52 protein-coding genes and 1 pseudogene (1 of these 53 running past the window's edge) are annotated in these 56,300 nt (G+C 68.2%); 25 read left to right on the forward strand and 28 right to left on the reverse strand.

Translation table 11 applies throughout. The features are described from left to right. Positions 1-102: 102 nt before the first annotated feature. From ABZ803_RS23725 to ABZ803_RS23750, 6 genes are all read right to left on the reverse strand, one after another. Positions 103-324 carry a hypothetical protein gene (locus ABZ803_RS23725; protein WP_357042043.1) on the reverse strand — a complete coding sequence of 74 codons (222 nt, stop codon included), beginning with the start codon at positions 322-324 and terminating at the stop codon, positions 103-105. A gap of 24 nt (positions 325-348) precedes the next feature. Continuing rightward, positions 349-903 (reverse strand): IS630 family transposase, encoded by a 555-nt coding sequence (locus tag ABZ803_RS23730; RefSeq protein ID WP_357042681.1) that lies wholly within the window; start codon positions 901-903, stop codon positions 349-351. A gap of 24 nt (positions 904-927) precedes the next feature. After that, positions 928-1,947 (reverse strand): hypothetical protein, encoded by a 1,020-nt coding sequence (locus ABZ803_RS23735; protein WP_357042046.1) that lies wholly within the window; start codon positions 1,945-1,947, stop codon positions 928-930. 151 nt (positions 1,948-2,098) lie between these two features. Continuing rightward, the gene (locus ABZ803_RS23740) at positions 2,099-3,889 is read right to left on the reverse strand and encodes a bifunctional 3-(3-hydroxy-phenyl)propionate/3-hydroxycinnamic acid hydroxylase (protein ID WP_357042048.1); all 1,791 of its coding nucleotides are present in this window, start codon (positions 3,887-3,889) and stop codon (positions 2,099-2,101) included. Continuing rightward, a complete protein-coding gene (locus ABZ803_RS23745; RefSeq protein ID WP_357042051.1) occupies positions 3,886-4,914 on the reverse strand; it encodes a VOC family protein in 1,029 nt (342 codons plus the stop codon). The genes ABZ803_RS23740 and ABZ803_RS23745 overlap by 4 nt, the downstream gene beginning before the upstream one ends. Beyond that, complete coding sequence (locus ABZ803_RS23750; protein WP_357042684.1) at positions 4,911-5,744, reverse strand: alpha/beta fold hydrolase; 834 nt, start codon at positions 5,742-5,744, stop codon at positions 4,911-4,913. Before ABZ803_RS23750 ends, ABZ803_RS23745 begins: the two co-directional genes overlap by 4 nt. Before the next feature lie 193 nt (positions 5,745-5,937). Here ABZ803_RS23750 and ABZ803_RS23755 point away from each other — a divergent pair, with 193 nt between their 5' ends. Next, positions 5,938-6,576, forward strand: a complete 639-nt coding sequence (locus tag ABZ803_RS23755) for a TetR/AcrR family transcriptional regulator (protein WP_357042054.1) — start codon at positions 5,938-5,940, stop codon at positions 6,574-6,576. An 82-nt stretch (positions 6,577-6,658) separates the two neighbouring features. On the opposite strand, the gene ABZ803_RS23760 is transcribed toward ABZ803_RS23755, so the two are convergent. The 4 genes from ABZ803_RS23760 to ABZ803_RS23775 are packed head-to-tail and all read right to left on the reverse strand — an operon-like array spanning position 6,659 to position 10,002. Next, positions 6,659-7,060 carry a nuclear transport factor 2 family protein gene (locus ABZ803_RS23760; RefSeq protein WP_357042057.1) on the reverse strand — a complete coding sequence of 134 codons (402 nt, stop codon included), beginning with the start codon at positions 7,058-7,060 and terminating at the stop codon, positions 6,659-6,661. A gap of 27 nt (positions 7,061-7,087) precedes the next feature. Next, positions 7,088-8,101 carry a hypothetical protein gene (locus ABZ803_RS23765; RefSeq protein ID WP_357042060.1) on the reverse strand — a complete coding sequence of 338 codons (1,014 nt, stop codon included), beginning with the start codon at positions 8,099-8,101 and terminating at the stop codon, positions 7,088-7,090. After that, positions 8,098-9,432 (reverse strand): peroxidase, encoded by a 1,335-nt coding sequence (locus ABZ803_RS23770; RefSeq protein ID WP_357042063.1) that lies wholly within the window; start codon positions 9,430-9,432, stop codon positions 8,098-8,100. The genes ABZ803_RS23765 and ABZ803_RS23770 overlap by 4 nt, the downstream gene beginning before the upstream one ends. Before the next feature lie 9 nt (positions 9,433-9,441). Next, the gene (locus ABZ803_RS23775; protein WP_357042066.1) at positions 9,442-10,002 is read right to left on the reverse strand and encodes a hypothetical protein; all 561 of its coding nucleotides are present in this window, start codon (positions 10,000-10,002) and stop codon (positions 9,442-9,444) included. Positions 10,003-10,144: 142 nt separating this feature from the next. Between ABZ803_RS23775 and ABZ803_RS23780 the strand changes: the two genes are divergently transcribed. From ABZ803_RS23780 to ABZ803_RS23795, 4 genes are all read left to right on the forward strand, one after another. After that, positions 10,145-10,855, forward strand: coding sequence for a hypothetical protein (locus ABZ803_RS23780; RefSeq protein WP_357042687.1), 711 nt, complete (start codon positions 10,145-10,147; stop codon positions 10,853-10,855). Between the two features lie 140 nt (positions 10,856-10,995). After that, on the forward strand, positions 10,996-11,337 hold the full coding sequence (locus ABZ803_RS23785; RefSeq protein WP_357042068.1) for a hypothetical protein: 342 nt from the start codon (positions 10,996-10,998) through the stop codon (positions 11,335-11,337). An 824-nt stretch (positions 11,338-12,161) separates the two neighbouring features. After that, positions 12,162-12,368: a DUF5988 family protein gene (locus ABZ803_RS23790; protein ID WP_357042071.1), complete on the forward strand. Its 207-nt coding sequence runs from the start codon at positions 12,162-12,164 to the stop codon at positions 12,366-12,368. A gap of 177 nt (positions 12,369-12,545) precedes the next feature. Then, positions 12,546-13,451 carry a toll/interleukin-1 receptor domain-containing protein gene (locus ABZ803_RS23795; RefSeq protein ID WP_357042074.1) on the forward strand — a complete coding sequence of 302 codons (906 nt, stop codon included), beginning with the start codon at positions 12,546-12,548 and terminating at the stop codon, positions 13,449-13,451. 221 nt (positions 13,452-13,672) lie between these two features. Here the strand turns inward: ABZ803_RS23795 and ABZ803_RS23800 are convergent. After that, positions 13,673-13,729: pseudogene (locus tag ABZ803_RS23800) on the reverse strand (hypothetical protein); the annotation flags it as partial. Further along, the gene (locus ABZ803_RS23805; RefSeq protein ID WP_357042077.1) at positions 13,708-14,082 is read right to left on the reverse strand and encodes a TetR/AcrR family transcriptional regulator C-terminal domain-containing protein; all 375 of its coding nucleotides are present in this window, start codon (positions 14,080-14,082) and stop codon (positions 13,708-13,710) included. The pseudogene ABZ803_RS23800 and the gene ABZ803_RS23805, both read right to left, overlap by 22 nt. A 542-nt stretch (positions 14,083-14,624) precedes the next feature. On the opposite strand from ABZ803_RS23805, the gene ABZ803_RS23810 reads away from it, so the two are divergent. Further along, positions 14,625-15,599, forward strand: coding sequence for an alpha/beta hydrolase family protein (locus tag ABZ803_RS23810; protein WP_357042690.1), 975 nt, complete (start codon positions 14,625-14,627; stop codon positions 15,597-15,599). Between the two features lie 91 nt (positions 15,600-15,690). Here ABZ803_RS23810 and ABZ803_RS23815 read toward each other — a convergent pair whose 3' ends face one another. After that, entirely contained in the window at positions 15,691-17,202 is a 1,512-nt protein-coding gene (locus tag ABZ803_RS23815; protein ID WP_357042080.1) for an MFS transporter, read from the reverse strand. A gap of 165 nt (positions 17,203-17,367) precedes the next feature. Here ABZ803_RS23815 and ABZ803_RS23820 point away from each other — a divergent pair, with 165 nt between their 5' ends. The 3 genes from ABZ803_RS23820 (at position 17,368) to ABZ803_RS23830 (ending at position 20,211) form a co-directional block, all read left to right on the forward strand. After that, positions 17,368-17,952: a TetR family transcriptional regulator gene (locus ABZ803_RS23820; protein WP_357042083.1), complete on the forward strand. Its 585-nt coding sequence runs from the start codon at positions 17,368-17,370 to the stop codon at positions 17,950-17,952. Continuing rightward, complete coding sequence (locus tag ABZ803_RS23825) at positions 17,912-19,192, forward strand: NAD(P)/FAD-dependent oxidoreductase (RefSeq protein WP_357042086.1); 1,281 nt, start codon at positions 17,912-17,914, stop codon at positions 19,190-19,192. The genes ABZ803_RS23820 and ABZ803_RS23825 overlap by 41 nt, the downstream gene beginning before the upstream one ends. 179 nt (positions 19,193-19,371) lie before the next feature. After that, positions 19,372-20,211 (forward strand): aminoglycoside adenylyltransferase domain-containing protein, encoded by an 840-nt coding sequence (locus tag ABZ803_RS23830; protein WP_357042089.1) that lies wholly within the window; start codon positions 19,372-19,374, stop codon positions 20,209-20,211. Between the two features lie 148 nt (positions 20,212-20,359). Here the strand turns inward: ABZ803_RS23830 and ABZ803_RS23835 are convergent, their stop codons facing one another. Further along, entirely contained in the window at positions 20,360-22,096 is a 1,737-nt protein-coding gene (locus ABZ803_RS23835; RefSeq protein ID WP_357042092.1) for a DUF3556 domain-containing protein, read from the reverse strand. Positions 22,097-22,229: 133 nt separating this feature from the next. Between ABZ803_RS23835 and ABZ803_RS23840 the strand changes: the two genes are divergently transcribed. The 7 genes from ABZ803_RS23840 (at position 22,230) to ABZ803_RS23870 (ending at position 28,524) form a co-directional block, all read left to right on the forward strand. Next, on the forward strand, positions 22,230-22,928 hold the full coding sequence (locus ABZ803_RS23840; RefSeq protein ID WP_357042094.1) for a CoA pyrophosphatase: 699 nt from the start codon (positions 22,230-22,232) through the stop codon (positions 22,926-22,928). 95 nt (positions 22,929-23,023) lie between these two features. Beyond that, positions 23,024-23,608, forward strand: coding sequence for a biotin transporter BioY (locus ABZ803_RS23845; RefSeq protein WP_357042097.1), 585 nt, complete (start codon positions 23,024-23,026; stop codon positions 23,606-23,608). Continuing rightward, a complete protein-coding gene (locus tag ABZ803_RS23850; protein WP_357042100.1) occupies positions 23,601-24,722 on the forward strand; it encodes an AMP-binding protein in 1,122 nt (373 codons plus the stop codon). The genes ABZ803_RS23845 and ABZ803_RS23850 overlap by 8 nt, the downstream gene beginning before the upstream one ends. Further along, complete coding sequence (locus ABZ803_RS23855) at positions 24,719-25,846, forward strand: thiolase family protein (RefSeq protein ID WP_357042103.1); 1,128 nt, start codon at positions 24,719-24,721, stop codon at positions 25,844-25,846. Before ABZ803_RS23850 ends, ABZ803_RS23855 begins: the two co-directional genes overlap by 4 nt. Next, positions 25,843-26,523: an ABC transporter ATP-binding protein gene (locus ABZ803_RS23860; protein ID WP_357042106.1), complete on the forward strand. Its 681-nt coding sequence runs from the start codon at positions 25,843-25,845 to the stop codon at positions 26,521-26,523. The genes ABZ803_RS23855 and ABZ803_RS23860 overlap by 4 nt, the downstream gene beginning before the upstream one ends. After that, complete coding sequence (locus ABZ803_RS23865) at positions 26,520-27,122, forward strand: energy-coupling factor transporter transmembrane protein EcfT (protein ID WP_357042108.1); 603 nt, start codon at positions 26,520-26,522, stop codon at positions 27,120-27,122. Before ABZ803_RS23860 ends, ABZ803_RS23865 begins: the two co-directional genes overlap by 4 nt. Then, the gene (locus tag ABZ803_RS23870) at positions 27,115-28,524 is read left to right on the forward strand and encodes an AMP-binding protein (RefSeq protein WP_357042112.1); all 1,410 of its coding nucleotides are present in this window, start codon (positions 27,115-27,117) and stop codon (positions 28,522-28,524) included. The genes ABZ803_RS23865 and ABZ803_RS23870 overlap by 8 nt, the downstream gene beginning before the upstream one ends. A gap of 118 nt (positions 28,525-28,642) precedes the next feature. Here ABZ803_RS23870 and ABZ803_RS23875 read toward each other — a convergent pair whose 3' ends face one another. The 3 genes from ABZ803_RS23875 to ABZ803_RS23885 form a co-directional block, all read right to left on the reverse strand. Further along, positions 28,643-29,995, reverse strand: coding sequence for a DUF5933 domain-containing protein (locus ABZ803_RS23875; protein WP_357042114.1), 1,353 nt, complete (start codon positions 29,993-29,995; stop codon positions 28,643-28,645). 323 nt (positions 29,996-30,318) lie between these two features. Then, positions 30,319-31,689, reverse strand: a complete 1,371-nt coding sequence (locus ABZ803_RS23880) for an amidase family protein (protein ID WP_357042117.1) — start codon at positions 31,687-31,689, stop codon at positions 30,319-30,321. A gap of 273 nt (positions 31,690-31,962) precedes the next feature. Beyond that, positions 31,963-33,183 (reverse strand): helix-turn-helix domain-containing protein, encoded by a 1,221-nt coding sequence (locus tag ABZ803_RS23885; protein WP_040866622.1) that lies wholly within the window; start codon positions 33,181-33,183, stop codon positions 31,963-31,965. A 355-nt stretch (positions 33,184-33,538) separates the two neighbouring features. Between ABZ803_RS23885 and ABZ803_RS23890 the strand changes: the two genes are divergently transcribed. Together ABZ803_RS23890 and ABZ803_RS23895 are read left to right on the forward strand one after the other, a co-directional pair. Continuing rightward, a complete protein-coding gene (locus ABZ803_RS23890) occupies positions 33,539-34,015 on the forward strand; it encodes a hypothetical protein (protein WP_357042120.1) in 477 nt (158 codons plus the stop codon). A 154-nt stretch (positions 34,016-34,169) separates the two neighbouring features. Then, complete coding sequence (locus ABZ803_RS23895) at positions 34,170-35,135, forward strand: helix-turn-helix domain-containing protein (protein ID WP_357042123.1); 966 nt, start codon at positions 34,170-34,172, stop codon at positions 35,133-35,135. Positions 35,136-35,153: 18 nt separating this feature from the next. Here the strand turns inward: ABZ803_RS23895 and ABZ803_RS23900 are convergent, their stop codons facing one another. Next, the gene (locus ABZ803_RS23900) at positions 35,154-36,026 is read right to left on the reverse strand and encodes a sigma-70 family RNA polymerase sigma factor (protein ID WP_357042126.1); all 873 of its coding nucleotides are present in this window, start codon (positions 36,024-36,026) and stop codon (positions 35,154-35,156) included. A 93-nt stretch (positions 36,027-36,119) separates the two neighbouring features. On the opposite strand from ABZ803_RS23900, the gene ABZ803_RS23905 reads away from it, so the two are divergent. After that, positions 36,120-36,467 (forward strand): DoxX family protein, encoded by a 348-nt coding sequence (locus tag ABZ803_RS23905; RefSeq protein ID WP_357042129.1) that lies wholly within the window; start codon positions 36,120-36,122, stop codon positions 36,465-36,467. A gap of 22 nt (positions 36,468-36,489) precedes the next feature. On the opposite strand, the gene ABZ803_RS23910 is transcribed toward ABZ803_RS23905, so the two are convergent. From ABZ803_RS23910 to ABZ803_RS23940, 7 genes are all read right to left on the reverse strand, one after another. Beyond that, positions 36,490-38,076, reverse strand: a complete 1,587-nt coding sequence (locus ABZ803_RS23910) for a GMC family oxidoreductase N-terminal domain-containing protein (protein ID WP_357042132.1) — start codon at positions 38,074-38,076, stop codon at positions 36,490-36,492. 123 nt (positions 38,077-38,199) lie between these two features. Beyond that, positions 38,200-38,778 (reverse strand): TetR family transcriptional regulator, encoded by a 579-nt coding sequence (locus ABZ803_RS23915; protein WP_357042135.1) that lies wholly within the window; start codon positions 38,776-38,778, stop codon positions 38,200-38,202. 31 nt (positions 38,779-38,809) lie between these two features. Next, positions 38,810-40,279 carry an FAD-dependent oxidoreductase gene (locus tag ABZ803_RS23920; protein WP_357042138.1) on the reverse strand — a complete coding sequence of 490 codons (1,470 nt, stop codon included), beginning with the start codon at positions 40,277-40,279 and terminating at the stop codon, positions 38,810-38,812. A 14-nt stretch (positions 40,280-40,293) separates the two neighbouring features. Then, positions 40,294-40,698, reverse strand: a complete 405-nt coding sequence (locus tag ABZ803_RS23925; RefSeq protein WP_357042141.1) for a carboxymuconolactone decarboxylase family protein — start codon at positions 40,696-40,698, stop codon at positions 40,294-40,296. Then, on the reverse strand, positions 40,695-41,573 hold the full coding sequence (locus ABZ803_RS23930) for an NAD(P)-dependent oxidoreductase (RefSeq protein WP_357042144.1): 879 nt from the start codon (positions 41,571-41,573) through the stop codon (positions 40,695-40,697). The genes ABZ803_RS23925 and ABZ803_RS23930 overlap by 4 nt, the downstream gene beginning before the upstream one ends. Then, the gene (locus tag ABZ803_RS23935) at positions 41,570-42,322 is read right to left on the reverse strand and encodes an SDR family oxidoreductase (protein ID WP_040866630.1); all 753 of its coding nucleotides are present in this window, start codon (positions 42,320-42,322) and stop codon (positions 41,570-41,572) included. Before ABZ803_RS23935 ends, ABZ803_RS23930 begins: the two co-directional genes overlap by 4 nt. Before the next feature lie 33 nt (positions 42,323-42,355). Then, entirely contained in the window at positions 42,356-43,825 is a 1,470-nt protein-coding gene (locus ABZ803_RS23940) for an aldehyde dehydrogenase (protein ID WP_357042147.1), read from the reverse strand. Between the two features lie 300 nt (positions 43,826-44,125). On the opposite strand from ABZ803_RS23940, the gene ABZ803_RS23945 reads away from it, so the two are divergent. The 5 genes from ABZ803_RS23945 to ABZ803_RS23965 all read left to right on the forward strand — a co-directional run bounded on the left by ABZ803_RS23945 (position 44,126) and on the right by ABZ803_RS23965 (position 48,665). After that, the gene (locus ABZ803_RS23945) at positions 44,126-45,328 is read left to right on the forward strand and encodes a cytochrome P450 (protein WP_357042150.1); all 1,203 of its coding nucleotides are present in this window, start codon (positions 44,126-44,128) and stop codon (positions 45,326-45,328) included. Then, entirely contained in the window at positions 45,328-46,134 is an 807-nt protein-coding gene (locus tag ABZ803_RS23950; protein WP_357042153.1) for an SDR family oxidoreductase, read from the forward strand. The genes ABZ803_RS23945 and ABZ803_RS23950 overlap by 1 nt, the downstream gene beginning before the upstream one ends. Positions 46,135-46,143: 9 nt before the next feature. Next, positions 46,144-46,341 (forward strand): ferredoxin, encoded by a 198-nt coding sequence (locus ABZ803_RS23955; RefSeq protein WP_357042156.1) that lies wholly within the window; start codon positions 46,144-46,146, stop codon positions 46,339-46,341. 139 nt (positions 46,342-46,480) lie between these two features. Then, positions 46,481-48,073, forward strand: coding sequence for a succinic semialdehyde dehydrogenase (locus tag ABZ803_RS23960; RefSeq protein WP_357042159.1), 1,593 nt, complete (start codon positions 46,481-46,483; stop codon positions 48,071-48,073). A gap of 106 nt (positions 48,074-48,179) precedes the next feature. Continuing rightward, positions 48,180-48,665: a glutathione peroxidase gene (locus ABZ803_RS23965; protein ID WP_357042162.1), complete on the forward strand. Its 486-nt coding sequence runs from the start codon at positions 48,180-48,182 to the stop codon at positions 48,663-48,665. Positions 48,666-48,976: 311 nt separating this feature from the next. Here the strand turns inward: ABZ803_RS23965 and ABZ803_RS23970 are convergent, their stop codons facing one another. Next, the gene (locus tag ABZ803_RS23970) at positions 48,977-50,428 is read right to left on the reverse strand and encodes an MFS transporter (protein WP_357042164.1); all 1,452 of its coding nucleotides are present in this window, start codon (positions 50,426-50,428) and stop codon (positions 48,977-48,979) included. 255 nt (positions 50,429-50,683) lie between these two features. Here ABZ803_RS23970 and car point away from each other — a divergent pair, with 255 nt between their 5' ends. Continuing rightward, positions 50,684-54,157, forward strand: a complete 3,474-nt coding sequence (gene car / locus ABZ803_RS23975) for a carboxylic acid reductase (RefSeq protein WP_357042693.1) — start codon at positions 50,684-50,686, stop codon at positions 54,155-54,157. A 3-nt stretch (positions 54,158-54,160) separates the two neighbouring features. Here car and ABZ803_RS23980 read toward each other — a convergent pair whose 3' ends face one another. Together ABZ803_RS23980 and ABZ803_RS23985 are read right to left on the reverse strand one after the other, a co-directional pair. After that, on the reverse strand, positions 54,161-55,825 hold the full coding sequence (locus ABZ803_RS23980; protein ID WP_357042167.1) for a sulfatase-like hydrolase/transferase: 1,665 nt from the start codon (positions 55,823-55,825) through the stop codon (positions 54,161-54,163). A gap of 214 nt (positions 55,826-56,039) precedes the next feature. Beyond that, on the reverse strand, positions 56,040-56,300 hold the end of the coding sequence (locus ABZ803_RS23985) for a TetR/AcrR family transcriptional regulator (protein WP_357042170.1). 426 nt of this gene lie beyond the right edge of the window; only the last 261 of its 687 coding nucleotides appear in the window; the start codon falls outside the window, past its right edge — the gene reads right to left on this strand; it ends in the stop codon at positions 56,040-56,042.

Below are 56,300 nucleotides of genomic sequence, written 5' to 3' on the forward strand. Positions count from 1 at the left end.
CATCCGACAACACAATCTCGACAGCAGAAGGCCCACGATGCGACACGGAAACAGACTACGTACTTACTGGCCTAATTTCAGGCGCGACACACTAGTGCCTCGTCAAGCAATGTTGGGTAGGTAATCCGGGCGGCGGATTGTGGAGTTGACCGCGAACTCTCGTTTGGGTCGGGCGTGCTGATTGTGCCAGCGGATGTAGGCGCCGATCGCGGCGTCTTGCTCGGTGTGGCTGCGGTGGTCGGTGCCGTTGAGGGCGAAGTACCGCAACGCGGCGAACTCCGATTCGATCCAGTTCAACCAGGACGAATAGGTGGGTAAAAACACCAGCTCCACATTGTTCGCTGCGGCCTAGTCCCGGGCCTCGGCCCGTTTGTGCGGGGAGAAGTTGTCGGCGATGAGGTAGAGCTTCTCGCCGGGCCAACGAGCCCGCAGGGTCTTGAGGAATGCGAGGAACTCGATCCATCGTTTCCGGTCCCGGATCCGGTAGTGAATGCGGCCGGTGGCCAGGTCCAGCGCACCGAGCAGGTGCCGCACCCCGTGGTCGCGATGATAGGTCGCCCGCAGCCGCCGGGGTTTCGGGGCAGGGAACCAGCCGCGGCCCGGGCGGGGTTGCAGGTTCAACGGCCCGAACTCGTCGACACAGATCACCCGCCCGTCGGCGGGCCGGTGATCGTAGAGATCGAGAATCCGGTTCATCTCGGTGGTGAAGTCGGGGTCGGTACCGGCCTTCCAGGTTTTGGTGGCCTGCCACGACACACCCTGCTCACGCAGGATCGTGCGTAGTGTCTCGCGGCTGATGTCAGCTATCTTGCTGGTGACCAGCATGTCCTGGAGTTTCGAGAGGCTCCAGGTCGAGAACGGATGGCTGAGGTCGCGGGGGCAGCACCGGGCAATGCAGGCTATGCCGCAACCTACCTGGACAAGGCACTAGCAGTGTTCATACTGACCAATGAAGGGCTCCGACTCCGGTGAAATCTCGCGCCCGGATTCTGGGCAGCCGCCGACAAGGACGGCGAACGGGGGGCCGTTGCGCGTAATGATCGTGTAATCGACCACGACACCACGCTGGGACAAGTAGCGAAGATGCTGGTCGGCAAGTTGTGTCGCCTGCGCAGCGCTGAATTTCTTTCCGGCGGGAGGGAAGATCATGACGCCCAGTGCGCGGCCTGCTGTCGCGGGCGGGTCGAATACAGACACCTCGGCGATGAACGGCGTTGGTTGATCGGTCAGGAACCACTCCCACAATTCGAGTTCGCTGTCGGAGGGGAAGCGGGGGCGGCGGTCCACGTAGGTCAAACTGGGTGCCAGTCTCGAGTGGGCTCCGTGCTTATGAAGGGGGGACACTGTCCAGTCGTTGGATGCCAGCTCCGGGAAGTCCTTGATGATTCGGCGCATCGCTGCGGTCGCACGCTGGGGTTCGGCCTCGGAGCCCGCTCGGACATCGATGGATTCGGCGTGTCCGCGCGGGTCTCCGGTGAGCTTGACGCCGTGGGTGGCCCAGTGAATCTCCGCACCGGTATCGGCCGATGACACTCGGGTCCAGGTGTATGCCGCGTTCGCCTCCATGTCCACGTTCCGCCCGAACCGCCAGTCCCCGAAATAGGAGTCTGTCACCCGGTGGATTTTGACCACGGTCGAGTCGCCTTGATAGTGCGGCGGCAGTTGCTGCGCGCCCATGACACGCACGACAGACGCGGCCTCGGCTGGGGTGGCGTCAGCCTCGAGCCGCACGTCGAGCAGGGATGTGTAGTACGAGTTGGGGCCGTACGGGTGGTATTCGAACGCATGTGACGCGTTGGCCACCCCTGGAAGGGCCTCGATGGCCGACTCGATCACCCCCGACCAGCTGTCACGCTCGGCCTGATCGGGCCCTTGTGGGAAGAGCGAACATCCGGACAGCAGGACTGCCGCCATCATCAACACGATGGTGGGCACGGAGAAGCGCATAGCCGTTCATCCTGTCAGAGGTTGACGCGTCGGGTCGTTGCGGAAGGATGTTCTCGAATCCGCTTGGTTCGGCGGTTACGGGATCTAGTTCGACTGGGGCCCACCGAAACAGCGCCGACCAATTACGGCATCAACCATTCTGGACGCGGTACTAATTGGCGGCGGATTCGGACACCGACTCGTCCCGCCTTGCGCTGGCGGATGTGGGCTCGGCCGACTGTTCGGCAGGCTCGGGCAACCGGACCGAGGCGGGCTGTGTGTGCCCTGCCGACGGGGACGGCAGGTGCAGTTGATGCCGTAGCGCGGCGACCAGTGCGGCGGTCTCGGACGGTTCGGCGGTGCCGAAGACGTACCGGTCCGGGCGCAGCAGGACCACTCCGCCCGGACGCAACCGGGCGCGGCGGAACCAGCGCACCAGCGCGCCGGTGTGGTCTTCGATGTCGGTGAGGTCGTCGCGGCCGCCGCCGGGTTTGCCCTGCGGGCGGCCGCCCAGGGGGTAGACCGTCACGAAGCGGGTGTCGAGGGCGCGCAGAACGTCCAGGTCCGCGGGGGAGAATGCGCGGCGTGGATCGGAACCGTAACCCAGGACGGCGAAACCGAGGCCGAGCGTGTCGTCGAGTCGCTGGTGCCTGCCCTGGTAGGTGCGGATCTCGGGCTGGGGCGCGAGTCTGCCCTGAACTCCGCGGATCAGCGGGCGAGGCAGGCCCAGGTAGGCGCCGCGGCGGAAGCGCGGGGCGGGCTTGATCTTCGCCTGGCGGATCCATCCGCCGAGGCCGGGTACCCGCACCGTGGTGGAGATGAGGGTGTCGCGGGCGGCTGCGAGGAACCGGTTGTCGAGGGAGACGACGTTCTTGTTGAACACCGACAGGTCGATCATGGCCTTGGCATGCGGTCGGCGTTCGCTCTCGTAACTGTCCAGGATCGCCGGGTCCGCGCCGCGGCGCAGGATCGTGGTGAGCTTCCAGGACAGATTATCCGCGTCGCGCACACCGGAATTCATGCCCTGGCCGATGAATTGCGGGGTCATGTGCGCGGCGTCGCCCGCGATCAGGATCCGGCCTTCGCGCCAGCGGTCGGCGACCACGGCGTTGAAGGTGTAGACGAGCTTTCGCAGCACCTCGACCTCGTCGGGGTCGACGTAGCGGGAGATGTGGCGGCGCACGGTGTCGGTGTTTTCCATCTCCTCCTTGGTCTGCTCGGCGCGCAGCATGAACTCGAAGCGGTGGTGCCTATCCGGCTGCGGGCAGGACACGATCGGCAGCTCGGGGTCGCAGACGAAGTCGAAGTAGGGCAGGTGCCGGAACGCGTCGACGCCCTCGCGTGCCTTCAGATCGACCACCAGCCAACGCTCGGGAAAGCTGGTGCCCGACATATCGATTCCCAGCTCGGTGCGCACGATGCTGCGCCCGCCGTCGCAGCCGACGAGGAACTTCGCCCGCACGCGTTCGGTGCTGCCCGCAACAATCTCCGCATCGCGTTTGCCGTAGCCGGTACCCGTGCAGGTGGCGTGCTCGATGCTCACCGACTCGGCGTCCTGGTCGAAACCGGTCACGGCGCGCCCGCGGCGCACGGTGACGTGCGGGTACCGGTCGAGAGCGCGCTCCAGGCTGTTTTCCAGGTAGGGCTGGTAGAGGAAGTTGGACACCGGCCAGCCCAGGGGCCGGTCGATCTGATTGAACTGCGCGAGCACCTTTCCGTCGCCGCGGACCCACTGCACGGTGGAATCGAGGACCATCTCGGCATCGATCTCGTCGGCGACACCTGCGGCTTGGAAGATTCGCATGCATTCGTCGTCGGTGTAGACCGCGCGGGCCAGGCCGTAGTACTCGGGTTCGCGTTCGAGAACGAGCACGTCGATGCCGCGGCGGCCGAGCATATTGGCCAGGGTCAGGCCGGTCGGGCCGAGCCCGACGATCACGATCTCGTAATCGAATTCGCTCATCTGACAAAACTTCCGGTGAGTTCGGGGACGGTGATCTCCGGGGTGCGCAGGCGTGCGGCCGCAGTGCGCAGCTGGGCGAGTTTGTCCAGCGGGGTCTCCGACACGGTGTGATGCCCCCAGATGCTGATGCCCTGATAGGTCGTGGCCGCCCATGCGGCGTCGAGTTCCGGGGTGATGACGACCGGGTTCCAGCCCACCTCGAGTTCGAAACCCGACGGAGTGATGCAGTAGAACGACAGTTCGCGGTCGTTGGTGTGCTGCCCGACCGACCAGGCCATCCGGAACCCGAGATCGTTGACGCGGCCGTAGGCGGCGAGCATGTCCTCGAGGGTGGCGGCCTGGATATTGACGTGCTGGACCCGGGTGCGGATGGGGTCGATCTTGATACCGCGGATGTTGGCGACGGCGATCGAGTGGTGGCGTTCGTTGACCCGCAGGAAGCGGATCTTCATCTTCAGCCCGGAGATGTTCTCGTCGATGAAGTCCGACAGCCGCGAATCGAACAGGGTGCGGTAGTAGGCGTGCATCGATTCCGGTTCCCGAGACACGATCGCCACATGGCCCAAGCCGGCTTCGCCGGTGACCCAGCCGGAGCTGAGCATGCGCAGCGGCTCGGGTGTGGTCAGCGCGGTGGTGAAGATCTCGGTGGCGATGCCCTTCGGGCCGGGGAAGCGCCACAGCCGCTGCACCCCGCGCAGCGCGGCCTCCTCGGCGGTGCCTTCCTCGATCGGCACGCCGCGGTCGCCGACCCGGGCCAGGACGCGGTCGAATGTCTCGTGGTCGTCGACCTGCCAGCCCAAGGCCGTCACATCTTCGGCGGGGCCGCGTCGGATCAGGAAACGGCAGGCGCGGTCATCGAGACGGAATCGCAGGGTGTCGGCGTCGAGCCGATCGGCGTGCAGCCCGATCGCCGACGCGCCGAAGCGCTCCCAATCCGGCAACCGCTGCGACTGCACCACCAGGTAGCCCAGGTGGACCGCACCGTAGACCGAGGCATCGGCGTTCGGGCGCAGCAAATCGCTCATCTCGAGTGTCCGAGGAATGTCGCGGCGAGATCGTTGAACAGCTCCGCGCGTTCCCACTGCACCCAGTGGCCGGTTCGCGCGGCCAGGTAGACGTCGCAGTCGGGCATGCGGTCGGCCAGCATGCGGGCGCCGCTGGGCCGGTTCACCTGGTCCGCGGCGCCCCAGACCACCAGGGTGGGGTGCCGGACCTTACCCAGCCGCGGGTCGCGGGTGAAGTCCATCCGCCACACGGTGCGCAGCGCGCCCGGCCCGGACGGGCGCCGCAGTGGCGGGTTCTCGATCACCTCTGGGTCCAGACTGGCCTGATAGCGGTTGTCGATTATGTCCTCGGTGACGGCGCTCGCGTCGTAGACCAGGTAGTCCCGCACGAACTGCGCGAGCTTCTCCCGGCTCGGTCCCGTTCCGCTGTAGTAGCTCAGCAGGGACTGGAGGCCCTTGGTCGGCAGCGCGCGGGTGGTGCCGACTCCGCCGGGCCCCATGAGGATCATCCGGTCCACCTTCTCCGGCCGGTCCATCGCCAGCCGCAGCGCCGCGGCACCGCCGTAGGAGTTGCCGACCAGATGGGCGCGGGGCACGCCCAGCGCGTCGAGCAATCCGCCGACCGCCGCGGCGAGATCGCCGAACGGGTCGGTGTGGTCGACCCGCTTGGTGGAGCGCCCGTAACCCGGCATGTCGGGCACGATCACCCGGAACTTCCCGGCCAGAGCCTCGATATTGCGCGAATAGTTCGACCGTCCGGAGGCGCCGGGGCCGCCGCCGTGCAGGAGCACGACGACCGGGCCCGCACCGGCCTCGGTGAAGTAGATATCGCGGTCGCCGACCCGGACCATCCGCCCGGCCTCGACTCCGTTGTCAGTGCTTGGCACAGCCACCTCCACAGTTCTAATGATGAAATCATCAGTCACGATGGAGGGGTCTGTCAAGCCGATATTGATGATTCGATCAGAAACGTTTCTGTCTCGCGAATCGTAACTGACCGATCCATCAGTTATGATTTCTCTAGAACGAACAGGGGAAGGTCTGATGACTGCCGAACCAGTGGTGCGTACTCGCACCGATCGCCGCCGTGAGCGCACCCGCAACGCCCTGATCGGTGCGGCGCGCAAGTTCTTGTCCGAGGGGCGATCGGTGGTCAGCATCCAAGAGATCACCGAGGCCGCCGACGTCGGATTCGGCTCGTTCTACAACCATTTCGAGTCCAAGGACCAGCTCTTCGACGAGGCGGTTCGCTCGGCGCTGCAGGTCTACAGCGAAATGCGCGACAAGATCGTGGCCCTCTACGAGGACCCGGCCGAAGTGTTCGCCGTGAGCTTCCGGATGACCGGTCGGTTGCAGCGGCGCATCCCGGAGATGGTGCGCGTGGTGCTCAACTCCGGCATGGCCGTGATGCTGCTCGACGAGGGCCTCGCGCCGCGCGCCCGCCGCGACATCCGCGCCGCCCAGGAGGCAGGCCGGTTCGAGCCGATGGATCCGGACCTGGCTGTCATGGCCGCCGGTGGTGCGATGCTGGGGTTGCTGCAACTGCTCGATGCCGACCCGGCCGTCGACGCCGACGCGCTGTCGGACGAGATGACCTACCGCATCCTGCGCATGTTCGGGATGAACAAGCGGACCGCGCAGCGTCTCAGCTCCGGCGACCTTCCCGACATCCCGCAGCTCTGAGCGGCGCGCCCAGCCGCCTCGAACTCGCGTCACGCCTGGGCGGCCGGTCCCGGGAAGGAGGATCGTCGTCGAGCAGCCTCGATCAGGCGCCTTTCGCCCAAGCCCAGGCTGTCAGCTGCCACTGTGTCTCGAACTTTCCGAGCGCGACGGTGAAGATGGAGCCGGTCTGCGTTACCCGCTTGCCCTGGAGATCGACTGTCATGGTCGCGGGAACAACGACATAGGCGTGGTTATCCGAGACCTCGGCGTGCCGCGGCTGGCCCACCGCGATGTGGTAGCCCGATGCTCCTGTTCGCTCGCCTTCCTTTTGTACGTCCCTCCACCAATCTTCACTGGCTGTCGGCCCGTGCCACACATGTGGCGACATTCCGTCGAGTATCTGCATCGGGTCGGCGCACAACGCTGCCATCGCGTTCGGGTCGGCGTTGTTGAAGGCGTCGACGTATCGGAGCACCACCGTTGTCGGGTCGTCCGGGCTGTGCACAACGAGCCTCCTCGCGGGTGGTCGTGGTCATTTCATGGTGGCGAGGTTGTGCCAGAGGTGTTTGAGGCTGTCGGTGCCACCGAAGAGGGTGGTGAAGTTGGTGGAGTCGATGAGCACGATGTCGCCGGTGCGTCGCCCGGTGGGCGGCATCCAGATCAGGGCGTTGAATTCGGTGTTGCCCGCGGTGGTGAAGGGGTGGGGACGGGTGGGGTCGACGCGCTGGCGGGCCAGCACACGGAGCGAGTCGCTTTCGGGTGCGGTGAGTTGGTAGTGCGGCAGATGGGGATGGAAGTTGAATGTGGTCACCTGGTCGAGAAGGCGGGGTGTGTCCAGGTCGCGGTAGGCGGTGACGGGGGAGATCTGATCGGTGCCGTTCACGACCGCCGGGCGTAGGCCCCAGGTGTTGTGGATCGGCACGTCGAGCGTTTTCATCAGCGAACGCGTGTACTGGCCGAATCGCTGCTGGCGGGGGACCAGCGGATCGCCGTGATGGCGGTATTCGACTTGTCGCTGCGCGTTGTCGTCGCTGAAGCCGACGTCGTGGTGCGGCGCGAGCAGCAGGCAGGTGCCCTCGCGTTGCAGCCACTCGCCGATGGCGTCGCTCTCCTCGGATGCGGCCTGCTGTTCGGAGAGGATGTGGTCGAGCCCGAATATCATCAGGGTGTCGGTGTCGGCCAGGATGCGTTCGTCGATGGGCAGGGTGTAACCGGCTTGGTCGATGCGCTGGAAGACCGCGACGGGATGACCGGTGGCCTCCTCGGCCAGCCGTTGGAAATCCAATGTCGAGCGGTGGAACAGTTCGAGGGTGCCTGCGATGCCTTGCAGGAAATGCGCTCTGTCGTAGTCGGGGGTCTCGTAGGCCGGCCACGTGGCGTTGCGGACTTCGGTCATCGTGGAGAAGCGGTTGTAGATTTCGGCGGGGTCGCGCTGGGCTTCCCACGGGTAACTCCACGTCCAGTAGATACTGATCCGCCGCCGCCCGTCGGCCTTGCGCGGCATGTGGCTCTGGTTGTAGGTGCGTGCCGTCGGCAGGCTGCTCATGAGGTCACCTCTGGGCTGTCGAGCCCGGCAAGGTAGCGCAGGGCGCTGATACCGGGCAGGAAGAAGTACGCGCCGCCTTTGAGCGTGGTGAACGCGGGCAGGCTCGCGAACACCCTGCGGATCGGCCGCTTCGGGACGGTGAACTCCAGCGTCCCGTCCTGGGTGCCGCAGATGGGATCGTGCTCGTTGCCGAGTTCGTGAAACGACTTGTCGTTGATCCAGACGTTCTGGGCGAACTCGAACTGGCGAACCAGGCTGGCGCAGATGATGAAGGCGGCGATACCTCGGTCCGCGCCGTCGTCGGAGGCGTCCGGTGGCAGCGCGGACCCGTAGGTGGCGCCACGACGAATCATCCTGCGCCGGTTCATATGCACCGCGGTGTCACGCGGATTGAGTCGCCGCGCGTGCGCGCCCAGCGGCACGGCATAACCGTGCGGGTCCATCTCCTTGTAGTTGAAGTCGTTGTTGCGTGCGGGATCCGCTCCCAGCTCCGGGTCGTCGCGGTCCGGCGAAAGCACGAGCGGGGCGCCGCTGCGCCACCGGCCCATGAGTTTGGCGGCGAGTAGTTCCTGCCCGTCGGGGGTATCGGCGTGCTCGCGCAGGAAGTCCCGGAATGCGCCCACATGTTCTTGCAGCCGCCGGTAGGCCATGTAGCTGCCGTTGCGGGACAAGACCTCCGGCTGCGGCTGCCCGCGGGGCGGCCCTTCCTCGTCGGGGTAGCCCAGGATGAATTCACCGGGTTGCAACGGCGCGCCAGAGCCGGGGGTCGGGTCCTCGCCGGACCCTTCGATCGCGGGCTGGGACAACCGGTCGCGGAATCCGAAGTGGTCGTGGGCGTAGTTGAACGGCGGTGTCGCGTTCAAATCCAGGAACGACAACACGCGCACACCCGGACAGTCGGCCACCAGTTTCTCGTGTTCGGCCGTGCACCGCTGTCGTTCGGCCTCGGTGCGGGCGAACAGGATCGCGATGGCATGCAGGTCGTCACCGGCCAGCCCGCCCACCCAGTTGTCGGGATGATTGGCGCCGGTGTCGCCCAGGATGTCGGCGCGGGCGGCCATGCCCTCGCGGAACTCGTCGGGGAAGGTGGCGAGCGCTTGCTCCGGCACCCCGAGCGCCCGCAGCCCGTTCCAGGTGAAGGCCAGTGTGACCCAGCGCTGCGAGCTGTCCATAGTGGCGCGCACGTCCGCGGCCGACTGCACCCGGTCGAGCAGCGGGGTCAACCAGGCTCGGCCCGCGGCGGGGTCGTCGAAGGACAGGAACTCATAGCGGCCGGTCACTGCCGGGGTGCGGGTCAGCAGGATGTGTTGAATGTCGTCGAGTTCTAGCATGGCGCCGGACTACTGCATCTGATCGAGCATGCCGGAGAACGCCGCCTTCAACCGCAGCGCCTTCTTGATCTCCTCAGCGCTGACGTAAGGGTATTCGCCGTACTCGAGGAAACTCGGAAACTGATGTTCACGAACGTATTCGACGAACGCGTCCGGGTTTTCCTTCCAATCCTCCGGGAATCCCTCCAGGTTGGTGAAAACGGTGTCTATACCGGTCTGCGTGAACAGCATCACGGCGTCTTCGGTGTACTTGTCGAAATCGGTATCGAAGATGCCCTGATATTGGAAATACAGTCCGAAACCGACGTCGAACAGCAGCCACCGCAGGTAGTGCAGCCGCAGCGGTGCCAGTACGTCCGGGCTTGCCGCTACCGCGTCTTCGATCTGCTTGCCGTGCGCACGGATGGCCTCTTCCCGGCCGGGTTTCACCTTGGCGATGATCGAGAACCCGTAGCAGGCCGGAGTTCGTGGAAACACGGGACCGTATCGGCCGCGCTGCAGGTCGAAGTAGCCCTCTGCCGGAATGGCCAGCGCCGCTGGTTTGCTCCAGTCCTGATCGGCGGTCGGCATATTGTGCACCTACCTTCGCTGCGTGAGCCAACCGAGGCCCAGAAGTCGAAAATCGTTTTGGATTCGTGACGTGGCGAGGCATTCGCATCGCCGCACCCGCGAAATTACGTCGGCCGGCATCCGATTTTGGCAGGATGGCCTTATGCCGACTCCGTCGCAACACACCAAGCCTGCGCCGCCCCTGCGTCGATTGTCAACGCCGCGAGCCGCCGCACTGGCCGGGGTGGTCTTCGCGGTGTTACTCGGCACCACGCTGGTCTCGATTCGAATCACAATGCCGAAACACGCCGAGGATTCGATGCAATGGCTACAGGATCGGCACGGCGTGATCACCATGGCGACAGTGTTGATGCCCTTCGCCGGAATCAGCTTTCTGTGGTTTATCGGTGTCGTGCGCGACGGGTTCGGACAGTATGAAGACCGGTTCTTCCTGTCGGTATTCTTGGGCAGCGGACTGCTCTTCCTGGCGATGATGTTCGTCGCGACCGCTGGTGCCGCGGGCCTGGTGATGAGCAGCGACAGCGTCACCGACCAGGGCGCCCGCGCCGAGGTGATCGACTTCGGGAGGATGGTGGTGGTTTCGGCGAGCCAAACCTACGCGTTGCGGATGGCCGCGGTATTCATGATCTCGCTCGCGACGATCTGGGCGAAGACCCGGCTGATGCCCCGTTGGCTCGTCGGTCTCAGCTACCTGCTCGCCGTGGCGCTGCTGGTCGCCAGCGAGATGAACCGGTGGGTGACGCTGGTGTTCCCGGTGTGGGTGCTCGTGGTCAGCGGCATGCTCCTGGCTCGCGCCGGACGGATCGACCAGCAGCGCGACGAGCGCGGTGAATCTCGGCGGCAACTCTCGTGAACGAGCCACCGCCGCGGCATTCGCCCGAGTTCAAATTGCTCTATCAGGCGGTGGCGGACCGACACCTGCAACACCACAACCTCCTCTGGCAGGTACCCGCCGTCAGTCTCACAGCTCAGGCCTTCTTGTTCAGTATCTCGATGGGAGCAGGCAACGACGCCGTCGCGCGGATCGCCTCCTCGCTGCTCGCGCTGAACGTGTCGGTCATCTCGATCATGCTGATGGCGAGCCATCGCCTCGCCGCTCGTAAGGATGCGCTCTGGCTGGAGCGTTTCGAACAGACCCAACTCGCGGTCGGCACCTGGGGCGCACACGGCGCGGCATTCGACACACAACAGGACATCGCCGACCTGGACGCCGGATGGGTGGGCAACCTGATACCGATGCGGCAGATGTTCACGGTCTGGGTCGTCGGACTCGCCTGCTTCGGCCTGGCCGCCGTCTTCATGATCGTACGGACACTCATCGGCCTGGGCCGGTGAGCGGATCGCACCCGGCCGGGTGCCGATGGGACCCGAAACGGAGACTCACCGCATCTGGTGCATCCCGTTCTCTAGTGGCTTCCGGCCGATCGCAGTAACCTGGTTGAATCACGTCCTTTCCTCATCGTCGCGGAAAAGGTCATCGCTTCGGCCGGAGCGCCGGTGTCGAAGCTGCCAGGTCTACGCAATCGCGACAGGGCTTGGCGCCGGACCGTCCTGCACAGGGTGTGGTTCGGCAATTTCGCCGCACGGTTGACGATCGCCGTGCGAGACCATAACAACCGGGTCGGGGTCGAGAACAAAACAAGCGCGTCATGGTCGGCGCAGCCGGGCACTGTCTGTGTCGGCAGATTTCGCTCACCCGCCAGCCGTCACGTCGGTTCGACGGCACCACATCGCTGGTCGGCTGGAATGCACGCGCGTCGAATCAATCACTCGATATCGAGGGAACAAATATGTCCAGCAAAATGAGCAAGTTCGTCGCCGCAACCGCTATTGCCTTGCCCCTGGCCACTCTTGCAGCTCCGGTGGCTTCGGCCACCCCCCTCGGAACGGCGCCCGCGAGTTCGACATCCACAGCGGTCGTTCCTGCCGGAGGAACAGGATCAGGATGGGGATCAGTGGCAATCTGCTTCCCCCTGGGCAGCGTGGTCTGGTGCATCTGAGACCACCGGACAACGTCTGCTCGCAGTCCGGAAGGAGTCGCGAATAGACGACCTGGCATCCCCGGATTCCGCCTTTTCGGCGCCGGGGATGCCCCCATACCGCCAGACGTATCGGCAATCAGGGCCCGTGTGCGTTGTTTCGTCGACGGGAGGTAAGCCATGCCACAACTGAACATCTATCTCGAAGGCGGACCGGATGGTCTGGCCGAACACGCTCTGCCGCTTGCTCCGACCGCTGAAATCAAGATCCCCTATCGTGGCGGCTACGAGCACTTCATCCCGACACCACGGTTCCGCAATACCGCGATAGGCCGCGCGCGTGTATTCGAGTGGACCTACCGGACGATATCGCCGAACCGCTCGTAGGCTCTCCGCCTCCAAGTCCCGGCACAGTCCGCATTTTCGATCGCCATCTGCGGCTCTCGTGTCATGATGTGAGTCGATCCCGCGGCTCGCTTCGAGGTGGGCGGCGAGCCGGATCGCAGGATGCGGGGGCTTTCCGAGCCTCGGGATACCTCGCTCGAACCGCGCAGGGGGAGCGGAATGAGGGTATTTCTCAGCCACACGAGCTACGACGCCGGAGTGGTCAGGTACTTGCGCAGCCTGCTGGAACACGATCTCGGGGTCGAGTTCTTCCTCCTCCCAGACGACGCGCCGCACGGTCTACCGTGGATCGAACAGATCAAACTGGGTGTCGAGAACAGTGACGAATTGTTCACCGTCATCACCCCGGAGTCGGTGCTCCGCCCTTGGGTCTCGGCCGAATGGGCGTGCTTCTGGATGCAGGGTAAGTCGACGACACCGCTGCTCCTCGAGGTCGGCGTCGACCGGTTGTGGGAGCCGATGCGCGCATTCCAAACTGTCGACCTGCTCGACGTATCGTCGTTGACCCGCTTTCTTCGCACCATCGCCGACCGAACCGGGTGCGAACCGACCTCCGGTGTGACTCCTGTGGCGCACCAGATGGTCAGGGAGATTCCGCGCATCCGTGAGCGGCAGGCCGTAGCGGATCTGGAGCGCACCCTGGAACGGCTGCAACGTACCGTCACCGCGAATCACACCAATGTGCGGGCCGAGGACGTTCGAGCACTCATCGCTCGTGATCGCCTGGACGATTTGATCGCGATCGCGGTATCGGCGCAGGCCGCGCAAGTAAAGCAGAAACAGATCGCCGTGCACCTGGTCGATCTCGGGCGGTTCGGAGAAGCGGCACGGATCGGCGAACATATGCAGAACAGGGCGGAGATCCGCAATATCTGCCTGCAGATCGTCAAGGCGATGCCGCGCGGCGCGACCGGATCCTCCGATGAATGGGCCGCGCTGGACCGTCTGCATCCGAAGCTCGGCAAACCACAGCGTCGCGACGTGCTGGAATTCATGGACCGGAACGGTGTGGCTCCACTCGGCCGCTGGGCGCCCGCGGATTCGTCGAACGAGGGTGGCGGATGACGGACCGGCCTGCGGCTTCCGCCGCGCACGCCGCGCTCGAGCACGTCGGCGAGAATGCGGAGCGCGTCCACCACACGCTCCCGGTCGGCGCCGAGACCGGAGAGCACCTCGGCTTCGATCGCCAGCTGATGCGGAGACATCGAATCCATCACGGCCCGAACGGATTCGGTGGGGGTGACGAGAGCGGCACGACGATCCGCCGGGCTGGGCCTGCGCTCGACGTAGCCGCGTTGCTCCAGTTTCGCGAGCGTCTTGCTCACCGCGGCCGGGGAGCAATTCGTCGTCTCGGCGAGCCTGCGCGCGATGACGGGCTCACCTCGCCGTAGGCGAACATGCCGAATTGGCGGGCCGCGGCATCCACATCGGGAACGGCCAGGACGCCGCGAGCGGACTGGTCACGCAGGTAGTACGCCAGCGGGGCGCCGAAGCGCTCCATCGCGCGCCGGTAGATCGCTGCCGGCTGGGGGAACCGGGGCGTCTCCGCGACAACCAGCCGATAGAAGCCGGCGTCTTCTCTCCCGGGGCCCTCCGGGAATCCGCCTGTTCCAGGGCGCTGCTCAGTGGCCTGACCGCCGGCGACGCGGTCAGCGGCGCGGAGCGGCGGAACGTGATCGCTCAGGTACAGGCACATGCTGCCCTCGCGCAGGTGGAAGGCCAGTGGTCGACCGCGGAGGCCATACGCCCACTCGGGACGTCGCCGGCACGAAGCGCGGTCTGAACGACGCGGGCCGCACGCCGACCCCGCGGGTCACCCCGGTCTCATGTGCCCGTCGGGCAGGCCGTCGGTATCCAGTCGGCCGCGGGTTCAGCCCGTCGGCCACGCAGCTTGTGACCGAGTGGTCCGCGCCGGTATGGAGGTGGAAAGCGGCTTTCATCATCGCCGCATGCCCGCGCTTGTGTTCCGCACCTAGCGGAATCGGTCCGATTCGTGAGGTGTCCAGACCACTCTTTCCGGCAGAACGCCACGCCTTCCTCGGTTCTAGCGTTATCCGAGCTTCGGCGCTGTCGAGCCGCTACGACGGAGCCGGTGGACGAACGCTGTGGTTGTGGAGGATGCAAGCGATGAAACGAAGTATCCACGTCGGCGCAGGGCTTGCGGCTGTTGCCGATTCGGGCAGCGTGCAGGCAAGGATCAAGTCGGTCTCCCGCTTCGGGGTGCACGCACTCGGCGTGCTGGCGGCGGTGTCCGCCCTGACCGCAGGGGTGATCGCGGCGTCACCGGCCGCGAGCGCTGACTCGCCATCGATCACCGGTTCGTGGGCAGAGGACGACCGGACCGTGCAGTTGCGGGTGCATTCCGCGGCGATGGGGCAGGACATCATGGTGAAGGTGCTGCGCCCGGCCGACCGTTCGGTACCACGGCCGACGTTGTATCTGCTGAACGGTGGCGGCGGTGGCCAGGACAGCGCGACCTGGCAGAAGAACACCGACGTGCTGGGCTTCCTCGCGGGCAAAGACGTGAATGTCGTGCAACCGGTCGGCGGCCGCTGGAGCTATTACGCGGATTGGCGCTCCCCGGACCCGAAACTCGGTGTGTACAAGTGGAAGACGTTCCTCACCGAGGAGTTGCCGCCGCTGATCGACGCCGAGTTCGGCACCACCGGCGTGAACGCCATCGCGGGCTTGTCCACCTCCGGAACCTCGGTACTGCAACTGCCGATCGCCAAACCCGGTCTGTATCGAGCGGTCGCGGCGTACAGCGGCTGTGCGCAGATCAGCGACCCGATCGGCCGCGAGTTCGTGAAACTGGCGGTCGAGAGCTGGGGCGGCGGCGACACCGAGAACATGTACGGCCCGCCGGAAGACCCGATGTGGGCGGCCAACGACCCTTACCTGCACGCCGACCAGCTCCGTGGCATACGCCTATTCCTGTCGACCGGGACCGGAGTGCCGGGCATGTACGACACTTACAACGGCGCGTATGCCCAGCCAGGACCACGCGGCTATCTCAATCAGCTGGTGCTGGGCGGCGTGATCGAGGCCGCGGTGAACTGGTGCACCCACAACATGCGCGACCGCCTGAATGCCCTCGGTATCCCCGCCACCTACGATTTCCAGCCCACCGGGACCCATTCCTGGGGCTACTGGCAGGAGGCGTTGAAGAATTCGTGGCCGGTGCTGGCCGACGGGTTGGAGCTGCCGCACTGACGGCGCGGGGTCTCCCGCCCGCGGCCGAATGCTGCTCGACTTCTTTTTCTTTCGAGAAGTCATCGCGGGCCGGACGGACGGGATGCACGATTCAGCCGACTCGGGTGGATTCCGGTTCGGAATCTTCTGCCGTATCCGAGGTCGTCCGCGTTTCGGTGGCCGCCACCAGCGCGATCGCTGTGACGCAGATGCCGGCGCATACCCACATGAGCAGGCTCATGCCGCTCATGAAGGCCGATTGCACGTGGTGCAGCAGCGCGTCATCTCCGATGCCGCGGGCGACGGCGACTCCGGAGCCGACCCCGGCACTGATCGGCTCGTGGTTCAGCGAACCGAGTTCCGAGTGGTACCGCACGGATACCACGGTGCCCAGCACGGCTACTCCGATCGTGCCACTGGCCTGGCGCAATGCCGACAACAACGCGGAGCCCGCCCCGGCGCGCTCCGGGGTGAGCGCACCCACGGCAAGAGCCATGGAGGTGGGCAGGACCAATCCGATGCCGAGCCCGACCACCGCCATCCAGACCGCGATGAACCAGTACGCCGTACCGACACCTGTGGTAGCTCCGACCGCCATACCGACCGCCAGCAGCGCGAACCCGGCGACCAATGTCGGCCGGACGCCGATCCTGTCGCGCAATCCTTCGAGGAAGTTGGAGGCCAAGAGCAGACCGCCGATCATCGGCAGCATCCGTAGGCCGCTGCCGAGGGCATCGACGCCGAGGATCGCCTGGAAGTACTGCGGGATGCTGAAGAACAACCCGAACATGGCGAACGCGCTGAACAGCTGGAAGGCCGTGCCCCATCGGAACCCGTGGTCGGCGAACAGTCCGAGGTCGACGAGGGGGTGAACCAGCTTGCGCTGCCAGGCGATCAGGCCGACCAGGAGTCCGATACCCCCGAGCACGGTCATCCATGCGGCGCCGTCGCTCCAGCTGTTCTCGCCGAAACGGATGAAGCCGTAGGTCAGGCCGGCCAGTCCCACACCGGACAGCACGACGCTGACGGGATCGATGGGATGGCGCACCAGGCTGCGGGACTCGGGTATCAGCAGGCCGACCGCCACCGCGCCGATCAGCACCATGGGGATGTTGATCAGAAATACCGAGCCCCACCAAAAGTTCTTCAGCAGCAGGCCCCCGACGATCGGGCCCAGCGGCATCCCGAGTGTGACCGCCGTAATCCACACCGTCGTCGCCCGAGTGCGTTCCGCGGGGCCGGGGAACAGGACGGGAATCATCCCCATCGACAGTGCCATCAGCACCGCCGCGGCGATTCCCAGGGTGATTCGCGCCGCGATGAGCTCACCGGCCGTCGAGGCGAGCGCGCACCAGACGGACGCACCGCCGAACAGCAGCAGGGCGCCGAACACGAACTTCTTCCGTCCGAACCGGTCACCCAGCGCACCGGCGGGCAGCATCGCGGCCGCGACCGCCAGCGTGTAGGCGGTGCTGAACCACTGCAGCGCAGCGGTACCGGCGTTCAGATCTTGCGCGAGTGTCGGCAACGCGATGGTGAGCACGGTCATGTCCAGCCCGACGGTCAACATCGCCAGCGCGAGCGCACCGATGGCCAGCCATCGGCGCAGTGGTGTCACTTCCATCGAAGTCCTCTCATATTTCCGCAGTAACTACGAGTTTGTAGTGAATACTTATTTAGTGAAGGTGTCAATACGGAGTCGATCGTGTTCCGTAGTCGGTTCGCAGTCGAGGTAGACTCGGCGCGACAACGAGGTAGCGACGTCTGCACACAAAAAGGGGTTGGCAAGGTGTCAGGGCTGCGAGAACGGAAGAAGGCGCAGACGCGTAAGCGGCTGGCCGACACAGCGTTCGAGATGTTTCGGGAGCGAGGCTTCGACAATGTGACCGTCGCGGAGATCGCTGATGCCGCCGAAGTGGCGGTGAGTACGCTGTTCGCCTACTTCCCGAGCAAGGAAGCGCTCGTCTTCGACGAAAGCGACGCCTACGAGCATGCGCTGACAGCGGCGGTCCGCGAACGCGATGCCGGCGTCTCGATCCTGGACGCGCTCGAGCAGCACCTGGTGCCGCCGGAACATCCGGCCGTCGAGGGACCCTCCGGCGCGGAGTTCGTCGAGCTGGTCAAGGCCACCCCGGCGCTGCTCGACTACGCCGGTCGCATGCGCCACCGATGGGAGACCGCCCTCGCCGTCGCCATCGCCGACGAGGCGGGTCGGCCGCCGGACGACCTGCTGGCTACCACCCTGGCTCGCTACGTTCTCGACGCCGAGTTCCTCGCCACGTACGGTGCGCATTCGCCGGCGGATTTGCGGGCCGTCTTCGGCAAACTCCGCCATGGCTGGTCGGATTTCGGTGCCCAGCCGTCGTCGGGGTAGGCATCGTCGGAAGGGAAGGGACGTGCGTTCGACAGGGCCGAGCGTCGGCGCGACCGGCGAGCGTGCGGTGGTGGGTATCGTGGGAGCGGGCCCGGGGGGACTGACTGCGGCCCGCGTACTGCAACGTCACGGCATTGCGGCAACAGTCTTCGACAGTCGCCCTGGGCTTTCGGGCAGTGCATCCGAAACCGTTGTCCTGCACTCTGATTCCGGTCGGCGTGCCATGCGATATACCGGCCTGCTCGATACGATCGTGGCGCAGTCCGTACCCGAACGCACCGGTGTGCGCTTGCTCGGCAGAGACGGAACCGTTCACTACGCCGACGACGGCGGCAGCGACGCACGGGCGGATCCGGAGGTCGCTCAACGCGTGCTCGAAGCAACCCTGCTCGATTCGCTGACCCCCGGGACTGTTCGATGGTCGCACCGGCTGACCGGCATCCGCGACGAGCGAGATGACGGTTTGCTGTTGCGGTTCGACAACGGCCGCTCGGTGCGGGTCACCGCGGTGGTCGGTGCCGACGGCGGCTGGTCTCGGGTTCGCGAGACCGTAGCGTCGGTCGATCCCGGCTATCTCGGCGTCGTGTTCGCCGTGGGATGGTGCGAGGACAGCCGTCTCCTCGATGACGAGCTGATCGCGGACGGTGACACCTTCGTCCTGTCCGACAACAAGGCACTGTTCGTCTATCGCCCGGCCCGCGGTGCCACGCGCGTCGTCGCCGGGTTCCGGGCGGGGATGAATTGGCTGATAGACGGCCCGTTCGAACAGGCCGGACCCGAACCGGCCAGTGCTGCCCTGACCGCGATCTTCTACGACTGGGCGCCCCCGTTCCGCAAGCTCCTCGACGGACGGATCACGTTCGACATCCACCCGGCGTACGCACTCCCGGCATCGTTCACCTGGCGCGGCCATCCGCGATTGACGCTGGTCGGTGACGCCGCACACATGACGGCGCCTTTCTTCAGCCAGGGCGCCAACCTCGCGATGCTCGACGGCGCAGAACTCGGCACCCGCATAGCGGATTCATTGCACCGGGGAGCGAGTCTCGATGCGGCCTTGCGCGGTTACGAAGAGTCGATGCTCACCCGCAGCCGCGATCTGCAAGTCTGGGCGGCCGACGGCCTCGACCACGCGGTAGCGCCCGACGCCCCGGGGCCCGCTTTGCGCCACCTTCGCGTGCACCGGAATCGAGCATGGCCGAACTCGAGTACCAAGCGGTGTCACTGCGTGATCGCCTGAATGCTCTGGGCTTCTCGATCAATGCAGCTCGATCCGGCATCGGGATCGGGATCGGCGATCCGCACAGGAGCGAGCAATCCGCCGGTGTCGAATGGTCCGATTCCGTAGTCGGGGATCTCCGGTCCGGATCGGCGGCAGGCGGTAGGCCCGGAATCCGGCCGTGGCGGATACTGGCCCGCATGACCGATGCCTTGGTGGACTCGCACTCCCTGCCGGCTGAGTTGCGTCCCTATCTGGATGGTCTCGTGCGTCGCACCCGCGCCGTCTGTGGAGGTCATCTGGTCAGCGTCTTCGCCGTAGGGTCGATCGCGCTGGACGACTACAGGCACGGGCGCAGCGACGTCGACATGACAATCGTCGCGGACCCATCGATTCCCGTGCGGGTACTGCAGGAACTGGCCGAATCGCTCGCCCATGCCTCGCTGCCCTGCCCTGCGGCCGGGCTGGAGCTGGTTGTCTACGGCGCGGACTTCGTCGCCGAACCATCCGGCGCGGCTGGTTACCTCATGGACCTCAACACCGGCCCGATGTTGCCGAACCGCGTCAGCTTCGATCCGGCGGAATCATCGGACTTCTGGTACGTCGTCGATCGTTCCATCGCTCACCAGGCCGGGCGTCTCCTTCACGGCACCCCGGTACGGGAGGTCCTCGCGGCACCGTTTGAGCGCGACCTGTACGCGGCGATGCGGGCTTCGGTCCGGGAGCACGCCGGGGGAGCGGGGCATCTGGGCGACAACCGGGTGCTGAACGGCTGCCGGACGGCAGCGTTCTGCCGCACGGGTCGCTGGACGGCCAAACGCGAAGCGGCGCAGATGATCGCCACATCCGAGAAGGATTTCCGCCCCCTCGTCGAAACCGCGCTGCGCAGCTTCCAGCGTCCACGCTCGGCAGCGCTTCCGCTGCCCGCGACCGACGTTCGAACTTTCCTCACCTGGGTGGGGGAGCGCGTCGAGGAAGCCGCGATCCACGCGTTGATCGATGGTCAGCCGGGAGATGCGGACCTGCGCCGAGGGCCGTGAAGTCCGCCGAAGTGAACAACCGACTCGATCCGCGTCGGAAACCCGCCTCCGAAGACAGTGAATGATGATGTTACTTGGATATGCGCATCTAGCCATAGATTGCCCGAACAATGCTCGGTGGGAATGAAGGCCGAGAAACGAAGAAACGTCAGCCCTGTTGGCCGGCGCTGTAGTTCACCCGTACCGGTACATCGTCGGCCCAGGGCTGGCGTGTGACCATGTCGGCGACTTTCACCTCTCCGCGTTCGAATTCGCCGGTGGCCGCGTCGACGAGGCGGTATTGCTGGGTCTGCTTGTGGATCGGCTGGGCGTCCAGGAGGACCACGCGTACTTCGCCGGGTTCGAAGTGGCAGCGTCGGTGCATGGCGGCGATGAGTTGTTCGTTGTGCATGTGGCCGTCGCCGAAATTCCAGCCCACGGCGGTGCTGCAGATGCGTTCGCCGTCGGTGATGGTGTACTCGTCTTCGCGGCCGGGGGGCATGGCGCGGTGGACGAGCGTGAACAGTGCGCGGCCGTGGGTGTTCATGGCACGGAAGGCGTATCCCAGGTACATCGGAATCTGCGCGCGGTCCTTCCCGTAGTACCGCTCCAGCTGCGCCTGCGGCATGCTCGCGATGGCGACGATGCTCGTGCCGATCTTCTGCGCGGCCGAGGGTTTGATGCACCACATCGTGGTGTCCCAGTTCCCCGCGTAGTAGCGCATGCCGGGCAGGAAGGAGATCTTGCGCGGGAACAGGTTCCCGGCGATCACGATGCTCGCGGTCACGCCGAACAGCGCTGCGACCGGTACCGGATTTCGCAGGCTGCTCAGGTCGAGGTCGGCGTGCGCGACGAACAAGGCGGCGATGCCGAAGATCATGAAGACGTTCCATTCCAACGGCACGCCCATCGGAATGGCGGTCAGGATCGCCAGATGGAAGCACACCATGACGAACGCCGCGACGGCAGTCGGCCAACCACCGTGGGAGAAGAACAACACCGGCGGAACGCACATCTCGATGACGGTGCCGCCGTGGGCGAACACGCGGGACAACCGCCCCGGCCGCAGATCGTCGGGGAAGCGTTCGAAGAACGCGCGCTTGAGTGGTTTCGGCCGGAACACCGGACTGTTGGACATCATCGTGGAGACCACGAAAGGGAAGTGCTTGTTCAGTTTCGACGTGGCCGCGCCCATCCAGATCACGACGAAAACCGCTTTCGCGGCGACGATCGAATCGGCGCCCGGGAAGAGGAAGGCGATGGTGAGCGTGGCGTAGACCTCGCCACGGGCGGCCAGGAAGATCACCTTGTCGCGCAGGCCGATGACGGCCAGCAGGCCGAGAATCGCCGCGACCTGCCAGTGCGGCAACAATCCCACGGTGGTGTCCAGTTCCGGGATCGGGCCGGTGCCGTCGGACAGCAAGGCGACCGTTGTCGTCACCAGCAGCGCCGCGTACAAAGTGATGTCCACCGGAGTGCGGTTGTCGCCCTTGGTGAGCGGTACCCGATCCGGCCACGGTGGCAGCCGAATGGTGTTGGGGCGCAGCCAATACAGGATCGAGCCCAGCGGCGGGAAGTATCGGTTGTTGAGTGGGCCGAAGCCGCAGCCCAGCCCCACCACTTCGAACAGCAGCGTGTACAGCACGATCTTCTGGAAGACGATCGGTTCCGTCCACCAAGCGCCGATGTTCGTGAATCCGTCGATGCCCGCGGTGGTCAGCGCGACCAGCAGGCCGCCGAGCGCATACAGGCAAATCTTGCCGACGTAGAACAGGTGCAGCACCACGGGTGTCCCGAAGCCCACTTCGGCCCAGTGCCGGGCCATGGGGCGGATGCGCTCGCCGCGCGTGCCCTTGCTCCATTCCGCCAGGTCGACCACGGGCAGGTCGGGCTCGAGAAACCCCATCAAGCACGCTCCGATCGCGAACGCCCGAGGCACGGCCGGGGCCCCGAGGTTCCCGATACGGTGACAGGTGCGGCATTTGCTGTCAACGACTCCCGCGTCGCCCCTCGTGTCCGGTTCGGGCAAGATCGAGGCCATGGAGCCGACTCCGAAAGCGCCTCTGCCCAGGAGCATCGACGAGTTCCGCGTGCTCGCGACCGCCCGGCTGGCAGGATTCCCGCGCATCGAGGTCGCCGACGCGCCCGGTGTGCGCCGCGCCGCTGTGGTGTTGTGCGTGGTCGAAGAGCCCGGTGGACCACCGGCGGTGATCGTCATCAAGCGGGCCTACCGTGGCCGCAACGCCGGACAGTGGGGATTGCCCGGTGGCCGCTTGGACGAAGGTGAGACCGCGGAACAAGCCGCCCTCCGTGAACTGCACGAGGAATTGGGGCTGCACGCGCGTCCCGAAGATCTGCTCGGTGCGCTCGACGACTTTCCCGCCGCGTCCGGCTTCACGATCACGCCGCTCGTTCTGGTGCTGACCGACGCCACGCGATTGCGGCCGAACCCCGACGAGGTCCACTCGGTGCACCTGGTCGGCGTCGCCCGGCTCGCCGCCGAGGACACCCCGCGCTGGGTCCGGGCCGAGGACGCGGTACGCCAGGCGGAACTGCGCGATGATGCCGCGCCTGCCGACGAAGCCGGCCTGCTGCAGATGCGGCTCGGCCCGAAGATGACCATCCACGCACCGACCGGCGCACTGCTGTGGCAGTTCCGCGAAGTCGTCCTGCTCGGTACAGCGCCTTCCGCGGCCCGGGTCGCTCACTTCGCCCAACCCGATTGGACGCATCGGTAGGCCTCCTGCCAGGTCCGGCGCGGGAGGTCCACGGCGGGGGAGCGTATCCGGCCTGCTACCTTGAACGTCGTTCAAGTTCTATGCGGAGGGTTGTCGTGGAGGGTGTCGAGGACTCTCGGGAGCCGAGGGTCGGTATTTCCGCGCGGGACATGGCGCAGATCGCCGTCTTCGCGGCGCTGATCGCGGCGCTGGGCTTGCCGGGCGCCATCACGGTCGGGTTCAGTGGTGTGCCGATCACGGTGCAGACCCTCGGTGTGATCCTGGCGGGTGCGGTGCTCGGGGCACGCAAAGGGACGGCCGCGGTCGTGGTCTTCCTGACGCTCACGATGATCGGCCTGCCGCTGTTGTCCGGCGGCCGTACCGGTCTGACGGCGCTGGCCGGTCCCAGTGCCGGGTACCTGATCGGCTGGATCCCCGCGGCGCTGTTCATCGGACTGTGCACCGCCCGCATCCTGCCGAAATATCCGATCGCGCTCGGTCTGCTGATCAACGCCATCGGCGGCCTGCTGATCATCTACCTGTTCGGCACGGTGGGCCTGCTGCTGCGCACCGACCTTGGCGTCGGAGCGGCCATCACCACCAACTGGGCGTTCATTCCCGGTGACCTGCTCAAAGTCGTCGTCGCGAGCGTCGTGGCCAAAGGAGTGCACCGCGCGTATCCCGGTGTGATCCGTGCCTAGTCGCGAACTCGGCGGCGCGGGCGACGCGCCTGCCCTCGACTTCGACGGCCACACCTACACCTACCGCGAACTCGACCGGGCCATCGAGCGATGGATCGCCCGGGATCCGGACGCGGCCGTCTACGACGCGTCGGCCCTACCCGTCGCGGACGCGCTGATCTGCGTCTGCGCGGCGGCACGGCACGGTATCCCGGTCTTCGTGGAGAATCCCGAAGCCCGCCCGCCCCGGACGGGCATACCGCCCGCGGCGTTCTTGCTGGTGACGACCTCCGGCTCGACCGGTCGTCCCAGGCCGCTCGCGCGAACGGCCGCCTCCTGGTACGACAGCTTTCCGGCGTTCACGGCGATCACCGGCGTGGAACCGGCCGACCGCGTCCTGATCACCGGGCCGTTGCACGCGACCATGCACCTGTTCGGCGCACTGCACGCGTTGTGGCGCGGCGCGTGTGTCACCGACGATCCGGCGCGAGCCACGGTGGTGCACGCGGTTCCCGCGGTACTGCGTGCGGTGGTGGACACCTGCCCGCGCCTGCGTACGGCGATCGTCGCGGGCATCGCGCTGGACGACGGCGCCTTGTCGGCGGCCGGCGAGTTGGAGGTGGTCGAGTACTACGGGTCCTCGGAGGTCTCGCTGGTGGCGGCACGCCGCGTTCCCGAGCCGATGCGGCTGCTCGACGGCGTCGAGGCCGAAGTGCGCGACGGACTGCTCTACGTTCGATCGCCCTACCGTGTGCTCGGCGCGCCCGACTGGTTCGGAGTCGGCGATCTCGCCGAACTGGGCCCCGATCGCGAACTGACCGTCCTGGGCAGGGGCGACTGCGCGATCAATGTGGGCGGCACCACCGTGGTCGCCGAGGAGGTGGAGCGCGTCCTCGAATCGCTCGACGGCATCGTCGCGGTGGCCGTGATCGGCTCGCCGCATGCCGTTTTCGGTGAAACCGTCACGGCCGCTGTGCAGTTGGACGACGGCGCGGGACTCGACGAGATCCGGTCGCGAGCGCGTCGCGTGCTGGCCAAGGAGGCGATGCCACGCCGGTGGGTGCCACTGCCCGCGCTGCCGCGAACCGCCGCGGGAAAGATCGCCAGGGGCAGGCTGAAAGACTTGCTGACATGAGCCCGGTTCCCGTTCTGGTAGCGCCGCGCCGCACGCCGATCGGCAACGCGGGACACGGATTGGCGGACCTGACCGTCACCGACCTCGCCGCTCCGGTGCTGCGCGACGTACTGGCCGCGCTGCGCGGCGCGGGTGTGGACGCCGACGTGGACGACGTGGTGCTCGGCAATTGCCTGGGACCCGGCGGCGATCCCGCCCGGGTGGCGGCACTGCGGGCGGGGCTGGGTGCGCACGTCCCCGGTGTCACGGTGGATCGGCAGTGCGGGTCGGGCTTGGACGCGGTGATGCAGGCGGCGTTGCGGGTGCGCAGCGGCGCGGACGAGCTGATCCTCGCCGGAGGTGTCGAATCGGCGAGTACCGCTCCGTGGCGCTTCTGGCCGCCGGTGGCCGGCGCCGAGCCCGTGCGCTACACCCGGGCTCCCTTCGCGCCACCGGGCTTTCCGGATCCGGACATGGGCGCGGCCGCCGACGATCTCGCGCGAGCGCGCGGCATCAGCCGGGAACGGCAGGACGCTTACGCGGCCCGCTCACACACGCTCGCCGCGGCCACCGACTTCTCCGCGGAGATCGTGCCGATCGGTGACGTGCGCCGCGACGAACGTATCCGCGCGGGCATGACCACTGCCCGGCTCGCGCGCCTTCGCCCGAGCTTCGGCGTCGACGGCACGGCCACCGCGGGCAATTCCTGCGGCATCTCCGACGGCGCCGCGGTCATGGCGGTCACCAGCGAGTCGATGGCCGCCGGGCTGCCCGCGTTGCGGGTCCTCGGCTGCGCGGTCGCCGGATCCGATCCCGCGTTTCCCGGTCTCGGGCCCGTGCCCGCGATCCGGAAACTGCTGCGCCGGACCGGCGTCGGTGTGGCGGACCTCGGCGTCATCGAGATCACCGAGGCGTTCGCCTCGGTGGTGCTCGCGGTGGCGGACGAATTGGGCCTCGACGAGTCGACGATCTGCCCGCAGGGCGGCGCCATCGCGATGGGACACCCGTGGGGCGCGTCCGGAGCCATCTTGCTGGTGCGCCTGGCGAGTCGGATGCTGCGGGCGGACGGCCCGGCGCTCGGTCTGGCGGCCTGCGCCATCGGCGGCGGGCAGGGAATCGCCGTGCTCGTGGAGCGAGTGTCATGAGTGAGATCGTCTTCGACTCGGTGCACCACCGTTTCGGTGAGCGGAAGGTGTTGCGCGACATCGACCTGCGGATCACCGAGCGCCGCGTCGGCATCATCGGGTCCAACGGTTCCGGCAAATCGACCTTGGCGCGCATGATCAACGGCCTGCTGACGCCGAGTTCCGGCACGGTCACGGTGGACGGCGTGGACGCCTCCCGCAAGGGCGCACAGGTGCGGCGGAAGGTGGGGTTCGTCTTCACCGACCCCGACACCCAGATCGTAATGCCCACGGTCGCCGAGGATCTCGCCTTCTCCCTGCGGCGGACGGGGTTGGGCAAGCGAGAGATCGCGGAGCGCGTCCAGGAGATCCTGGAACGGTTCGGGCTCGCGGGTCATGCCGAGCACCCCGCACATCTGTTGTCCGGCGGCCAGAAACAGCTGCTCGCCCTCGGCGCCGTTCTCATCCGGCGGCCGGAGGTGATCGTGGCGGACGAGCCGACCACGCTGCTGGACCTGCGCAACGCGAGGGTCGTGGCCGACGCGCTGGACAACGTGGATCAGCAGGTGATCGTCGTGACCCATCAGCTGTCGTTGCTGGAGAGTTTCGAACGCGTCATCGTGATCGATGACGGCGCGGTGGCGTTCGACGGAGCACCCGGCGACGCCGTCGCGGCGTACCGGGCAGCGGTCGAATGATCGGCCTGTACCGTCCGGGCGATTCGCCGCTGCACCGGATACCGGCCGGGGTGAAGCTGGTGCTGCTGCTCGGGTCGATCGTGGCCACCACGGTGTTCGTGCGGACTCCGCTCCAGGTGCTGGCCGCCGCGGGGGTGGTGGCCGTTCTGTTCGCGGTGGCCCGGATCCCTTGGCGCGTCGCGCTGGCACAACTGCGTCCGTTGGTGTGGATGCTGCTGCTCATCGCCGTTTTCCAGGTGCTGATCACCTCGCCCGCGCGAGCCGCGGTGGTGTGCGGGGTGCTGGTGGTCTCGGTGGCGCTCGCGGCGCTGTTCACCCTCACCACGCGGGTGACCGACATGCTCGACGTCGTGACCCGGTGGCTCGGGCCGCTGCGCAGGGCCGGTGTCGATCCGGAGCGGATCGGCCTGCTGCTGGCTCTGGCCATCCGGTGTGTCCCGTTGCTGGCGGGGATCGTGCACGACGTCGCCGAGGCGCGGCGCGCTCGTGGCCTGCACTGGTCGATGACGGCGCTGGTCACCCCGGTGCTGGTGCGGGCGCTGCGGACGGCCGACGCGATGGGCGACGCCCTCGCGGCACGAGGGGTGGACGATGACTGAACTGCTCGCCGAGCGGATCGCCCGGCAGGCCGCCGCGAACCCGGCCGCGTGCGCGGTGATCTCGGGACGCGAGCGGGTGGATTACGAGCGGTTCTGGTCGAAGGTCGTTCGGGTCGCGGCCGGGTTCGGCGGCATGCGCCGGGTGGCCGTGCTCCCTACCTCCGATGTCGAATCGCTGGTGGCGGTGACGGCGGCGATGCACGCCGGGGTGAGCGTCGTGCTGCTGCATCGTCATCTGCTGCCCGCCCAGCTGAGCCGGGTACTCGCGCTCGCCGAGCCGGGAGCCGTCGTGGCCGCGCCGCAGCAGCACCGGCGATTACGGCGGCTGGGATACGACGGAATCGTGCGGACCGCCGCCACACTGGAATCCGATGGTGCGGTGGGCCGGGTGGAGTCGGGTGCCGAACTGTTGGTCGGCATCACCTCCGGCACCAGCGGCGAACCGAAACTCTTCGTGCGCGACCAACGGTCGTGGGCCACGACATTGGATCGCTCCGATCGAACGTTCGACATCGGCGCCGGTGACCGGGTCTCGGTGCCCGGCGTGCTGGACCACACCCATTTCCTCTACGGCGCGTTGCACGCCTCGAGCCGGGGCGCGACGGTCGATCTGCGGCCGGTGGGCGATGCGCTGAAAGACGGTGCGACGCATCTATATGCCGTGCCGACGATCGCGTGGGACGTGGCGCGGGCGGGTATCGGCCGGTTCGGCGGTGTCCGGGAAGTGCTGTCCTCGGCGGCCCGGTGGCCGCGCACGGGCCGGGAAGCGTTGCAGGAGGTCTTGCCGAACGCCTCGCTCGTGCACTTCTACGGTGCGTCCGAATTGAGCTTCGTCTCCTTCGATCGCGGGCTCGGCAGCATGGACGAGAAGTCGGCGGGTGAACTGTTCCACGGGGTCCAGGCGCGCGTTCGCGACGGCTTGGTGCACGTGCGCAGTGACATGCTCTTCGACGGCTATCTCACCGAGGACGGTGTGGCCGGCGGTCCGGTGGACGGGTGGATGACGGTCGGCGACCGGGGCGAGGTGATCGGCAACCAGCTGCGGCTGTTCGGCCGGGACAGCGACATGTTGATCCGGGCCGGTCTCAATGTGGAACCCGCGGCCGTCGAAGCGGCGCTCACGGCGATACCGGGGGTCGCGGAGGCCGCCTGCGTCGGCGTGCCCGACGCACGCATGGGGGAGGCGCCCGCGGCGGCGATCGTGGTGGGCGCGGCCGCACCGGGCGCCGAGGAGGTCTGGCGGCGGCTGCGCGCCACCTTACCGAGTCCGAGTATGCCGGTGCAGGTACTGGTCGTGGACAGCCTGCCGCGCACCCCGCGGGGCAAGCTGGATCGAGCCGCGCTGGCCGCGACGCTGGCCGCGCACCGTCGTGGCGCTCGCGCTGCCGAGGCCGATCACTGACCGTCGGCGCTTCGCTCCGAACGAGGGCTCGCCGGTATCCCCGAATCGGCGGTGCGACAAGCAAAAGCGCCGCCCGCCGCACCGGCCGCGCACGGGGTGCGCGGCCGGTACGGGCCGTTCAGAGCTTCGCCGACAAACCCGTCGACCGGGTCGGCTCGACCGATGACGCGCCGAACCACGTGCTGTAGAACATGATCGCCAGCGCACTGAGCGAAGCAACGAGCGCGATTCCGGACGGAATGGGGTAGGCGGCCATCTGCGCGGCGAGGAACCGAATGCACAGCAGCACACCGGTGCAGACCGCGACCCCCATGGCGACGATCCGGACGCGCGGGCGATCCCAGCCCCGGTCGGGGTCGCGCAGCGCGGATTCGACGGTCAGGCACAGTGCCGCGCCCACGATCAGGTCGACGCCGTAGTGGGCGCCGAGGCCGAGTGTCGCGATGAGCGTGCACACCAGCCAGAACGCGCCGCCCCAGCGCAACCACAGTGGCCCCCGCCGGGAGTGGATGAACAGCGACAGTGCCCAGGCGGTGTGCAGCGAGGGCATGCAATTGCGCGGCGTGATGCCGTCGAAGCGCAGCGCCTCGAGTGCGGACGGCACCCCGGGAACGACATTCGGCCAGACGTCGGCGATCTCGAAACCCAGCCCCTGCGGCCCGTACGCGAGCACCGGCCCCACCACCGGGAACACCACATACCAGATCGGCCCGACGACCCCGAGTGTCAGGAACGTTCGCACCAGGTAGTGCCGTGGCCACGCACCGGTCGTCACGCCGCGCAACTGCCACGCCGCGACCAGCACGGCCGCCAGCGGCAGCTCGAAGTACACCCAGCGCACCACGCCCGTGGCCAGCGGTCCCGCCGCGTCGAGCGCGTGCCCGACCAACCATGACGGGCTGCCGAGGGCGCGGTCGGCGACTTGCACGTACGGGTCGAGAACCATCGGGCAGGCCCACGCGGTGATGTCCAACCAGATCTCGCTGACCTTCGTCGCGCAGATCAGCAGGGCGCCGAAGGCGATGGTGCGCAACGCCGTGCGGCGTCGCTGCTCGTCCCACCGCACGAACGCGATCACCGCCAGTGCGGTCAGCACGAGGGTCGGACCGTTGCCGACGGTGAACGGCCGTCCTTCGGCCGCCCTGATCAGAACGAACACCAGGTCGATGGCGATCGCCGCGGCGACGGCGCCGACCCGTGCGCGAGCCGTGATCCCGACCAACGCCAGCAGGAACCCGGCCCACGGTGTGGTCGCCGACTTCGGCGTTCCGGCATAGTCCCGCAGCAGGCTGGTCAGCGGCCCCAGCGCCCCGATGTGCGCGGCCATCAGCTCACCACCGACCAGCGCGAGCACGATGGCCGCGATACCGCACCACACGACCACCGGCCGGAACCGACGCTCTCGGAGCTCTTCGATACCCACTCGCTCGCCCGGTGGGGTCAAGCTCCCTCGCACGTCGTCCACAAGCACCGAGACATCGTAAACACGACATTAACGACGCATGTACGGGGAGATGCCTACACGCGGACGGGCGCCGTGCCGGAGGGTGCGCGATACGCGGCCGGATCGGCCGGAACTGGTATCACGTGCACGGACATTCGCGACAACTGTGCTGCTGCCCGGGGAGGATGTGCTGGAGCCATTCCCGTTCGACCACGGCTATCCGAGAGGCGGGCACACCGCGTTGTCGATGTGCGCCGCCGCCGAAAGGTTCGACACCGCACCCGCCCAAATCACGGCGCTGTGGCCGGAGACCAGTGGGAGCCCCGGGGCCGCTCAGGCGTAGCGGTCGCTCAACGGATCGCCTCGTCGCCGAGGGGAGCGTGCCGTTGCCACGGACGAATCCGCTCCAGCTGTGCGGCGACCGCCAGCAGCGTGGTCTCGCCGCCGGGCGCCGCGCCGAGCTGGACGCCGATGGGCAGCCCGGCATCGGAATGCCCGGCGGGAACGGATATCGCCGGGTAGCGCACCGTGTTGAACGGCGGCGTGAACGGGATGAAGCGGGGCACGTCGAGCATGGTTCGCAGAAACCCTTTCCCGGCGAAGGCCCCGACGGGCACCGGCGGGGTCGCCAGGGTGGGCGTGAGCAGGAGGTCGTGCTCGGTGAACCACGCGGCGAATCGGCCCGCCTGCCGCGGCGGGGGAGCGTCGGGTACGCGGTGCACCCTCGTGATCACCCGTCCGGCCCGCGCCACCTTGCGGGTCAGCGGTTCGAGGAGATCGGCGCTCAGGTTCGTGGTGTCCTCGGCGACGCCGGCGAAATAGCGTGCGAGGAAGCCGAGCGCGTCCTGCGGCCGCCACGGCGGCGACGCCTCGGTGACGGTATGGCCCGCTTCGCGCAGCGCTTCGGCCGCGGCCAGCATCGCGGTGCGCACCTGAGGGTCGACGGACGCCCCCAGCACCGGTGACCGGGTGGTCATGCCGATCCGCAGCGGCCGCTCGAGCGGAGGCGGCGTCCGGTAGCGGTCGTCGGCGGCGAGCACCCCGAGCAGGAGCGCCGCGTCGGCCACCGTGGTCGCCAGCGGGCCGAACGTCGATATGCCGAGCCAATTCGAGCCGAGTTCGGCGGGGCGCGCGATCACGCCGTCCCCGGGTTTCAGGCCGACGAGCCCGCAGCAGGACGACGGGATGCGGATCGACCCGCCGCCGTCGGAACCGACTGCGAGCGCGGCCATCCCGGTGGCGACCGCCGCCGCGCCGCCGCCGGTGGAGCCGCCCGGCGTGTACGCGTCGTGCCACGGATTGCGGGTGACGCCGTGCGCGGCGCTCTCGGTGACCGGCCACTGACACAGCTCGGGCACATTGGTCTTGCCGATCAGCAGCGCGCCCGCGGCGCGCAACCGGCCGACCAACTCGCTGTCGGAACCGGCCGCGGTCTGGCGTGCCGCGCGGGATCCGTTGCCGGTCACGCACCCGGCGAGGTCGAGGTTGTCCTTCACCGCCACGGGAACCCCGGCGAGCGGAAGGTCACCAAGATCGCCGCGGGTGGCCAGCGCACGGGCTTCGTGGCGGACCTGCTCATGGCGCACGATCCGGAAGGCGTTGAGCCGCGGGTCGAGTGCCGCGATGCGGGTCAGGTGGTCGTCGACCACCGCGAGCGGCGATACCGTCCGGCTCCGGACGCCCGCCGCGATCTCGGTCGCCGGCGCGCCCGCCCATGTCATCACACTCTCCTCGGTACCTCGGATCGCGACGACCGCTGCGGCACCACCACCGGCCTTCGCGACTCGCCGCCCACGGTAATCGCCGACGGGTGAACCCACAACGACCAGCGCCGCTCGTTCCCGCGCATGGGAACGAGTGGCGCGACACACGGCGAGTACCTCGCGTTCTCGACGCAGGCGACCCGGTCCGGACGGAGAGCATGTCGCGCCGGAGATCGCCGCGGTTCCCGGCACTCGCGGGCCGGGACCCGCGACGAAATCGGGGCCGGATGATCAGGTCGTGCGATAGGTGCGGGCCACGAGTGCCGAGCGCAGGTACCACAGACCCGACGGCTGGGACGGGTCGAAACCGGTGAGCTGTCCGATCCGCTTGAGCCGGTAGTCCACGGTGTTGGTGTGCACGTGCAGCACGCGTGCCGTGCGCTGCCGGTTGAGGTTGTTGGCGATGTGCCGTTGCAGCGTTTCCAGCAGCTCGGGATGCGCGTCCAGCGGGTCCAGCAGCGAGCCGAGATATTCGCGGCCCGGCCCTGGTCTGGTGAGCTGGTACTCCAGTGCCAGTTCGTCGAAGCGGTAGAGCCCGGCCACCGCCTGCAATCGCTGCACCATGTCGAGCAGTTCGTGCGCCTGATCGGCGGCGGTGGGGATCTTCTCGGGAGTCGCCTCGACCATGGTCGCGGTGACGCCCACCTGCGCGGCGTGCGACAGCTGGGTGACCAGCGCGTCCAACTGCTCGTTGTCCAGATGGCCGGACGGTATGAGCACCGTGCCGCCGTCGACGCTCAGCAGCGACAGCACGGCCTCGCCACAGCGTGTGGCCAGTTCGGCCTGGACCCGGCGCAGTTTCCGGCGCGCGACGACCTTGCCGTCCACCATCGGGTTGCGTTCCTCGCGGTGCGGCGGGATCGCCACGGCCAGAACGGCGTACGACGACGCGATGGCGATGCCGCACTCGCGCGCCATGGTGGAGGTGCTGTGCCCGCCGAGCAGCGCGGAGGTCAGCGTGTGCACGGCGGTGTGGTGCTCACTGACCACCGCGCGCAGCTCGCGGACGTAGGCCATGGAGACAGCGGAGTTGATCATGTCGAGCATCTCGACGACCATCTTGGCGCCGTCGACGAGATCGTCGTAGTCCTTCATCGTCGCGTCGGACACCACCAGGTCCAGGCCCATCTTGAAGCCTTCGTGGATCGAGTGGTGGATGGTGTCGATCGGCACCCCCTCCCGCGCCCACCCCGCGGCGGCGTCACCGAGCCGCTGGAGTTTCTCCGGAAGGTCCTTCCCGTCGAGCATGCTCACCGCCAGCTCCAGGCAGACCCGGGTGATGGTGGTGACGTCGCCGGCGATCGCGTCACCCGGTAGCGTCCCGCACGGGATGACGTTCTCGACGAAGTGCCCGACCATCTGACGCGATAGCCCGCGAACATCCTTCAGCGGGGACGACATCGGCTTCCCCGAGAGGGTCAGGCTCGGCCGGGCCGAACTGTCGACGGACATTGGCGACTCCCTTCCGCCCACGATTGGTGTGCAGCGCATTCACACTAATCGGTGGATCTCCTTCGCGGACCCGATCGACCGGTTCTGTGAGAGCTGGGAGGGACCGGTCGGTGCGGTGTTGTGAGCGGTCACAGGACCGGGCCGGACGGCGGCTACCGACCCCCGGCGGGCGGCGCCGGGTTCGGTCGTCGCCGCGAGCGCGGACGGACATGCCGGTAGGATCACCCGCGCCGGGCATGGCCATGTAACGAGTGTCTTGTCCGGCACGTGTCGTGTCCTGGATGGTGTGCAGTGCCCATCCGCCGCGCACGCCACGGCGGAAAGGCAGTGCGGACACAACGATAGGGGCAGGGCGATGACACCGGCTCTGAGATGTCTTGTCTGGGAACTGGACAACACCTTGTGGGACGGCGCCGTGTGCGACGCGACCGTCGGCGCGTTGCGACCCGCCGCCCTGCGCACCCTGCGCGTGCTCAGCGAGCGCGGGATCTGGCATGCCGTGGCGAGCCGCGGCGAGCGCGAATGGACGCTGGACAAGCTGTACCGGTACGGCGTCTACGAGATGTTCTCGGCCATCGAGATCGGCTGGGGCCCCAAGTCTTCGGCGATCACGCGGATCGGGCGCACCCTCGGACTCGGGCCGGAGGCCATCGGTTTCATCGACCACGAGCCGGTGGAACGCGCCGAGGTCGCCCGTGCGCTGCCCGCCGTGCGCTGTTACGCCGCCCGCAACGCCGACGTCCTGCCGGTGCTGCCGGACTTCCGTCCGGTGTTGCGCACCGGTCCCGCTCCCACGCCGCCGCTCGGGTTCGCCAGGGTGCCCGTGCGCTGAGACGAGCGCGGTGTCACCGCGTGATACGCGCCCGGCCTGCGGCTTCGGGTGAGCGCGCCGGAGGCTTCCCAGCTGCGCGAGGAAGCGCGCTGGAGTCGTATCGTGTTGATGGACAATGCGGTATCGGTGAATCGGCGGCGATAGGTTTGTCACCATGAAGTGCTATGGCGTAACCGCGAGCGACGCCCGATCGTGGACCGAGATCGCCAACAGCTTCGTTCCCATGGACTACCGCTACGGCGATCCGGACCGATGGTATTCGGGGCTGACGGTTCAGGAGTCGGCCGTCTACCGGTTGTTGCGCTGGGAGCAGCGGGGAACCAGTACCTCCTACCGCACCCGGACGAACATCCGCCACGGTCCCTGTGACGACTTCTACTGGGTCGTCGTCCCCCAGCGGGGCGTGTACTCGGTGCGCTATCGCGGGGAGGAGACGCGAGCGCGACCCGAACAGGCGGCGGTGACCGCGCTCGACGATCTGTGCCAGATCCACATTCCGCTGTTGTCGGCCTACGCGTTCCAGCTGCCCCGTGCCGAACTGGACCATCGCGCGGGACCGCTCGCCGAACGCGGGATGACGATCGACCTGAACTCCGGACTCGGCCGGATCACCCAGGCCATGATCCGCAGCACCCACGACGAACAGGCGAATCTGTCCGACCTCGAGTTCAACGCGGTCTGCGACCGGATCGCGGAGTTGCTCAGCCTGATCTCGCTCGGCGAGACCGGTCCGCAGCGAACCCATCACGCCCATGTCGTCGCGCAGATCCGGCAGTACGTGCGAGCCAATGTCGGCCGGAGTGACGTGCGCCTGCCCGCGGTGGCGCACGCGCTGGGCTGGTCGCCCCGGCAGTTGCGCGCGGTACTGCAGCAGGCCGGCACCACCTACCGCGACGTGCGGCGGGACGAAGCCCTGCGCGCCGCACGCGACCTGCTCGATGACCCGGCGCGGGAGGACGATCCCATCAGCGCGCTGGCGGCCCGCGCCGGGTTCACCCCGGCATGGTTCTCCGCGGCGTTCAAGGCGCGCTTCGGTGAGACGCCGCGGAACTTCCGGCGGCGCCGAGCGGCGGAACGCGCCATGCCGGGCGACGCGCGGGAGCCGGTGCCCACGTCCTGAACCGGACGGCATCCGGAATCAGCCGGGCAGCAGGCTGATCGACAGGCCGCGCAGCCGGGCCGCGTCGGCGATCACCCGGTATCCCGCCACGCGGTCGCCGCGCACCGTGACGGTGAGCGCCAGCAGCAGCCTGCCGTGCGGCGCGACCACGACGCCCGGGTGACCGTCCACCAGCGCGAGTGCCGCCACCTGTGCGCGCCGCCGGAGCAGCACGGTCTCTTCGGCCACCGAGGCCGCGCCGCGTACGGTCGTGGCCACTCCGGCGGGCAGCGCGGCGGCGTCGGCCGTGCGAACCACATCGGGGGCCAAGACGGCCAGGAGCGCGTCGAGGTCGCCGTCGCGTGCCGCGCCGAGAAACGCGTCGACGACATGCCGCTGCGCGGTGAGTTCGGGGGTGGCATCGGCATCCCGCACGCGGTGGCGAGCCCGGCTGGCCAGCTTCTTGGTGGTCGGCGTCGTGCGTCCGACGATCGGCCCGATCTGGTCGAACGGCACCGCGAACAGGTCGTGCAGGACGAACGCGACCCGCTCGTCGGGGCCGAGCCGGTCCAGCACCACCAGCAGTGCCCGGCCGACCGAGTCGATCAGGACTGCCTCGTGCTCCGGTTCGTTCTCCTCGGCGCCGCTTTCCAGGCGGGCGGGGTGGTCGAGCGGTTCCTCGCGCCGCGCGGCCTTGGCGCGCAGCAGGTCCAGGCAGATCCGGGACACGACGGTGGTGAGCCAGCCCGGCAGGTTCCGTACGTCCTCGACGTCGTGGCGGGCCAGCCGCAGCCAGGTCTCCTGCACCGCGTCGTCGGCCTCGCTGGGTGAGCCGAGCATGCGGTAGGCGACCGCGTGCAGGTGGCCGCGCTGGGACTCGAATTCCCGCGCGAAACCGTCTTCGGTGGGCATCGGTCACCTTTCCGCTCCATGGTCCGTCATCGAGATGACGGATCGGACAGCGCCCAGGTGACCGGGTGCGCCACCTGACGAAAGGGTATTGCCATGGAGATCGCTTACGTCGTCGTCACCGTACTGGCGGCCGCGGCCGCATTACTCGCGGCGGGCATAGACGTGGTCCGGTCCGAGTGGGTGCGGACGAACATGCGCGCCTACGGCGTTCCGGAGTCGTGGCTGACGCCTCTCGCGGTCGTCAAAGCGGTCGGCGGGGCCGGGCTGCTGGTCGGCCTGGCGGTCCCGCCGATCGCGGTTGCCGCGGCGGCCGGGCTGGTCGGCTACTTCGCCGGCGCGGTGGTGACCGTGGTCCGTGCGCGGCAGTACGCGCACATCGGCTACCCGCTGCCATACCTGGCCCTGGCGGCCGCATCGCTGGGACTGTCCGTCGCGGCGTAGATGCGGGGCGACGCGCGTGGCACTACTCCGCGAGGATGAACTGGGCCGCCTGCTCGCCGATGAACACCGCGGGTGCGTGTGTGTGGCCCCGGATGAGCAGCGGCATCACCGAGGCGTCGGCCACCCGAAGCCCTTGGACGCCACGCACTTCCAGCCGGGGCGTGACGACGCTGGCGGAGTCGGTGCCCATGCGGCAGGTGCCGACCGGATGGTAGAGCGTGTGTGCGTAGGAGTTGAGCGTCAGTTCGAGCACGGCTTCCGGTTCCGCGGGCGCCTGGGGCGGGTAGATCAGCGGGCCGAGCACCGCCTCCATCGACGGCTCCGCGGCGATGGCGGCGCACACCCGCAATCCGGCCATGATGGCGGCGCGGTCGGCGCCTGCGCTGTCGGACAGGTAGCGCGGATCGATCACGGGTTTGGCGGACGGGTCCGCGCCGGACAGGGTGATCCGTCCTCGGCTCTGCGGGCGCAGCAGCACCGTCGCCAGGATCACTCCGTGCTCGGTCGGGTCCTGAAGTCCTTCGTAGTAGAACGGCGCGGGTGCGAACACCAGCTCCAGGTCCGGGAACTCCAGATCCGGATTGCTGCGCACGAACCCGTACGCCTCGCCGACGTTCGAGGTGAGCATGCCGCGATGGCGGATCAGGTAGTCCAGCAGCTGGCGCGGCCGCTCGGCGCCGAACAGCGAATCGCCCGCGACGCCGTAGCCGATGCCCGCGACGAGATGATCCTGCAGGTTCGCGCCGACCTCCGGCGCGTGGTGGCGCACCTCGATGCCGTGGCGGGCCAGTTCGTCGCGATCACCGATGCCGGAGAGCATCAGCAGTTGCGGGCTGTTGATCGCCCCGCCGCACAGGACGACCTCACGCCGCGCGGTCACTGTGTGCGTGCCGCCGCCGTGGCGGTACTCCACGCCCACCGCGCGCGTGCCGTCGAACAGCACCCGGGTGGCCAGCGCCTCGCTGCGCACCGTGAGGTTCGGACGACGCAGCGCAGGCCGCAGATAGGCGTCGGCGGTGCTCCAGCGGCGGCCGGCGCGCTGGGTGACCATGGTCTCGCTGAACCCCTCCGGCTGCGGACGGTTGGGCGGCTCCACCTGGTAGCCCGCCTCCTGCACCGCGGCCAGGTAGGCGGCGGTGAGACCGCGCGGGCTGCGCTGACGGGAGACGTGCAGCGGGCCCTCGGTGCCTTCGTCGGGGTACTGGGCGTTCTCCACGCGTTCGATGCGGCGGTACTGCTCGACCGCCGCGGCGAAACCCCACTCCTCGCCCGCCAGCAGCGCCCACTCGTCGTAGTCGGCCCGGAATCCGCGCACCCACATCATGGCGTTCATCGAGGACGAGCCGCCGAACATCTTGCCGCGCGGCCAGTAGATCTCGCGGTTCTTCAGTTCCGGTTGCGGCGTGGTGAGGTAGTCCCAATCCACCTCGGAGCGGAACAGTTTGGCGAACCCGGCGGGGATATGCGCGAACTTGTTCTTGTCCGGCGGGCCCGCTTCCAGCAACGCCACCGTGGTGCCGGGATCGGCGCTGAGCCGATTGGCCACCACCGCGCCCGCCGATCCCGAGCCGACGACGACGTAGTCCGCGGAAAGCTCACCAGGTTGCACTGTTCCCACTCCGATCTGCACCGACTACGGCAAAGATACGAGCATGCCCGCGTCGCGTGGCCGATTTCGGGCAACCCGGCGCGAAGTCGTGCGGCGAAGTCCGCGCTATCGCAGGATCACGCGCTATCGCAGGATCAGCAGCGCGGAGGTCTCGATGCGGTCGGCGATCTCGGAGTAGGACCCGTAACCCATGCCCGCCCGCACCAGCGCGCCCGCGTAGAGCAATTCCAGCGATTCGACCACGTCCGGGTCCGGATCCGGACCGAGCGCGCGGATGATCCGCTTGCGGATCTCGGTCCCGATGCGTCCGCGCAGATGCTCCACGTCCGGATCGCGGCCGAGCAGGGCGCTGGTGACCGCGCCGGAGAGCTCCTGCTCGTCGGCCACCAGCATGGCGATGTTCCGCAGTTCCGCGATCACCCGGACGGTCGGGTCCTTGTCCTCGCTGACCGGCGACGGCGACGCGATCAGCCGCCGCCAGAAGATCTCCGCGACCAGATGCTCCTTGGACGAGAAGTAGGTGTACGCGGTGGCCGTCCCGACCCCGGCCGCCGCGGCGACCATCCGGATGGTCATGCCCGCGAATCCTTCCCGTGCCAGCACTTCCACCGCCGCGCGGGTCAGCTTGTCGACGGTGTCGGCCTGCTTGCCGGACAACCTGCGGCGGGTCGCCTCGAGAATGACGGAATCGGGTTCGGACATGTGTCTGGATCCTACTAGCGGCCAGGGCGGGTCAGTTCTTGGCCGCCGCGATGCCGGCCCGGCGCCCGTAGAAGCTGCCGTCGCCCAGCGACGCGCCGCTGACGTAGCCGCCCGCGCACAGGCCGGAGGTGCACCGGCCTGCCGCGAACAATCCCGGAATCGGCTCTCCGGAGACGTGCAGCACCCGCGAATCGAGGTCGGTGCGCAGTCCGCCGAGGGTGAAACCGGCCGTGAAGCCGCGCATGTCGAAGGCTGCCACCGGTCCGCGCAGCGGGCGCACCCATTCCGGCTTCTTGCCCAGCACCGGGTCCGCGCCGTCGGCGGCGTGCAGGTTGTAGCACTCCACGGTCGCCTGCAACGCCTGGCCGGGCAGGCCCATCTCCGCTTCCAGCTCGGCGATGGTCTCCGCCACCCAGGTCGGGGGCTGGCGGAAGAACGGCGTGGAGGTCTCGGTCGTCAGCGCCTCCTCGTAGGACGCTTCGTCGATCACCAGGTACGCCTGATTGTCCTGCTGGATCAGTGTCGCCTGGCCGATCCGGCCGGGGTAGGTGTCCTCCGGGATGTAGCGCTGGCCGCGCCCGTTGACCAGGATGCCGCGGGCCAGCAGCTGCGGATCCCCGAAGAACGCCACCTCGGTCGCGTCCATGTGCGCCAGCTGGGCGCCGAGCGCCTGCGCCAGCCGGATGCCGATGCCGTCGTGTTCCTCGATCGCCGCGGCGGGCCTGCCGATCAGTCGCGGCGCATATCCTTCGATCATCTCCTTGTGGTAGGCGAAACTGCCGGTGGCCAGCACGACGCCGCGCTCGGCGCGGATGGCGACCGGCTTGCCGTAGCGGCGGGCCAGCACCCCGACCACCCGATCGTCGTCGTCGACGATCAGCCGCGCGATCCGCATGTCGTACTCCGCCCGGATGCCCAGCGCTGCCGCGGTATCGGCCAGCGGCTTCATCAGCATGTAGCCGCCGCCCTTCTCCCCGGTGCGCTTGTCGGCCATCTGCGGAACATGGCCGCGCGGAGCGGGTTCGGCGATCGCGTTGAAGGGCGCGGCGTTCTCGCCGCCGGAGTACATCAGTCCTTCGTCGTGGGGCGGCTCCCACCCCGGCTCGCCCCAGAACGCCTCACGGAACGGCACGCCGCAGGACACCAGCCACTGGAAGTGCTCGACGCTGCCGCGGCAATAGTCGGCGATCTTCGCCTTGTCGACGCCGGGGCCGAGCGCCGCGAGCAGGAAGGTCTCCATGTTCTCCGGCGTGTCCTCGAAACCGAGGGCTTGTTGCAGCGGTGTGCCGCCGCCGAGGTAGATGAAGCCGCCCGCCAGGGCGGCGGCGCCACCCCAGCCGCCGGTACGCTCCAGGACCAGCACGTCCGCACCCGCGCGGGCGGCCTCGATGGCGGCGCAGACCCCGGCGATGCCGTATCCGGCGACGACGACGTCGGCCCGGTGGTCCCAGGTCTCGACCCGGCTCGCGCGCAGGGGGCGAATGGTGGTGGCGTCAGACATGGTCAACGAATCCTTCACTGCTCGGCGGGCGCGGACTGCGCGCGGGCGGCCTTCTTCTGCTGCGCCACAATCGTGCCCACCAGGATGTCGAGTTTGGTGCCGTTCGGCCAACCCACGTAGTGACACAGGAACACCGCGATCTCGTGCAGCTGGTCTTCGGTGAGTTCGCCGTTGCGCAGCGCGGCCCCGATCTGGATGCCCGCGGTGTCGATCGCGCCCTGCGCGGCCAGCGCGCCGAGCAGCAGCAGCCTGCGGTCGCGGATGGTGAGTCCGGGCCGCGACCAGATGTCGGCGAAGAGGTGGTCGGCGGTGACGGCGAAGTGGGCGCCGGGATATTCCTGGAACTCCGTGCCGTAGACCTCGGCCATCCTGGCCAGACCGCGCTGCCGCACGCTGTCGCCGGAACCGTTGTCGCTCATGAGGTTTGCCTTTCCGATGCGGAGGTGCCCGTCCCGACGCCGAGGCCGGGACCGAGCCGGTCGATGGCGAGTTCGGCCAGCGGCAACGCGGTGCCGAGCCGTTCGCCCAATTCCAGGGCGAGACCGAGGTCTTTCTCCCCGAGGTCGCGCACGTGCCGCAGGATCGGCAGCCAGAAGTCGCCGTCCTGGATCGGCGCGGTGGTGCCGCGCAGCATGATGGCGCCGGGCCCGCCGGTGACCGCGTCGGAGTGGCGCACCACCTTGCCGAGCGCGGTGAGGTCGAGACCGGCCGCCTCGGCCAGGCGTTGCGCCTCGGTGGCGGCGGTGAAGGAGACGAAGTGCAGCAGGTTGCGGGCCAGTTTCATCCGCGTGCCCGCGCCGACCGGCCCGGCGTGCAAGATCAAATCGGCGAAGCAGCCGAACGGTTCGCGCACCTGCTCGAACGCCGCGTCGCTGCCGCCGACCATGACCGCGAGCGCGCCGCGGGTCGCGCCCGGCGCGCCGCCGCTGATCGGCGCGTCCACCAGTTCGACGCCGCGGTCACGGCAGACCGCGGCGAGCTCTTCGGCGGTGCGATCGCTGATCGTGGAGTGCACGGCGACCACGGTGCCCGCCGCGGCGGTGCGCAATATGCCCTCCGGGCCGGTGATCACGTCGCGGACCTGGGCGTCGTTCACCACGGTGATGGAGATGACCGCCGCCTGCTCGGCGAGTTCGGCGGCGGAGGTGACCGCCTCGGCGCCGGCCGCGAGGAACGGCTCGACCGCCTCGGGCCGCGTGTCGCACACCGTCAGCCCGCCCGGCCAGTGCAGCAGGCGCTCGGCCATCGGCGCGCCCATGTTGCCGAGGCCGAGGAATCCGATGCGGGCGCTCATGACCGCACGATCTGTCCGCCGTCGACGTTGAAGATCTGCCCGGTGACCCAGCTCGCCTCGTCCGACAGCAGGTACAGGCAGGCGCCGACCAGGTCCTGCGGCGTGCCCATCCGCTTGAGCGGCAGGCGTTTGACGATGTCGTCGACGATCACCTCCGGGGTGACCGCCTTGGTGGCGTCGGTGTCGATCGGTCCCGGCGCGATGGCGTTGACGCGGATGTTCGACCCGCCCAGTTCGAAGGCCAGTTGCTGGGTGAGCCCGTTGACGCCGACTTTCGCCAGGCCGTAGAAGCTGGAATACAGCCACGCGGCGGTGGAGGACTGGTTGACGATCGATCCGCTGCCGCGCTTGGACATGTGCGGCCAGACGGCGCGGGTCATGACGAGCGCGCCGTCCATGTTCACGCTCATGAACTTCCGGTAGTAGTCCCACGGCACGGTCAGCAGCAGGTTCAGTTTCATCTCGCCGTAGATGGCGGCGTTGTTGACCAGGTGGTCGATGCCGCCGAACTCGGCTACGGCGAGATCGGCCAGCGCGGTGGCGGAGTCGGGATCGGACACATCGACCTGTCCGAACACCGCGGTGCCGCCGTCGGCGACGATCTTCTCGACGACCGCCGCGCCGCTCTCGGCGTTCTTGTCGGCGACGACGACGTTCGCGCCTTCGGCGGCCAGCGCCTGCGCGTAGGCGGCGCCGATGCCCTGAGCGGCGCCGGTGACGATGGCGGATCTTCCCGTGAAACGGGCCATGGAGTTCAGCTCCTCTGTGTTGTCCCGCGGCGGTCAGACCGCGGTGGCGATGACTTTGGTCTCGAGGTACTCCTCGAAACCGGCGATGCCCATCTCACGGCCGAGGCCGGATTGCTTGTAGCCGCCGAAGGGGACGTCGGCGGAGTACCAGATCCCGCCGTTGACGCCCAGCGTCCCGGTGCGCACGCGTTCGGTGACGCGCCGGATGCGCTCGGGGTCGGTTCCCCACACCGAACCGGACAGGCCGTAGGGGGAGTCGTTGGCGATGCGGACGGCGTCCTCGTCGCCGTCGTGCGGGATGATCACCAGCACCGGGCCGAAGATCTCTTCGCGGGCGACGGTCGAGCTGTTGGGGACGTCCGCGATCAATGTCGGTTCGACGAAGAACCCGCGTTCGTGCCGGGCCGGCCGCCCGCCGCCGACCACGATCCGCCCGCCCTCCGCGCGCGCGATGTCGACATAGCGTTCGACCCTGGCGCGCTGGCGTTCGGAGATCAGTGGCCCGCACACCGTGCGCGGGTCGGTGGGATCGCCCGGCCTGATCCCGCCGAGCGTGGCCGCGGCCGCCTGCACCGCTCGGTCATAGGCGGCGCGCGGGACCAGCAGCCGGGTGGACAGCGCGCAGCCCTGGCCTGCGTGCACGCACACCGAGAACGCCGCGACCGAGCAGGCCGCGGCGATGTCGGCGTCGTCGAGCACGATGAACGCCGATTTGCCGCCCAGTTCGAGGAACGCCTTCTTCAAAGTCGTTGCGGCGCCGGTCATGACGGCCCGGCCGGTGGCCGTGGAGCCGGTGAAACTGATCATGTCGACGCGCGGGTCGGCGGTCAGCCGGGCGCCGAGCGTGTGGTCGGCGGAGGTCACGATATTCACGACGCCGGCCGGGATGTCGGTCTCCTCGGCGATGACGGCGCCGACCGCCGCCGCGCACCACGGGGTGTCGGGGGCCGGTTTGAGCACGACGGTGTTCCCCGCCGCCAGCGCGGGACCCAATTTGGCGAAGTTGATCTGATGCGGGAAGTTCCAGGGCGTGATCGCCCCGACCACGCCGATCGGTTCCCGGCGCAGCAGGCGGCGGGTCTTGATGCCCATCGGTTCGGCCACGCCCAGATCGGTTTCCCAGTCGTAGGTTTCGGCAAGTCCGGCCGCGTAACCCAGGTCGGCGACCGGACCTTCCAACTGCGGGCCCGCGGTCAGCATCCGCGGGGCGCCTGCCTCGGCGATCGTGATCTCGCGCAGGTCCTCGACGTGGGCCTGCAACGCGGTGCGCAACTGCTCGAGGCAGTGTGCGCGGAAGGCGTGATCGCGCGACCAGTCCGTCTCGTCGAACGCGGTGCGCGCGGCGGCGACGGCCGCGTCGAGATCGGCCGCGTTCGCGTCGGCGGCGAGGCCCAGGACCTCCTCGGTCGCCGGGTTCACCGTCGCGAAGACACCGTCGGCGCCCTCGACCAGCTTGCCGCCGATCAGCAGGCGGGACCCGTCGGCGGGCAGAAGGCTGCTCATGGATTACTCCGATACTGTCTGGACACGTGTACGGAATATAGTCTCGGACGTCGATCTGTGGCAATAACAGGTTCTAACTCTGCCATTCTCGACGGGGCCGAGCGGGGAGGGGTGTGCTCCGGCCGGATGCGCGCGAGAGGATCGAGTGCGGCACGGCGAAACGGTTGGTGTTCTGAGGGGGATTGTCGTGAACAGTAGGGCGGTGGTACTGTCCAGACACATGTCCAGCTATCTGTCTTCGCCCCGGTGGCGGCACGCTGCCGCGAGGCGGAACGTGTTATCGGTTCCGGAGTGTGGGCGATGACCGCCGCGGTGGAACCGGTGACGTTCGATCCGTATGACTACGGGTTTCACGAGGACCCGTATCCGACCTATCGACGGCTACGAGAAGAAGCGCCGCTGTACCACAACCCGGATCTGGGCTTCTGGGCGTTGTCGCGCCACGCGGATGTCACCGGAGCGTTCCGGGACAGCGCGGGGCTGTCGAGTGCGAACGGGGTGTCGCTGGATCCGGCGGCGTGGGGGCCGCACGCGCATCGGGTGATGTCGTTTCTGGCGATGGACGATCCGCGGCATATGCGGATGCGGCGACTGGTGTTCAAGGGGTTCACGCCGAAACGGGTCGCGGAGATGGAAGTGCGGATCCGGGAGCTGACGCTGTCGTATCTGGAACCGGCGCTGGCCGGTGCGGGTTTCGACTGGATCGATGAGGTCGCGGGCAAGTTGCCGATGGATGTGATCTCCGAGCTGATGGGGGTCCCGTCCGCGGACCGGGTGGAGATCCGGCGGTTGGCGGATCTGGTGGTGCACCGGGAGGACGGAGTGCTCGACATCCCGATGGCCGCCGTCGAGGCATCGATCAAGCTGCTGGGTTATTACGCGGAGATGGTCTCGGAGCGCAGGCGGGCCCCGAAGGAGGATCTGACCTCGGCGTTGCTGGATGCCGAGATCGAAGGGGATCGGTTGTCCGATGAGGAGATCATCGGTTTCTTGTTCCTGATGGTGGTGGCCGGGAACGAGACCACCACGAAACTGCTGGGCAATGCCTTGTATTGGGGTGCGCGAAACCCGGGGGAGTACGCCAAAGTCGTCGCGGACGGTGACCTGGTGGCGGACTGGGTGGAGGAGACGCTGCGCTACGACACCTCCAGTCAGATGGTCGCCCGTACGGCCACCGCGGACCTGGCCTACCACGACGGGGTGATTCCGGCGGGGGCGAAGGTGCTGCTGCTGATCGGTTCGGCCAATCGTGATCCCGCGGTGTTCGATGACGGTGACAGTTTCCGTATCGATCGTGCCGACAAGTCCGGGTTGGCGAGTTTCGGTGCGGGAGTGCACTTCTGCTTGGGTGCGCATCTGGCGCGGCTGGAAGCGACCGTCGCGTTGCACGAGTTCGGCTCCCGGGTGCGGTCCTACGACGTCCTCGAATCCGGGATCGCGCGTGTTCATTCGTCCAATGTGCGTGGGTTCGCCCACCTTCCCATCACCGTGGAGACTCGATAATGCCAAGATTCGCACCCCATCCCGAGCGCAGGCCCGCGCTCGTCTCCGGCGCCTCCTCCGGGATCGGCGCGGCCACCGCCGTGGCCCTGGCCGAGCTGGGTCACCCGGTCGCGCTCGGCGCGCGCCGCGCCGAGCAGTGCGCCGAACTGGCGGACAAGATCCGCGCCAACGGCGGTGAAGCCTTCGCCCACCGCCTCGACGTCACCGAGCCCGACTCGGTCGACGAGTTCGTGCGCGCCGCCGAAGAAGCGCTCGGCCCCACCGAGATCCTGGTGTCCAGCGCGGGCGACATCGAGTTCGGACAGGCATTCGCGATGGATCCGGAACGGTTCGTGCGCCAGGTGCAGGTGCATCTCGTCGGCGCGCAGCGCCTCGTGCACCGGGTGCTGCCCGGCATGCTGCGCAGGCAGCGCGGCGACGTGGTGCTGATCAGTTCCGACTGCGCGTCCGAACCGCGTCCGCGCACGGGCGCCTACAGTGCCGCCAAGGCGGGGCTGGAAGCGATGGCCGCGCAGATGCGCATGGAACTCGAGGGCAGCGGCATCCGCCTGTCGCAGGTCCGGCCCGGCCCGACGCTGACCGGCATGGGCATGGACTCCACGCCCGAGATCGTCGGCCCGGTGCTGGAGGACTGGAAAGCGTGGGGTTTCGCCAGGCACCCGTACATGCTGCGCGCCGGTGACCTGGCCGCCGCGGTGGTGGCGGTGGTGTCCACGCCGCGCGGCTCGCACTTGGTGCTCGTCGAGGTGCAACCCGAGGCGCCGGTGCGTCCGCTCGCGGACGACCCGGGATCGAACGAACAGTAAGGAGCGACGATGCGAGTGCTGGCCGATCTGGATCTGTGTCAGGGGCATGCCGTGTGCCAGGACGAGGCACCCGAGGCGTTCCACGTCCCCAAGCACGGCAAAGTGGAGATCCGCGATGCCGTCGCCGACCCGCGGGCACGGGCCGACGTGCAGCGCGCGGTCCGCTATTGCCCCACCCAGGCGTTGACGATCGCCGCGGAGGAGTGAGCGGAATTCTTCGCGCGCGGCGGGTAGGCAGGGCGGGCGGGGGCGAATACGATGAATCCGAAACCGGAACGTGTTCTAATTCAGGCGCACTGTCCGGCCCGGCACCTGCGGCGATGTCCGACGTCATGGAGATGATCCGATGAGCACAGCACACACCGACAAGGCGACGGGCACCCTGCCCGCCGGGATCACCGGGGAGCTGATCACCCGGCTGACCAGCCTGGTCGCCGCCGACGGGAGCGCGGCGCCGTTCGAGATGACCGAGGTCTACACCGGCGCGCCGGTCGGTGCGCTTCCGCAGTCCACCCCGCAGGACGTCCTGCGCGCGTGCGCCGCCGCCCGGGCCGCGCAGACGGAATGGGCCGCGCGGCCACTGCGGGAACGGCTGCGCGTGTTCGAACGGCTGCACGAGCTGATCCTCGGTGAAGTGGAGACCATCGCCGACCTCATCCAGATCGGATGCGGCAAGACCCGTCGCATGGCCGTCGAGGAATCCTGCGACGTGCCCATGGTGGTCAGCCACTATCTCAAGACCGCGCGCCGGGTGCTGCGGCCGAAGCGGCGCGGCGGCCCGATGCCGCTGCTGACCACCTCCACCGAGCAGCACCGTCCCAAAGGGCTCGTCGCGGTGATCGCGCCGTGGAATTTTCCCTTCGCCATCGCGCTGTCCGACGCCATGCCCGCGCTGATGGCGGGCAACGGCGTGGTGCTGAAGCCGGACAACAAGACCGCGCTGTGCGTGCTGTTCGGCGTCGAGCTGTTGCACCGCGCCGGACTGCCCCGCGGTCTGGTGCAGGTGGTGTGTGGTGAAGGACCCGATATCGGGCCGACCCTGATCGACAACGTCGACTTCGTTATGTTCACCGGCTCGACCGCCACCGGCCGGATCGTCGGCGAGCAGGCCGGTCGCAACCTCATCGGGTGCAGCCTGGAGCTGGGCGGCAAGAATCCGATGATCGTGCTCGCCGACGCGAACCTGGACGAGGTGGTCCCCGGCGCGGTGTTCGCGGTGTTCGCCAACTCGGGGCAGGCGTGTATGCACATCGAGCGGATCTACGTGCACCGCTCCATCCATGACGAGTTCCTCCGCCGGTTGGTCGCCGCCGCGGCGGAATTGAACGGAAAGATCGGCGGGGCCTACGACTACACGCCGGAGTTCGGTTCCCTCGTCTCCCCCCAGCACTTGGAACGGGTCGCCGCCCATGTCGAGGATGCGCGATCGAAAGGGGCCACCGTGCACGTCGGCGGGCAGGCGCGCCCCGACGTCGGTCCGGCGTTCTACGAGGCCACGGTACTGACCGGGGTGACCCCCGAGATGACCCACGCGACGCTGGAAACCTTCGGCCCGGTCGTCACCGTGTACCCGTTCGACGACGAGCAGGAGGCGGTGCGCCTGGCCAACGCCACCGACTACGGCCTGAACGCCAGCGTCTGGACCCGGGACTTCGCGCACGGCGAGCGGATCGCCGCCCAGTTGCAGGCGGGCAATATCAACATCAACGACGGTTTCGTCGCGACCTACGCCGCGAAAGGAACGCCATCGGGTGGCGTGAAGCAATCCGGTGTCGGCACCCGGCACGGTGACCAGGGCCTGCTGAAGTACACCGACACGGTGAACGTCGGCGTGCTCAAGAAACAGGTGCTCGCCGCGCGGGCAGGTCAGCCCTACGACAAGCAGCTGAAGATGACCCTGACGTCGCTGCGGCTGATGCGCCGAACCAGGTTGCGCTGAGCGCGGTTCCCCCGCTGGAACCGTCGCGCCCGCAACGGTCACCGCCCCCGCCGATCCGGTAGCGTGGCCGTCGGGGTGGATCCCAGTGCATCGAGAACGGATACGCATGAGTCTTCGAGAAGTTCCGCTACGCACGCTGTCGGGCGAATCGACGACGCTGGCCGACCTGGTCGGCGACCGCACCGTCCTGCTGGTCAACGTGGCCTCGAAATGCGGGCTGACGCCGCAGTATTCCGGTCTGGTCGAGCTGCATCAGTCCTTCGGTCCGCGCGGTCTCAGCGTGGTCGGCGTGCCGTGCAACCAGTTCATGGGCCAAGAGCCGGGCACCGCCGAGGAGATCCAGGAGTTCTGTTCCACCACCTACGGCGTCGATTTTCCCCTGCTGGAGAAGACCGACGTCAACGGCGACCAGCGCCACGCCCTCTACCAGCAGCTGGTGGAGACCCCCGACGCCGAAGGCAACGCGGGCGACATCCAGTGGAACTTCGAGAAGTTCCTGATCGACCGCGACGGCAAGGTCGCGGGCCGCTTCCGCCCGCGCACCACCCCCGAGGCGCCGGAATTGGTCGCGGCCATCGAAGCCGTGCTCTGAAGCGGTCGCGAGAAGCCCGGCACGCGTGGCGCATCCTCTCGGCGATGCGCCACGCGACGACGTCGGCGTCAGGATCGCCGGGTGAGGGGCTCGCGTAAGCCGAGGTGGTCACGCAGGGTGGTGCCGGTGTACTCGGTGCGGTAGACGCCGCGATCCCAGCCGGCGAGCCGCCGCCGGGAGCGGTGGCCCGAGCCGGGCACGATCCGGCTCGGGCCACCGACGGCGCACCCACTGTTGAGGATGCGCGGCGGCGGCGGCGATTCGCGATGGTTCGACTCGCGATGATTCGAAGGTCGTCGGACGGCGGCCGGCTACCGCGCGGCGCGGGCCGCGAAAGCCGCCGCCACCAGGACCGTGCAGCCCTCGGCGATCGCGGTGCCGCCCAGCGCGTGCGCCGCGCTGGTCACCGTGCTGCCCGCCAGGCCGAGGAACAGCGAGCCGAAGGTGGCGATCCCGACCACGATGCCCAGTTGCACATTGGTCACCAGGATGCCGCTCGCGTCCGCGGCCGAAGTCGTCGGGACCTTGGCCAGCGTGCGGGTCATGAGCGGACTGAACGCGATGCCGTTGCCCGCGCCGCACAAGCCGAGCAGGGTCAGCGCGAGCGGACCGACCTCGGCGCCGTCGCGCAGCAGCGCGCCGAGGGTCACCATGCTCGCCGCGCCGAGAACCAGCCCCAGCGGGATCATCGCCGGGTGGAAACGAGCCGGGATGCGCTCCCAGTTCAGGCTGGCGACGGCGAAGGTCACGCCGAGCGGGACGAACAGCAGGCCCGCGTGCAGGGCGCTGTAGCCGAGCGTGCTCTGCAAGTGGATCGCCATGACGAACATCCAGCCGCCGAAGGTCGCCATGATCACGAACAACGCGACCGCGGCGCAGATCAGGCCCGGCGCGGTGAGCACGGCCCGTGCGAACAGGGGTTCGCCGCCACGGGAGGCGACGATGCGCTCGATCACCACGAACAGCGCGAAGCCGATCGCGCTGGCGATCAACGCGATCCACGACCACATCGGCCAATCCAGCTCGCGCCCGAGCACCAGGGGCAACACCAGCGAAAGCACCGAGGCGGTGAGCGTGACCAGCCCGGGCAGGTCGAGCCGCCGCTCCAGACGCCGAGCCGAGGGCGGCAGTATGCGCGGCGCCGCGACCAGCAGCGCGACGCCGATCGGCACGTTCACCAGGAACACGCCGCGCCAGCCGCTGCCGAACAGGTCCGCGTTGACGATCAGTCCGCCCAGCACCTGCCCGGCGACCATGCCGCCGGAGATGATGGCCGAGTAGACGCTCAGCGCCCGCGCGCGGGCATGACCGGTGAAAGTGCGCTGGATGAGCGTCATGATCTGCGGCACCATCGCGGCCGCGCCGACGCCCTGAGCGAACCGGAAGACGATCAGCGAGGTCTCGTTCCAGGCCAGTCCGCAAGCCAGCGAGGCGAGGGTGAACAGCGCCAGTCCGGCGACGAACGTGCGGCGCTGGGTGAACCGGTCGCCGAGTCGTGCGCCCGTGACCAGCAGGACGGCGTAGGCGATGACGTAGCCGGCGACGATCAGTTGCAGGGCCGCGCCGCTGGTGTGCAGCGAACCCCGGATGGAGGGGATCGCGACGTTGACGATGGAGGAATCGAGCACCGCCATGAACTGGCCGGTGAGGATGACGGCCAGGACGGCGAGCGAGCGCCGCGCTCCCAGCGCGGCGGGTGGGGCGGCCGGAGCGGCGGCGGGCGTCGTTGCCGACGCCGGTCCCGGCGATATGGTCTGTGTCATGCTCCGAGCATGCGGTGCGTCGTGCACCGGTAACAGGAGCCCGTTGACACTGGTACCGGCAGCACCAGGCTGAGCGTGTGCCGCAAGGGAATACCGCACAATTTTGGGACATATCCGGCACTGTGTCCGGTGTCACAGACACTTGCCTCCGCTATCGCCCACCCGAAGTACTTAGGCGAGCTAACGTGTTTGGTGAACGCGCGTTCCCGGACCAAGGAGGCCGTCGTGGCACTCGAGATACGCGGGGAGCGGCTCATGCGCCGCATCACCCGGCTGTACGCCGAAAACGACGACATTCGCAACGCCACCCCGCGTGCGGAAATCGCCGAGAAGCTTCGCGAGCCCGGCGCGGGGCTCGCCCAGATCGTCGAGACGGTCATGGTCGGCTACGCCGACCGGCCCGCCCTCGGCACGCGCGCGACCGAACTGCGCACCGGCGAGAGCGGCCGCACGACACTGAGCCTGCTGCCGGAGTTCCACACGATCACCTACGGCGAGCTGTGGGAGCGCGTGCGCGCCGTAGCCGCCGCGTGGCACGGTGATGCGCGCGAGCCGCTCCGAGCGGGCGATTTCGTGGGCATTCTCGGCTTCACCAGCAGCGACTACACCACTCTCGACCTGGCCTGCATCCACTTGGGGCTGGTCGCGGTTCCGCTGCAATCCAGTGCGCCGGTCGCCCAGCTGTCGGCGATCGTCGCGGAGACCGCGCCGCGGGTGCTCGCCGCGACGCCGGAGCTGCTCGACGCCGCGGTGACGTGCGCGCTGTCGCAGGCCGGGCCGCAACGGCTGGTCGTCTTCGACTACCACCCGGGAGACGACGACCAGCGCTCGGCGTTCGAAGCGGCCCGCGCCCGCCTGGCCGAGGCGGGCAGCTCCGTGCTCGTGGAACCGCTCGACGAGGTGCTCGCGCGAGGCAGATCGCTGCCGCCCGCGCCGCTGTTCGCCGCCGAGCCGGGCGCGGACCCGCTGGCGCTGCTGATCTACACCTCGGGCAGCACCGGAACCCCCAAGGGGGCGATGTACTCCCAGCGGCTGGTCGCCAGGGGATGGGTGAACCGGCGCGATGTCGCCGCGATCAACCTCAACTACATGCCGATGAGCCACGTCGCCGGTCGCGGGTCGCTGACCGGCGTGCTGGCCCGCGGCGGCACCGCCTATTTCACCGCCGAGAGCGATATGTCCACACTCTTCGACGACATCGCGCTGGCGCGGCCCACCGAGCTGTTCTTCGTTCCACGGGTGTGCGACATGATCTTCCAGCGCTTCCGGGGCGAGGTGGATCGGCGCGACGGGCCGGGCGTCGACCGGGCCGCGCTGGAAGCGCAGGTGAAAACCGAACTGCGCGAGCACTTCCTCGGTGGACGCATGGTCATGGCGATCTGCGGAAGCGCGCCGGTGTCGGCGGAGATGAAATCGTTCGTCGAGTCGGTGCTCGAGCTGGAACTGCACGACGGGTACGGGTCCACCGAGGCGGGCGGCGTCGTCGTCATCGACGAACGGGTGCAGCGGCCGCCGGTGCTCGATTACAAGCTCGCCGACGTCCCCGAGCTGGGCTACTTCCGGACCGACAAACCGCATCCGCGCGGTGAGCTGCTGCTGAAGAGCGCCACCCTGATCTCCGGCTACTACAAGCGGCCGGAGCTCACCGCCGAGATCTTCGACGAGGAGGGCTTCTACAAGACCGGCGACATCGTCGCCGAACTCGCCCCGGATCGCCTGGCGTACGTCGATCGGCGCAACAACGTGCTGAAACTCTCCCAGGGCGAATTCGTCGCGATCTCGCACCTGGAGGCGGTCTATGCGACCAGTCCGCTGATCCAGCAGATCTTCGTGTACGGCAGCAGCGAACGTGCGTATCTCCTGGCCGTGATCGTGCCCACCGAGGACGTGCTCGGCTGGGGCGACCCCGAGAAGATGAAGACGGCGCTGAGCGAATCGCTGCGACAGCTCGCCAAGGACGCCGAACTGCAATCCTATGAGATCCCGCGCGATTTCCTGATCGAGCCGGAGCCGTTCACCACCGCCAACGGTTTGCTGTCAGGCATCGGAAAGTTGCTTCGCCCCAAGCTGAGAGAGCGGTACGAGCCGCGCTTGCGGCAGCTGTACGCCGACCTGGACGCCGGGCAGGCGAACGAACTGCTCGATCTGCGCCGCAGCGCGGTCGATCTGCCCGTGCTCCAGACGGTGGGCCGCGCGGCGAAGGCCGTGCTGGGCTGCGCGGACGCCGATCTGCGTCCCGACGCGCACTTCACCGATCTCGGCGGTGATTCGCTGTCGGCGCTGTCGCTGTCGAACCTGCTGCACGAGATCTTCGATGTCGAGGTGCCGGTGTCGGTGGTGATCAGCCCGGCCAACAATCTGCGCGAGGTGGCGAATTACATCGCGGCCGTGCGTGTCTCGGGTGGACGAGGCGCCACGTACACCACGGTGCACGGTGCCGGGTCGCAGGTGCGTGCCGCCGATCTGACGCTCGACAAGTTCCTCGACGCACCCACGCTCGCCGCGGCGCCGTCGCTGCCGCGCCCCACGGAGACCGCGCGGACGGTGCTGCTCACCGGCGCGAACGGCTATCTCGGGCGTTTCTTGTGCCTGGAGTGGCTGCGGCGGATGCACGACACCGCAGGCACACTCGTCTGCCTGGTCCGTGGCTCCGACGCCGACGCGGCGCGCCAACGCCTCGACAGCGCTTTCGACACCGGAGATCCCACGCTGGTCCGGGAATTCCGCGAGCTGGCCGCCGCGCATCTCGAGGTGATCCCCGGCGATATCGGGGAGCCGAACCTCGGCCTGGACGATCGGACGTGGGATCGGCTGGCCGACCGCGTCGATCTGATCGTGCATCCCGCCGCGCTGGTCAATCACGTGCTGCCGTACCGGCAACTGTTCGGCCCGAACGTGGTGGGCACCGCCGAGTTGATCCGCCTCGCCCTCACCACGCGGCTCAAGCCGTTCACCTATCTGTCCACGGTCGCCGTGGCCGCGCAGATCGATCCGGCCGTCTTCGCCGAGGACGGGGACATTCGCGAGATCAGCCCGGTCCGCGCGGTGGACGATAGTTACGCCAACGGCTACGGCAACAGCAAGTGGGCTGGTGAGGTGCTGCTGCGTGAGGCCAACGACCTGTGCGGACTGCCGGTGGCGGTGTTCCGGTCGGACATGATCCTCGCCGACCGGCGCTACGCCGGCCAGCTCAATGTGCCGGATATCTTCACCCGGCTGCTACTGAGCCTGATCGTCACGGGGATCGCGCCGTTCTCCTTCTACCGCACCGACGCCGACGGCAACCGCTCGCGCGCCCACTACGACGGCCTGCCCGCCGATTTCACCGCGGACGCGATCACCGCCCTCGGCGCGACGGCAGGCACCGGCTTCCAGAGTTTCGATGTGCTCAACCCGCACGACGACGGCCGCTCGCTCGACGAGTTCGTCGATTGGCTGATCGCCGCGGGCCACCGGATCGAGCGCATCGCCGACTACCAGCAGTGGTTCACCCGGTTCGAGACCGCCCTGCGGGCGCTGCCGGAATGGCAGCGCCAGGCCTCCGTCCTGCCCTTGCTGCACGCGTATCGGCGACCGGCCCCGGCCGTTCGCGGCTCGGCGCTTCCCGCGGAGAGGTTCCGCTCCGCCGTCCGAGCCGCGAAAATCGGCGCCGAGCACGATATTCCGCAGATATCGCGGGAACTCATCGAGAAATACGCGACGGACCTGCGATTACGGGGCCTGCTGTAGGAGTCAGGACGGCCTCGGCACGGCATCCAGCAGGGCGTTGCCGATCCGTTCGGCTTGCACCAGGATGTTCGTCTGCGCCGAGATGTAGTCGCCGATGCCTTCGTCCTGGGCGGCCCGCAGATACGGCGGCAGCGGTTGCTGGATCTCGGTGCGGATGACGTTGTCGAGCAGCGGCTCCATGTCGCCGCGCAGCGGATTCCCGGTCGCCGCCTGGTTGTCGAGTTCGAGCCGGCCGCCGTCGGTGCTGTAGTCGTAGAGCTCGAACTCCTGCTCGCGCGTCGGATCGATCTGGATCCGGCCGTGCACCCACTGGGAATAGGACGCGAACTTCGCCTCGGCGGTGCGCACCATCGCGACGTGGCCGGGGGCGTCCTGGTTGAACAGGATCGCGGCTTCCTCGATCGACGCCTCGTCGGTCGTGTGCGCGACCCACGGGCGGCCCGCCGCGCCCGCGTCGCGGCAGAGCGCGGCGATGTCGAAGCGCCCACTGAGATGTTCGTAGCGTCCGTCGCCGCGCCATTCGTTGCCGCCGGTGCCGATGGTGAGCAGCAGGGGAGTGAAGTCGACGCTGGAGGTGAGCTGGTCCCTGGTGGTCGTGCCGTCCACCGGGCTCAGGTATCCGCGCGGGTCGTGTACGTAGAGCGGCACCCGCAGCGCCTCGTCGTAGGCGGCGCCGCCTTTGCCGTGCAGGCCGTGGGAACCGGCGTAATCGCCGTGGTCGGAGGTGAAGACGACGACGGTGTTGGCGGCGACATCGGGACGGGACTGCAAGGTGTCGAGCACGCGACCGATCTGGATGTCGACCTGCTGCTGCGCCCACAGATACAGGTTGCGCATCTCGATCCAGGCCTGCATGGCTTCCGGTGTCCCGTAGGGCGCCACCCCGAACGCCACCGCCGAGACCTCGACCAGCGCCATCTGCAGGCGCGGCTTGCGCGAGAGCTGTTCGAGGGATTCGAAGTTGGGCGGCAGTTCGTTCATCCACCGCGGGATGTCGGCGTTGAATTGGTCGCGCCGGGTCCAGCGCGGCCACCACTGGATGTCGTGCGGATTGACCAGCGACACCGTCGTACACCATGGCGCGGCGCCGGAATCGTTGTGGAACCAGTCGGCGAACTGGTCGACGATCTTCGGGTCCGCTTGCAGCCCTTGCCCCGGCGCGCCGTTCGGGGAGGGATAGGTGCCGCCGTGGAAACCGTAGGCCTCCAGCGCGCCCGGGGTGCGATCCGGGTAGCTGCCGAGATGCCACTTGCCCCAGTACGTGGTGTCGTAGCCGTGGTCGCGCAGCATGGATCCCCACGTCGGGAACAGGGGCGACAAGGTCGACTCCGACACGACCATGACCCCGGTCTGCTGCGCGTAGAGGCCGGTCAGCAGGCAGCCGCGAGCGGGCGTGCAGTCGTTGGCCGCCGTGTAGTGATTCTCGAACGACACACTGCCCCGGCGGATCCGGGCGATATTCGGCAGGACGGTGTCCAACGTCTGCTGATCGGGAAACCACACGGGCGTCCGCATCTCATCGACGATGATCACCAGGATGTTCGGCTTGTCCGGATCGGTGTCGGCACGCGCTCTGCCCGGAGCGGCTCCGGTCGAGACGGCGGCCGCGGCCGTCGCCGAGGTGGCCGCACTGGAGAGAAAACCCCTGCGAGTGAACGAGCTCGGCAATGTTCCTCCACGAATGAGTGATTTTCGTCGGGCGAATGGAACGCGGAGAATCTCGGTGCTGTCACCGTAGCGCTGCCCGGCTCGCGGTAGCCGCACGCCGGTGCGGACACGCCGCCAGGTGATCGCCGCAAATGACCGGTCGGGTGGAGCCCGTTCGGTTGGGCCGGGACGCTTGCGGCGGTGCGCAGTACGTCGTGAGAGCCGGAATCCGGGGTTACGGCAGGCCGACCAGATCGGCCAGCACGTTCATGTGGTGGGCGAAGTAGTCGGCGCGGGCATCGATGATGCCGTTCAGCCGTCCGAAGATCTCGAAGTTGAGCAGGCCGAACAGCTGGGTCCACGCCACGAAGACCCGGTCGAGCACGTCCTCGGGCAAGTCGGAGGACTGCTGCTCGATCAGCCTGCGCAGGTCGGCGTGCACGGGTGCGGGCAGCACGGACGAAAGCGGCGGCGGCGTCAGTTTTTCCGCACCCGC

Source organism: Nocardia sp. NPDC047648 (genome assembly GCF_040642815.1).
Classification (GTDB): Bacteria; Actinomycetota; Actinomycetes; order Mycobacteriales; family Mycobacteriaceae; genus Nocardia; species Nocardia gamkensis.

What these genes read in the sequence shown, in the direction of transcription:
- ABZ803_RS23860 (WP_357042106.1), top strand. Translation starts at nt 25,843, where the DNA reads ATGAGTGAGATCGTCTTCGACTCGGTGCACCACCGTTTCGGTGAGCGG.
- ABZ803_RS23915 (WP_357042135.1), bottom strand. Translation starts at nt 38,778, where the DNA reads ATGTCCGAACCCGATTCCGTCATTCTCGAGGCGACCCGCCGCAGGTTG.
- ABZ803_RS23905 (WP_357042129.1), top strand. Translation starts at nt 36,120, where the DNA reads ATGGAGATCGCTTACGTCGTCGTCACCGTACTGGCGGCCGCGGCCGCA.
- ABZ803_RS23840 (WP_357042094.1), top strand. Translation starts at nt 22,230, where the DNA reads ATGGAGCCGACTCCGAAAGCGCCTCTGCCCAGGAGCATCGACGAGTTC.
- ABZ803_RS23740 (WP_357042048.1), bottom strand. Translation starts at nt 3,889, where the DNA reads ATGAGCGAATTCGATTACGAGATCGTGATCGTCGGGCTCGGCCCGACC.
- ABZ803_RS23835 (WP_357042092.1), bottom strand. Translation starts at nt 22,096, where the DNA reads ATGGGGTTTCTCGAGCCCGACCTGCCCGTGGTCGACCTGGCGGAATGG.
- ABZ803_RS23805 (WP_357042077.1), bottom strand. Translation starts at nt 14,082, where the DNA reads ATGTGCCTGTACCTGAGCGATCACGTTCCGCCGCTCCGCGCCGCTGAC.
- ABZ803_RS23795 (WP_357042074.1), top strand. Translation starts at nt 12,546, where the DNA reads ATGAGGGTATTTCTCAGCCACACGAGCTACGACGCCGGAGTGGTCAGG.
- ABZ803_RS23950 (WP_357042153.1), top strand. Translation starts at nt 45,328, where the DNA reads ATGCCAAGATTCGCACCCCATCCCGAGCGCAGGCCCGCGCTCGTCTCC.
- ABZ803_RS23925 (WP_357042141.1), bottom strand. Translation starts at nt 40,698, where the DNA reads ATGAGCGACAACGGTTCCGGCGACAGCGTGCGGCAGCGCGGTCTGGCC.
- car (WP_357042693.1), top strand. Translation starts at nt 50,684, where the DNA reads ATGCGCCGCATCACCCGGCTGTACGCCGAAAACGACGACATTCGCAAC.
- ABZ803_RS23765 (WP_357042060.1), bottom strand. Translation starts at nt 8,101, where the DNA reads ATGAGCAGCCTGCCGACGGCACGCACCTACAACCAGAGCCACATGCCG.
- ABZ803_RS23895 (WP_357042123.1), top strand. Translation starts at nt 34,170, where the DNA reads ATGAAGTGCTATGGCGTAACCGCGAGCGACGCCCGATCGTGGACCGAG.
- ABZ803_RS23755 (WP_357042054.1), top strand. Translation starts at nt 5,938, where the DNA reads ATGACTGCCGAACCAGTGGTGCGTACTCGCACCGATCGCCGCCGTGAG.
- ABZ803_RS23770 (WP_357042063.1), bottom strand. Translation starts at nt 9,432, where the DNA reads ATGCTAGAACTCGACGACATTCAACACATCCTGCTGACCCGCACCCCG.
- ABZ803_RS23785 (WP_357042068.1), top strand. Translation starts at nt 10,996, where the DNA reads ATGGGAGCAGGCAACGACGCCGTCGCGCGGATCGCCTCCTCGCTGCTC.
- ABZ803_RS23955 (WP_357042156.1), top strand. Translation starts at nt 46,144, where the DNA reads ATGCGAGTGCTGGCCGATCTGGATCTGTGTCAGGGGCATGCCGTGTGC.
- ABZ803_RS23935 (WP_040866630.1), bottom strand. Translation starts at nt 42,322, where the DNA reads ATGGCCCGTTTCACGGGAAGATCCGCCATCGTCACCGGCGCCGCTCAG.
- ABZ803_RS23825 (WP_357042086.1), top strand. Translation starts at nt 17,912, where the DNA reads ATGGCTGGTCGGATTTCGGTGCCCAGCCGTCGTCGGGGTAGGCATCGT.
- ABZ803_RS23745 (WP_357042051.1), bottom strand. Translation starts at nt 4,914, where the DNA reads ATGAGCGATTTGCTGCGCCCGAACGCCGATGCCTCGGTCTACGGTGCG.
- ABZ803_RS23815 (WP_357042080.1), bottom strand. Translation starts at nt 17,202, where the DNA reads ATGGAAGTGACACCACTGCGCCGATGGCTGGCCATCGGTGCGCTCGCG.
- ABZ803_RS23960 (WP_357042159.1), top strand. Translation starts at nt 46,481, where the DNA reads ATGAGCACAGCACACACCGACAAGGCGACGGGCACCCTGCCCGCCGGG.
- ABZ803_RS23890 (WP_357042120.1), top strand. Translation starts at nt 33,539, where the DNA reads ATGACACCGGCTCTGAGATGTCTTGTCTGGGAACTGGACAACACCTTG.
- ABZ803_RS23970 (WP_357042164.1), bottom strand. Translation starts at nt 50,428, where the DNA reads ATGACACAGACCATATCGCCGGGACCGGCGTCGGCAACGACGCCCGCC.
- ABZ803_RS23940 (WP_357042147.1), bottom strand. Translation starts at nt 43,825, where the DNA reads ATGAGCAGCCTTCTGCCCGCCGACGGGTCCCGCCTGCTGATCGGCGGC.
- ABZ803_RS23880 (WP_357042117.1), bottom strand. Translation starts at nt 31,689, where the DNA reads ATGACATGGGCGGGCGCGCCGGCGACCGAGATCGCGGCGGGCGTCCGG.
- ABZ803_RS23870 (WP_357042112.1), top strand. Translation starts at nt 27,115, where the DNA reads ATGACTGAACTGCTCGCCGAGCGGATCGCCCGGCAGGCCGCCGCGAAC.
- ABZ803_RS23885 (WP_040866622.1), bottom strand. Translation starts at nt 33,183, where the DNA reads ATGTCCGTCGACAGTTCGGCCCGGCCGAGCCTGACCCTCTCGGGGAAG.
- ABZ803_RS23830 (WP_357042089.1), top strand. Translation starts at nt 19,372, where the DNA reads ATGACCGATGCCTTGGTGGACTCGCACTCCCTGCCGGCTGAGTTGCGT.
- ABZ803_RS23900 (WP_357042126.1), bottom strand. Translation starts at nt 36,026, where the DNA reads ATGCCCACCGAAGACGGTTTCGCGCGGGAATTCGAGTCCCAGCGCGGC.
- ABZ803_RS23965 (WP_357042162.1), top strand. Translation starts at nt 48,180, where the DNA reads ATGAGTCTTCGAGAAGTTCCGCTACGCACGCTGTCGGGCGAATCGACG.
- ABZ803_RS23930 (WP_357042144.1), bottom strand. Translation starts at nt 41,573, where the DNA reads ATGAGCGCCCGCATCGGATTCCTCGGCCTCGGCAACATGGGCGCGCCG.
- ABZ803_RS23920 (WP_357042138.1), bottom strand. Translation starts at nt 40,279, where the DNA reads ATGTCTGACGCCACCACCATTCGCCCCCTGCGCGCGAGCCGGGTCGAG.
- ABZ803_RS23780 (WP_357042687.1), top strand. Translation starts at nt 10,145, where the DNA reads ATGCCGACTCCGTCGCAACACACCAAGCCTGCGCCGCCCCTGCGTCGA.
- ABZ803_RS23865 (WP_357042108.1), top strand. Translation starts at nt 26,520, where the DNA reads ATGATCGGCCTGTACCGTCCGGGCGATTCGCCGCTGCACCGGATACCG.
- ABZ803_RS23855 (WP_357042103.1), top strand. Translation starts at nt 24,719, where the DNA reads ATGAGCCCGGTTCCCGTTCTGGTAGCGCCGCGCCGCACGCCGATCGGC.
- ABZ803_RS23735 (WP_357042046.1), bottom strand. Translation starts at nt 1,947, where the DNA reads ATGCGCTTCTCCGTGCCCACCATCGTGTTGATGATGGCGGCAGTCCTG.
- ABZ803_RS23775 (WP_357042066.1), bottom strand. Translation starts at nt 10,002, where the DNA reads ATGCCGACCGCCGATCAGGACTGGAGCAAACCAGCGGCGCTGGCCATT.
- ABZ803_RS23945 (WP_357042150.1), top strand. Translation starts at nt 44,126, where the DNA reads ATGACCGCCGCGGTGGAACCGGTGACGTTCGATCCGTATGACTACGGG.
- ABZ803_RS23750 (WP_357042684.1), bottom strand. Translation starts at nt 5,744, where the DNA reads ATGGTCCGGGTCGGCGACCGCGATATCTACTTCACCGAGGCCGGTGCG.
- ABZ803_RS23790 (WP_357042071.1), top strand. Translation starts at nt 12,162, where the DNA reads ATGCCACAACTGAACATCTATCTCGAAGGCGGACCGGATGGTCTGGCC.